This window comes from Solicola agrisoli (assembly GCF_049059935.1).
Classification (GTDB): Bacteria; Actinomycetota; Actinomycetes; order Propionibacteriales; family Nocardioidaceae; genus JAURVT01.
Genome location: NZ_JBMGQR010000019.1, coordinates 1 through 56,528, shown reverse-complemented (window position 1 = coordinate 56,528; position 56,528 = coordinate 1). Strand labels below are relative to the sequence as shown.

The 56,528-nt window shown below is 71.9% G+C and carries 52 protein-coding genes, 2 tRNA genes and 1 pseudogene (1 of these 55 running past the window's edge); 27 read left to right on the top strand and 28 right to left on the bottom strand.

From position 1 onward, the window contains the following. Positions 1-1,268 carry the beginning of a GH92 family glycosyl hydrolase gene (locus ACI6PP_RS09435; RefSeq protein WP_421111075.1) on the bottom strand. The gene continues 2,593 nt to the left of window position 1, outside the view, so 1,268 of the gene's 3,861 nt are visible here — the first part of the coding sequence; the start codon lies at positions 1,266-1,268; the stop codon falls past the left edge of the window. Positions 1,269-1,424: 156 nt separating this feature from the next. Here ACI6PP_RS09435 and pgm point away from each other — a divergent pair, with 156 nt between their 5' ends. Beyond that, positions 1,425-3,050, top strand: a complete 1,626-nt coding sequence (gene pgm / locus ACI6PP_RS09430; protein WP_421111073.1) for a phosphoglucomutase (alpha-D-glucose-1,6-bisphosphate-dependent) — start codon at positions 1,425-1,427, stop codon at positions 3,048-3,050. Between the two features lie 4 nt (positions 3,051-3,054). On the opposite strand, the gene ACI6PP_RS09425 is transcribed toward pgm, so the two are convergent. Continuing rightward, positions 3,055-4,224: a PQQ-dependent sugar dehydrogenase gene (locus ACI6PP_RS09425; RefSeq protein WP_421111071.1), complete on the bottom strand. Its 1,170-nt coding sequence runs from the start codon at positions 4,222-4,224 to the stop codon at positions 3,055-3,057. Positions 4,225-4,445: 221 nt separating this feature from the next. Between ACI6PP_RS09425 and ACI6PP_RS09420 the strand changes: the two genes are divergently transcribed. Beyond that, positions 4,446-5,840, top strand: a complete 1,395-nt coding sequence (locus ACI6PP_RS09420) for a C40 family peptidase (protein ID WP_421111069.1) — start codon at positions 4,446-4,448, stop codon at positions 5,838-5,840. Between the two features lie 144 nt (positions 5,841-5,984). On the opposite strand, the gene ACI6PP_RS09415 is transcribed toward ACI6PP_RS09420, so the two are convergent. After that, positions 5,985-6,476, bottom strand: coding sequence for an inorganic diphosphatase (locus ACI6PP_RS09415; protein ID WP_421111067.1), 492 nt, complete (start codon positions 6,474-6,476; stop codon positions 5,985-5,987). Between the two features lie 79 nt (positions 6,477-6,555). Here ACI6PP_RS09415 and dacB point away from each other — a divergent pair, with 79 nt between their 5' ends. The 3 genes from dacB to tilS are packed head-to-tail and all read left to right on the top strand — an operon-like array spanning position 6,556 to position 10,189. Then, positions 6,556-8,115: a D-alanyl-D-alanine carboxypeptidase/D-alanyl-D-alanine endopeptidase gene (gene dacB / locus ACI6PP_RS09410; RefSeq protein WP_421111065.1), complete on the top strand. Its 1,560-nt coding sequence runs from the start codon at positions 6,556-6,558 to the stop codon at positions 8,113-8,115. 23 nt (positions 8,116-8,138) lie between these two features. Next, positions 8,139-9,206, top strand: a complete 1,068-nt coding sequence (locus ACI6PP_RS09405) for a zinc-dependent metalloprotease (protein WP_421111063.1) — start codon at positions 8,139-8,141, stop codon at positions 9,204-9,206. Positions 9,207-9,211: 5 nt separating this feature from the next. Beyond that, positions 9,212-10,189, top strand: a complete 978-nt coding sequence (tilS, locus tag ACI6PP_RS09400; protein ID WP_421111061.1) for a tRNA lysidine(34) synthetase TilS — start codon at positions 9,212-9,214, stop codon at positions 10,187-10,189. Between the two features lie 76 nt (positions 10,190-10,265). Here tilS and opgC read toward each other — a convergent pair whose 3' ends face one another. The 12 genes from opgC to ACI6PP_RS09340 all read right to left on the bottom strand — a co-directional run bounded on the left by opgC (position 10,266) and on the right by ACI6PP_RS09340 (position 22,357). Continuing rightward, positions 10,266-12,749, bottom strand: coding sequence for an OpgC domain-containing protein (gene opgC, locus ACI6PP_RS09395; protein ID WP_421111059.1), 2,484 nt, complete (start codon positions 12,747-12,749; stop codon positions 10,266-10,268). Then, the gene (locus ACI6PP_RS09390) at positions 12,746-13,183 is read right to left on the bottom strand and encodes an ATP-binding protein (protein WP_421111057.1); all 438 of its coding nucleotides are present in this window, start codon (positions 13,181-13,183) and stop codon (positions 12,746-12,748) included. Before ACI6PP_RS09390 ends, opgC begins: the two co-directional genes overlap by 4 nt. Then, positions 13,176-13,511, bottom strand: a complete 336-nt coding sequence (locus tag ACI6PP_RS09385) for an STAS domain-containing protein (protein ID WP_421111055.1) — start codon at positions 13,509-13,511, stop codon at positions 13,176-13,178. Before ACI6PP_RS09385 ends, ACI6PP_RS09390 begins: the two co-directional genes overlap by 8 nt. Then, positions 13,508-15,529: a glycosyltransferase family 2 protein gene (locus ACI6PP_RS09380; RefSeq protein ID WP_421111053.1), complete on the bottom strand. Its 2,022-nt coding sequence runs from the start codon at positions 15,527-15,529 to the stop codon at positions 13,508-13,510. Before ACI6PP_RS09380 ends, ACI6PP_RS09385 begins: the two co-directional genes overlap by 4 nt. Beyond that, positions 15,526-16,758 (bottom strand): PP2C family protein-serine/threonine phosphatase, encoded by a 1,233-nt coding sequence (locus tag ACI6PP_RS09375; protein ID WP_421111052.1) that lies wholly within the window; start codon positions 16,756-16,758, stop codon positions 15,526-15,528. Before ACI6PP_RS09375 ends, ACI6PP_RS09380 begins: the two co-directional genes overlap by 4 nt. Positions 16,759-17,013: 255 nt before the next feature. Continuing rightward, positions 17,014-17,086: transfer RNA gene (locus ACI6PP_RS09370), tRNA-Ala, on the bottom strand. 65 nt (positions 17,087-17,151) lie between these two features. Further along, positions 17,152-18,051, bottom strand: a complete 900-nt coding sequence (sepX, locus tag ACI6PP_RS09365) for a divisome protein SepX/GlpR (protein ID WP_421111051.1) — start codon at positions 18,049-18,051, stop codon at positions 17,152-17,154. A gap of 91 nt (positions 18,052-18,142) precedes the next feature. After that, positions 18,143-18,703, bottom strand: coding sequence for a GNAT family N-acetyltransferase (locus tag ACI6PP_RS09360; protein WP_421111049.1), 561 nt, complete (start codon positions 18,701-18,703; stop codon positions 18,143-18,145). A gap of 41 nt (positions 18,704-18,744) precedes the next feature. Further along, a complete protein-coding gene (locus ACI6PP_RS09355; RefSeq protein ID WP_421111048.1) occupies positions 18,745-19,233 on the bottom strand; it encodes a MogA/MoaB family molybdenum cofactor biosynthesis protein in 489 nt (162 codons plus the stop codon). After that, positions 19,230-19,703: a cyclic pyranopterin monophosphate synthase MoaC gene (gene moaC / locus ACI6PP_RS09350; protein WP_476712928.1), complete on the bottom strand. Its 474-nt coding sequence runs from the start codon at positions 19,701-19,703 to the stop codon at positions 19,230-19,232. Before moaC ends, ACI6PP_RS09355 begins: the two co-directional genes overlap by 4 nt. 1 nt (position 19,704) lies before the next feature. Continuing rightward, on the bottom strand, positions 19,705-20,964 hold the full coding sequence (glp, locus tag ACI6PP_RS09345) for a molybdotransferase-like divisome protein Glp (protein WP_421111046.1): 1,260 nt from the start codon (positions 20,962-20,964) through the stop codon (positions 19,705-19,707). A 10-nt stretch (positions 20,965-20,974) separates the two neighbouring features. Next, positions 20,975-22,357 carry a UTP--glucose-1-phosphate uridylyltransferase gene (locus tag ACI6PP_RS09340; protein WP_421111044.1) on the bottom strand — a complete coding sequence of 461 codons (1,383 nt, stop codon included), beginning with the start codon at positions 22,355-22,357 and terminating at the stop codon, positions 20,975-20,977. A gap of 73 nt (positions 22,358-22,430) precedes the next feature. On the opposite strand from ACI6PP_RS09340, the gene ACI6PP_RS09335 reads away from it, so the two are divergent. Then, complete coding sequence (locus ACI6PP_RS09335) at positions 22,431-23,009, top strand: 5-formyltetrahydrofolate cyclo-ligase (RefSeq protein WP_421111042.1); 579 nt, start codon at positions 22,431-22,433, stop codon at positions 23,007-23,009. Positions 23,010-23,110: 101 nt separating this feature from the next. On the opposite strand, the gene ACI6PP_RS09330 is transcribed toward ACI6PP_RS09335, so the two are convergent. The 3 genes from ACI6PP_RS09330 to ACI6PP_RS09320 form a co-directional block, all read right to left on the bottom strand. Next, positions 23,111-24,013: a hypothetical protein gene (locus ACI6PP_RS09330; RefSeq protein WP_421111040.1), complete on the bottom strand. Its 903-nt coding sequence runs from the start codon at positions 24,011-24,013 to the stop codon at positions 23,111-23,113. A gap of 179 nt (positions 24,014-24,192) precedes the next feature. Beyond that, the gene (locus tag ACI6PP_RS09325) at positions 24,193-25,239 is read right to left on the bottom strand and encodes a hemolysin family protein (protein ID WP_421111038.1); all 1,047 of its coding nucleotides are present in this window, start codon (positions 25,237-25,239) and stop codon (positions 24,193-24,195) included. Then, positions 25,236-26,612, bottom strand: coding sequence for a hemolysin family protein (locus ACI6PP_RS09320; RefSeq protein WP_421111037.1), 1,377 nt, complete (start codon positions 26,610-26,612; stop codon positions 25,236-25,238). Before ACI6PP_RS09320 ends, ACI6PP_RS09325 begins: the two co-directional genes overlap by 4 nt. Before the next feature lie 151 nt (positions 26,613-26,763). Here ACI6PP_RS09320 and ACI6PP_RS09315 point away from each other — a divergent pair, with 151 nt between their 5' ends. The 3 genes from ACI6PP_RS09315 to mscL all read left to right on the top strand — a co-directional run bounded on the left by ACI6PP_RS09315 (position 26,764) and on the right by mscL (position 28,317). After that, positions 26,764-27,117, top strand: coding sequence for an FmdB family zinc ribbon protein (locus ACI6PP_RS09315; protein WP_421111035.1), 354 nt, complete (start codon positions 26,764-26,766; stop codon positions 27,115-27,117). Between the two features lie 64 nt (positions 27,118-27,181). Continuing rightward, entirely contained in the window at positions 27,182-27,835 is a 654-nt protein-coding gene (locus ACI6PP_RS09310; protein ID WP_421111033.1) for an SAF domain-containing protein, read from the top strand. A gap of 47 nt (positions 27,836-27,882) precedes the next feature. Continuing rightward, positions 27,883-28,317, top strand: coding sequence for a large conductance mechanosensitive channel protein MscL (gene mscL, locus ACI6PP_RS09305; RefSeq protein WP_421111031.1), 435 nt, complete (start codon positions 27,883-27,885; stop codon positions 28,315-28,317). A 9-nt stretch (positions 28,318-28,326) separates the two neighbouring features. Here mscL and ACI6PP_RS09300 read toward each other — a convergent pair whose 3' ends face one another. After that, positions 28,327-28,503, bottom strand: a complete 177-nt coding sequence (locus ACI6PP_RS09300; RefSeq protein WP_421111030.1) for a hypothetical protein — start codon at positions 28,501-28,503, stop codon at positions 28,327-28,329. Then, entirely contained in the window at positions 28,496-29,407 is a 912-nt protein-coding gene (locus ACI6PP_RS09295) for an NAD-dependent epimerase/dehydratase family protein (RefSeq protein ID WP_421111028.1), read from the bottom strand. Before ACI6PP_RS09295 ends, ACI6PP_RS09300 begins: the two co-directional genes overlap by 8 nt. A 142-nt stretch (positions 29,408-29,549) precedes the next feature. Between ACI6PP_RS09295 and ACI6PP_RS09290 the strand changes: the two genes are divergently transcribed. Further along, positions 29,550-30,305: a sulfotransferase-like domain-containing protein gene (locus ACI6PP_RS09290; protein ID WP_421111026.1), complete on the top strand. Its 756-nt coding sequence runs from the start codon at positions 29,550-29,552 to the stop codon at positions 30,303-30,305. Positions 30,306-30,312: 7 nt separating this feature from the next. Here the strand turns inward: ACI6PP_RS09290 and mgrA are convergent, their stop codons facing one another. Genes mgrA through ACI6PP_RS09270 form a run of 4 tightly spaced genes read right to left on the bottom strand, consistent with a single transcriptional unit; the run spans position 30,313 to position 33,568 of the window. Then, entirely contained in the window at positions 30,313-31,353 is a 1,041-nt protein-coding gene (mgrA, locus tag ACI6PP_RS09285; RefSeq protein WP_421111086.1) for an L-glyceraldehyde 3-phosphate reductase, read from the bottom strand. Between the two features lie 17 nt (positions 31,354-31,370). Further along, positions 31,371-32,174, bottom strand: a complete 804-nt coding sequence (locus ACI6PP_RS09280; RefSeq protein ID WP_421111024.1) for an HAD-IIA family hydrolase — start codon at positions 32,172-32,174, stop codon at positions 31,371-31,373. Continuing rightward, entirely contained in the window at positions 32,171-33,142 is a 972-nt protein-coding gene (locus tag ACI6PP_RS09275; protein ID WP_421111022.1) for an endonuclease/exonuclease/phosphatase family protein, read from the bottom strand. The genes ACI6PP_RS09280 and ACI6PP_RS09275 overlap by 4 nt, the downstream gene beginning before the upstream one ends. 9 nt (positions 33,143-33,151) lie before the next feature. Then, positions 33,152-33,568 (bottom strand): hypothetical protein, encoded by a 417-nt coding sequence (locus ACI6PP_RS09270; protein ID WP_421111020.1) that lies wholly within the window; start codon positions 33,566-33,568, stop codon positions 33,152-33,154. A 238-nt stretch (positions 33,569-33,806) separates the two neighbouring features. Here ACI6PP_RS09270 and ACI6PP_RS09265 point away from each other — a divergent pair, with 238 nt between their 5' ends. Then, positions 33,807-35,900 carry a PhoX family protein gene (locus tag ACI6PP_RS09265; protein WP_421111019.1) on the top strand — a complete coding sequence of 698 codons (2,094 nt, stop codon included), beginning with the start codon at positions 33,807-33,809 and terminating at the stop codon, positions 35,898-35,900. An 85-nt stretch (positions 35,901-35,985) separates the two neighbouring features. Next, positions 35,986-37,227, top strand: coding sequence for an NAD(P)/FAD-dependent oxidoreductase (locus ACI6PP_RS09260; protein ID WP_421111017.1), 1,242 nt, complete (start codon positions 35,986-35,988; stop codon positions 37,225-37,227). A 1-nt stretch (position 37,228) separates the two neighbouring features. Here ACI6PP_RS09260 and ACI6PP_RS09255 read toward each other — a convergent pair whose 3' ends face one another. Then, the gene (locus tag ACI6PP_RS09255; RefSeq protein ID WP_421111016.1) at positions 37,229-37,792 is read right to left on the bottom strand and encodes a hemerythrin domain-containing protein; all 564 of its coding nucleotides are present in this window, start codon (positions 37,790-37,792) and stop codon (positions 37,229-37,231) included. Beyond that, on the bottom strand, positions 37,789-38,337 hold the full coding sequence (locus tag ACI6PP_RS09250; protein WP_421111014.1) for a GNAT family N-acetyltransferase: 549 nt from the start codon (positions 38,335-38,337) through the stop codon (positions 37,789-37,791). Before ACI6PP_RS09250 ends, ACI6PP_RS09255 begins: the two co-directional genes overlap by 4 nt. A gap of 261 nt (positions 38,338-38,598) precedes the next feature. On the opposite strand from ACI6PP_RS09250, the gene ACI6PP_RS09245 reads away from it, so the two are divergent. Next, a complete protein-coding gene (locus ACI6PP_RS09245; RefSeq protein WP_421111012.1) occupies positions 38,599-38,778 on the top strand; it encodes a hypothetical protein in 180 nt (59 codons plus the stop codon). A gap of 2 nt (positions 38,779-38,780) precedes the next feature. On the opposite strand, the gene ACI6PP_RS09240 is transcribed toward ACI6PP_RS09245, so the two are convergent. Beyond that, on the bottom strand, positions 38,781-39,662 hold the full coding sequence (locus ACI6PP_RS09240) for an excalibur calcium-binding domain-containing protein (protein ID WP_421111010.1): 882 nt from the start codon (positions 39,660-39,662) through the stop codon (positions 38,781-38,783). Between the two features lie 90 nt (positions 39,663-39,752). On the opposite strand from ACI6PP_RS09240, the gene ACI6PP_RS09235 reads away from it, so the two are divergent. The 4 genes and pseudogenes from ACI6PP_RS09235 to ACI6PP_RS09220 all read left to right on the top strand — a co-directional run bounded on the left by ACI6PP_RS09235 (position 39,753) and on the right by ACI6PP_RS09220 (position 45,196). After that, positions 39,753-40,058, top strand: coding sequence for a thiamine-binding protein (locus ACI6PP_RS09235; RefSeq protein WP_421111009.1), 306 nt, complete (start codon positions 39,753-39,755; stop codon positions 40,056-40,058). Between the two features lie 24 nt (positions 40,059-40,082). Further along, a tRNA-Arg gene (locus tag ACI6PP_RS09230) sits at positions 40,083-40,155 on the top strand. A gap of 641 nt (positions 40,156-40,796) precedes the next feature. Continuing rightward, positions 40,797-41,303 (top strand): annotated as a pseudogene (locus ACI6PP_RS09225) (tyrosine-type recombinase/integrase); the annotation flags it as partial. A gap of 896 nt (positions 41,304-42,199) precedes the next feature. Next, entirely contained in the window at positions 42,200-45,196 is a 2,997-nt protein-coding gene (locus ACI6PP_RS09220; protein WP_421111008.1) for an NACHT domain-containing protein, read from the top strand. Between the two features lie 682 nt (positions 45,197-45,878). Here the strand turns inward: ACI6PP_RS09220 and ACI6PP_RS09215 are convergent. Further along, entirely contained in the window at positions 45,879-46,838 is a 960-nt protein-coding gene (locus ACI6PP_RS09215) for a LysR family transcriptional regulator (RefSeq protein WP_421111007.1), read from the bottom strand. Positions 46,839-46,909: 71 nt separating this feature from the next. On the opposite strand from ACI6PP_RS09215, the gene ACI6PP_RS09210 reads away from it, so the two are divergent. The 10 genes from ACI6PP_RS09210 to ACI6PP_RS09165 form a co-directional block, all read left to right on the top strand. Beyond that, on the top strand, positions 46,910-48,019 hold the full coding sequence (locus ACI6PP_RS09210; RefSeq protein WP_421111005.1) for a maleylacetate reductase: 1,110 nt from the start codon (positions 46,910-46,912) through the stop codon (positions 48,017-48,019). After that, complete coding sequence (locus ACI6PP_RS09205; protein ID WP_421111003.1) at positions 48,016-48,918, top strand: dioxygenase family protein; 903 nt, start codon at positions 48,016-48,018, stop codon at positions 48,916-48,918. Before ACI6PP_RS09210 ends, ACI6PP_RS09205 begins: the two co-directional genes overlap by 4 nt. Beyond that, a complete protein-coding gene (locus ACI6PP_RS09200; RefSeq protein ID WP_421111002.1) occupies positions 48,915-50,702 on the top strand; it encodes an FAD-dependent oxidoreductase in 1,788 nt (595 codons plus the stop codon). Before ACI6PP_RS09205 ends, ACI6PP_RS09200 begins: the two co-directional genes overlap by 4 nt. 81 nt (positions 50,703-50,783) lie before the next feature. Beyond that, a complete protein-coding gene (locus ACI6PP_RS09195) occupies positions 50,784-52,064 on the top strand; it encodes an ABC transporter substrate-binding protein (RefSeq protein WP_421111000.1) in 1,281 nt (426 codons plus the stop codon). A gap of 32 nt (positions 52,065-52,096) precedes the next feature. Further along, entirely contained in the window at positions 52,097-52,849 is a 753-nt protein-coding gene (locus ACI6PP_RS09190; protein WP_421110998.1) for an ABC transporter ATP-binding protein, read from the top strand. Beyond that, the gene (locus tag ACI6PP_RS09185) at positions 52,846-53,547 is read left to right on the top strand and encodes an ABC transporter ATP-binding protein (RefSeq protein ID WP_421110996.1); all 702 of its coding nucleotides are present in this window, start codon (positions 52,846-52,848) and stop codon (positions 53,545-53,547) included. The genes ACI6PP_RS09190 and ACI6PP_RS09185 overlap by 4 nt, the downstream gene beginning before the upstream one ends. A gap of 9 nt (positions 53,548-53,556) precedes the next feature. Then, positions 53,557-54,426 carry a branched-chain amino acid ABC transporter permease gene (locus ACI6PP_RS09180; protein WP_421110995.1) on the top strand — a complete coding sequence of 290 codons (870 nt, stop codon included), beginning with the start codon at positions 53,557-53,559 and terminating at the stop codon, positions 54,424-54,426. Further along, the gene (locus ACI6PP_RS09175; protein WP_421110994.1) at positions 54,423-55,463 is read left to right on the top strand and encodes a branched-chain amino acid ABC transporter permease; all 1,041 of its coding nucleotides are present in this window, start codon (positions 54,423-54,425) and stop codon (positions 55,461-55,463) included. The genes ACI6PP_RS09180 and ACI6PP_RS09175 overlap by 4 nt, the downstream gene beginning before the upstream one ends. Beyond that, positions 55,460-56,137: a 3-oxoacid CoA-transferase subunit A gene (locus ACI6PP_RS09170; RefSeq protein ID WP_421110992.1), complete on the top strand. Its 678-nt coding sequence runs from the start codon at positions 55,460-55,462 to the stop codon at positions 56,135-56,137. The genes ACI6PP_RS09175 and ACI6PP_RS09170 overlap by 4 nt, the downstream gene beginning before the upstream one ends. After that, positions 56,134-56,528: CoA-transferase (locus tag ACI6PP_RS09165; RefSeq protein WP_421110991.1), on the top strand; the 395-nt coding region annotated here is incomplete at its 3' end. The genes ACI6PP_RS09170 and ACI6PP_RS09165, both read left to right, overlap by 4 nt.

Genomic DNA, 56,528 nt, shown 5'->3' with positions numbered 1-56,528 from the left:
GGGACGGCGCTGATCGGCAGGTTGTTGCCGCGGGAGAACGAGCCGCTCGAGTTGGTGCCGCGACGGGTGTCGACGAGCCCGGCGCGGTCGGAGGTGTCCGCGGCGGCGGGTGCGCGTCCGACGTCGATCGTGTCGACCCACCCCTGCAGCTCGGTGTCCCTGGTGGCCGACGGGTTGTCGTAGGCGAGCAGCACCCGGTCGATCGTGCGGCCGGCGGCGACGTCGCCGATGTCGCTCTGCACGTGGTTCCACTGGTTGGCGTAGAGGATCTTGGACCGGCCCTGCCCCTGCGCGGTGAGGGGTCCGTCGTGCTGGTCGACGGCCTGCAGGTCCGACAGGTAGCTGCCGTCGGTGAAGCGCAGGTCGATCGCGACGTCGGTCGCCGGGTAGGTGAGGTCGTTGCCGGTGAGCTCGGGGAACACGCGGTACGTCAGGCGGGTGCGGCGGTCGACGCGCACGTCCACGTCGGCCACGACGTTGGTGGCGTAGCCGCGGCCCGCCTTCGTGTGGCTCGCTGAGTACCGCAGCGCGTGCAGGCCCTCGTAGCCCGTGCGCGCCTTGACGTTCGGGCCGCTGGCCGGTCCGGCGCCCACCTCGGTGGTCATCGGGCCGGTGGGCTCGGGGTCGGGCTTGCCGGTCGACAGCAGCCAGTCGCCCAGCTGCGTCAGCGGCTCGCCGGCGTTGCGCGTCACGCGCAGACGGTAGAAGCGGTAGGCCGTGGCGTTGTCGATCGTCAGGTCGGTGGCGGTGAGCCGGGCACCGAGGTCCTGGTCGGTGCGCGTGTCGAGCGCCGTCCACGAGGTGCCGTCGGTCGAGGCCTCCATCGTCCAGTCGACGGGGTCGCGGCCGGCGGCGTCGTTGGCCGAGCTGATCCGGTACCGGGTGACGGTGACGGGCTCGGCCAGCTCGTAGGCGACGAACCCGGTGGTCGCGCGCGTCAGCCACTTGGTGGTCGGGTCGCCGTCGGTGAGGTTCTGCGGCGACTCGTCGGTCGAGCTCGTCGCGTCGCCGGTGACGGTGGTGACGCCGTCCATCACGCTGCCCGCGTAGGAGGGCTTGCGTGCCGTCACGTTCGACAGCACCGGACGGCCGTCGCGCACCTCCGACGTCGACACCGGGACGGCCGGGTCGCCGTCCTCGAACGACGTGCTGAACGACCCGCCCGCGCGCGGCGCGGCCGACACCGCCGGCAGCGGCAGCGTCGCGACCAGGGCGGCGGCGACCACGGGCACGAGGGCCCGGCGGGCCAGACGTGTCAACGTTGTCATGCGGGACGGCTGGGTGCGGCGGGTGTCCATCGTGGCTCCGGCGGTGAGGCGAGACGGGGTGTGTGACCCCGGTCATACCCGGACGTCTGGGGGTCCAAACCTGGGGCAGCGTCGCGGACGGCGGCGTCCGTCGGTCGTGGGTCCTAGGGTGTGGCCATGCACGAGCGCGCCGGACAGCCAGCAGAGCCCCAGGACCTGATCGATCCGAGCGCCCTGGAGCGCGCCTACTACGAGCTGGTGCCCGACCCCGACGACCCCGACCAGCAGGTCGCTTTCGGCACCTCGGGGCACCGCGGGTCGAGCCTCGACACCTCCTTCAACGAGGCGCACATCCTGGCCACCACGCAGGCGATCTGCGAGTACCGCAAGGCGCAGGGCGTCGACGGTCCGCTGGTGATGGGCCGTGACACGCACGGGCTGTCGCTGCCGGCGTGGCACACCGCGCTCGAGGTGCTCGTGGCCAACGACGTCACCGTGCTCGTCGACGAGCAGGACGGGTTCACGCCCACGCCCGCGGTGTCGCACGCGATCCTGCGGCTCAACCGCGAGGGCACCCACGGACAGGTCGACGGCATCGTCATCACGCCGTCGCACAACCCGCCGCGCGACGGCGGCTTCAAGTACAACCCTCCCCACGGCGGGCCCGCCGGGTCGGACTCCACCGGGTGGGTCCAGGACCGCGCCAACGCGCTGCTGCGCGAGGGCGTCGGCTCGATCAGGCGGGTCGGCACGGACGCCGCGCGCGCCGCCGTCGAGGGGTACGACTTCCTCGGCCAGTACGTCGGCGACCTCGACGCCGTGCTCGACCTCGACGCCGTCCGCTCGGCGGGCGTGCGCATCGGCGCCGACCCGATGGGCGGCGCGTCCGTCGGGTACTGGGGCGCCATCGGCGAGGCGTACGGCCTCGACCTGACGGTCGTCAACCCCGACGTCGACCCGCGCTGGGCGTTCATGACGCTCGACCACGACGGCAAGATCCGGATGGACTGCAGCTCGCCGTACGCGATGGCCTCGCTCGTCGCCAACCGCGACCGCTACGACATCGCCACCGGCAACGACGCCGACGCCGACCGCCACGGCATCGTCACCCCCGACGCCGGGCTGATGAACCCCAACCACTTCCTGGCCGTCGCGATCGGCTACCTCAGCGAGCACCGCGGCTGGGGGTCCGACGTCGCCATCGGCAAGACGCTGGTGTCGTCGAGCATGATCGACCGCGTCGTCGCCGACCTCGGGCGCCGGCTCGTCGAGGTGCCCGTCGGCTTCAAGTGGTTCGTGCCCGGCCTGCTCGACGGCAGCGTCGCGTTCGGCGGCGAGGAGAGCGCCGGGGCGTCGTTCCTGCGCAAGGACGGCGGCGTCTGGACCACCGACAAGGACGGCCTGCTGCTCGCGCTGCTCGCCTCGGAGATCCAGGCCGTCACCGGCCGCAGCCCGAGCGAGCACTACGCCGACCTCGTCGACCGGCACGGCGAGCCCGCCTACGTCCGCGTCGACGCCCCGGCGTCCCGCGAGCAGAAGAAGCGCCTGGGGGCGCTCGACGCGTCCGCGGTGTCGGCCACCGAGCTCGCTGGCGAGAAGATCACCCAGGTGCTCACCGAGGCGCCCGGCAACGGCGCGTCCATCGGCGGTCTGAAGGTCTGCACGGAGTCGGCCTGGTTCGCCGCGCGCCCGTCGGGCACCGAGGACATCTACAAGATCTACGCCGAGTCGTTCCGCGGCGCCGAGCACCTCGCGGAGGTGCAGGACGCCGCTCGCGGCGTCGTCGACGCCGCCCTCGGCTGAGCCCTCAGCGCAGCGTGACGCGCAGGATCTTGTCGTTGCTGCCGTTGGACGTCGTCACGTAGAGCGCCTGGTCGGGGCCGAGCGTGACGCCGCGCAGGCGGCCGAAGTCGCCCTTGAGGTGGACGGCCTGCGAGGTCAGCCTGCCCTTGGCGGTGAAGCGCAGGAACCGCAGCTGCTCGCCCTTGAGCGCGGCGACGGCGAGCACCTTGCCCGACCGGTCGCCCCAGCTCCTGCCGTACAGCCAGGCACCGCCGGACGTGGCGATGGTCGACGGTCCCGAGCTCCACCGGGCGCGGTAGGCGCGGGGGAGCGACGTGTTCGTCATGGGCGCGGACTCGTCGTAGCCCGGGCCCGGCTTCCAGCCGGCGTTGCCGCCCTTCTTGAGCTTGTTGACCTCGTCGTCGCGGTACGAGCCCTGCTCCACCGACCACACGCCGCCGCCCTTGCGGACCGCCAGGCCCTGCACGTTGCGGTGGCCGTAGGAGTAGACGCGCCGCTTCTGCGCGTCCTTTGACTTCGCCCAGGTGTTGGTGGGCCAGCCGCGACCCGTCTTGGAGTTCACGCGCAGCACCTTGCCGCCGCCGGAGGTGAGCTTCTGCGCGATGCCGGTGCGTGCGGTGTCGCCGGTGCCGATCATCAGCGCGCCGCTGCCGGTGAAGGCCAGCTGGCAGCCGCCGTGGCGTCCGCTCGTGATGGGCAGGCGCACGATGGTCTTGACGATGCTCGCGCTCGTGCCCGCGGCGTTCAGGCGCCACCGGACCACGCGGACGTCGGTCTTGGAGCCCTTGCGCCAGCCGTGGCAGGTGAGGAACTCGCGGCTCCTCGCGAAGTCGGGCCGGGCCTCGACGGCCATCATGCCGGTCTCGCCCGACGCCCAGAGGTCGGTCGGCCTGGCCACGACGCGGGTGCGGCTGCTGCCGAGGCGTCCCAGGGAGATCGTGCCGCGGTCGCGCTGGGTCACCAGGTAGTTCACCGAGTCCAGGAACGCGAGGTCCCACGGGTTCGACAGGCCGGAGGCGACCGTGGTCGCCGCGAGACGGGGCGCGGCGGCGCGTGCGGCCGTCGGCGTCGTGGCCGACGAGGTGCCGGAGGCGAGGAGGGGGCCGGCGAGCGCGACGCAGGCCGTGGCGACGAGGGCGCGGCGCAGGCGGCGCGGGGTCCGAGAGGTGGGCATACCTCATCTTGGGGGCATCTCGCCCGCGTGCGCCAGAGGCGCGGTCAGAACTACACTGGTGTGATTTGCAAGTCGACACGCCGGTGGAAGTAAGAAAATCACCGCCTGATGTGTCGGATGGGGTGAATGGGGTCTACGTTGTCGATGCGACTGATGTGACTGACGGGCTCTCGCTGCCCCGCGCATCGGGTCACGACCGACCGAGACGAGGAGCAGTGCGCGTGCGAGCAACCACGTCAGCGCGACGACGCCCCCGCGTCGTCGCCGCCACCGCGGTGTGCACGGCGCTGGCCGTCGGGCTCGTCGGCCCGGCGCACGCCGAGGACGACGGGACGCCCAGCGCGTCCGACGTCGCCGCCGCGCAGGGCGCCGCCGCGACCAAGGCCGCCCAGGTCGGCGTCATCCGCGCGAGGCTGGCCGCCGCCGACGAGCGGCTGGAGACCACCGGCCTGGAGGCGGCCAAGGCGGGCGAGGCGTGGAACGGTGCCCGGTACGCCCTGTCGAAGGCGCGACGCGACGCCCGCGCCACCGCCGCACGGGCCGCGGCGGCCAAGGCGTCGGTGGCCACCCAGAGCGCCGCCGTCGCCCGGCTCAGCGTCCAGGGCATGGAGGACAGCTCGTCGCTGCGCCGGCTGGGCGCGGTCCTCGACGCCGACGGCCCGGGTGAGCTGCTCGAGCAGGAGGGTGCGTACGACAGCACCGGCGACGCGCTCACCGCCGCGCTGGACGCGTACGAGTCGGCGCGATCGGTCTCGACCGTGCTCGCCGCGCGGGACCGGGCCGCCGTCGTCCGTCAGCGCGACCTGGCGGCCGAGGCGCGCAGGACCAAGACCGAGGCGGACGCCGCCATGGCGGCGAGCGAGGCCGCCGTCGGGGAGGTGCGGGCGGAGAAGACGCGACTCGTCGCCGACCTCGCCGAGGCCCAGGGCGTCTCGGTGGCGCTCGCCGCGCGTCGGCAGACCGCGCTCGAGAGGGCCGCGCGGGAGCGACGTGCCGCCGCTGCCGCCCAGGCCGCTGCCGCCGAGGAGGCGGCGGAGGCCAGCGCGTCGCAGCCCGAGGCGTCCGAGCCCTCGGCCGAGGCGCCGTCCGCGGCTCCGGCGGAGAAGCCGTCGTCGACCCCGACACCGAAGCCGTCGTCGAGGCCGTCCGCGCGCCCGACGGCGGACCCCGAGCCCGAGCCCGATCCCGCCCCGCGGCCGGACCCCGAGCCCGACCCCCGGCCCGACCCCGAGCCCGTCCCGGCCCCCGAGCCGTCCGGCGGCGTCGAGGCCGCGATCAGGTTCGCCAAGGCCCAGCTCGGCGAGCCGTACGTCTTCGGCGCGGCCGGCCCGTCGTCATGGGACTGCTCGGGCCTGACGATGCGCGCCTGGAGGGCCGGCGGTCGCTCGCTGCCGCACTTCAGCGGCGCGCAGTACGACGCGTCCACGCCCGTCCCGGTCGGCCGCGCGCGCCGCGGCGACCTGCTCTTCTGGAGCAACGGCGGCCCGGGCTCGATCTACCACGTGGCCCTGTACCTCGGCGGCGGCATGATGATCCACGCTCCCCGCCCCGGCCAGGGCGTCAAGATCGTGCCGGTGGACGAGTGGACCCGCCCCGACCTCGCCGGTCGCCCCTGACGCTGGGACGGGCAGTGGTCCCGGCACGCCGTCGACGACCCTGCACTGAGGTCCGGGCGCGCCGCTGGCAAGGCCGAGGAGCGAAGGCGAACTGGGTTCGTCCGCCGATGCGACGAGAACGCCGCCAGCGGTGATGCCCCGGCCTCAGTACCCGCCGTTCTCCCTGAACCTGTCGTAGGAGGCGCGGATCTCGGCCTCGGCGTCCTTGCGGCCGACCCAGCTGGCGCCCTCGACGGACTTGCCGGGCTCGAGGTCCTTGTAGACCTCGAAGAAGTGCTGGATCTCCAGGCGGTCGAACTCCGGGACGTGGCGGATGTCCTGGAGGTGCTCCTGGCGCGGGTCGGTCGCGGGGACGCACAGGACCTTGTCGTCGCCGCCGGCCTCGTCGGTCATGCGGAACATGCCGATCGCGCGGCAGGTGATCAAGCAGCCGGGGAACGTCGGCTCGGGCAGGAGCACGAGCGCGTCGAGGGGGTCGCCGTCGAGGCCGAGGCTGTCGTCGATGAACCCGTAGTCCGCGGGGTACTGGGTCGCGGTGAACAGCGTCCGGTCCAGACGGATCCGGTGGTTGCTGTGGTCGACCTCGTACTTGTTGCGGTTGCCCTTGGGGATCTCCACCGTCACGTCGAAGTGCACTGTTCCTCCGTCTACCCGGGTGTGGCGGCGCCGACGGTGTCCTCCGGGCGGCCTGCCTCGTGTCGGTAGTCTCTCGCACATGCGACGCGACCCGGCACCGAGGGTTGCCTCCCGCCACAGGGAGGGCGGCCGGGTCGTCGTCTGGCTGCTCGTCGCGGTGCTGCTGGTGGCTGCCGGCGGCGTGGGCGCGTGGTACGCCGGTGCGCTCGACCGGTTCCTGTGCGAGGGCGGCCGCTGCTCGGCGACGGACGTCGCCCCGCCGTCCGGGCTCGACCTCCCGCAGGCCCGCGACGCCGACCCGGTGCTGGAGCCGGCGCAGGGCCCGGGGCTCGACCGCGCCAAGGTGGAGGCCGCGGTCGCCGGGCTGCTGGACGCCCGGTCGCTCGGCCCCCACGTCGGCTTCGCCGTGCGCGACCTGTCCTCGGAGCAGGACGTCTACTCCTACGCCGAGGGCGCGCCGCCGCTCGTGCCCGCCTCGACCCTCAAGCTGTTCACCTCGGCCGCCGCGCTCGCGTCGGTCGGACCGTCCACCCGCTTCGCCACCACCGTCCGCCAGGTGGACGCTCCGTCCGCGTCCGCGTCCGCGTCCCCGTCCGCCACCCCCGCGCCCACCGCCCCCGCGCAGCTGGTGCTGGTCGGCGGTGGCGACCCGCTGCTCGTCACCCGCCCCGAGACCGGCGCGGCGGCGCCCTACCCGCGCGGACGCGCCACGCTGCGCGACCTCGCCCGCCGCACCGTCGCGCAGCTGCGCGACCAGGGCGTCACTCAGGTCAGCCTGACGTTCGACGACACCCTGTTCACCGGCCCGGGCGACAGCCCCGACTGGGAGCCCCAGTACGTCGCCGGCGACCTCGCCACGACCGTCTCCGCGCTGTGGACCGACGAGGGCCTGCTCGGCGACGACGGACGCCGCTCGCGCGACCCCGCGCTCGACGCCTCCCGCACGTTCGCCCGCCTGCTCGGGCAGCAGGGGATCACCGTCACCGGCGAGCCCGCGCGGCGGCAGGCGCCGACCGGCTCCACCGAGGTGGCGGCGGTGCAGGGCCCGACCGTCGAGCAGATCGTCCAGCACACCCTGGAGTCCAGCGACAACGAGGCGGCCGAGGTGCTTCTGCGCCAGGTGGCCGTGGCTGAGGGTCGGCCGGCGACGTTCGAGGGCGGTGCCGCGGCGGTGCGCGCCGTGCTCACCGGGCTCGGCGTGCCGTGGGACGGCAACACCGTCGTCGACGGAAGCGGCCTCTCGCGCGACAACCGGGTCACCGCCGCGTCGATGCTCACGCTCCTCGGCCTCGCGGGTGCGGCGCCGACCGCCACCGAGGACCCGCAGCTCGAGGCGATGCGCGGCGTCGTGAGCGGTCTCCCGGTGGCGGGGTTCAGCGGCAGCCTCGGCAACCGCTTCACCGCGTCGTCCACCGACGCCGGGCTGGGGCTGGTGCGCGCCAAGACCGGCACGCTGACGGGGGTGCACGCGCTGGCGGGCGTCACCGTCGACGCCGACGGCACGCCGATGGCGTTCGTGGCGATGGTCGACCAGGTCGCGGTGCCCCAGACGCTGGCCGCGCGGGCCCAGCTCGACCGCATCACCTCGGCCCTCACCGCCTGCGCCTGCTCGGCCGCCGCGGCCGAGCCCGCACCGTAGGAGGCACGGCCTAGTCTCGACGCATGACGGACCGCGCAGGCATGGTCGACTGGGGTCTGGCCGCGTCCACGGCCAGGAGGCTGGTGCGCCCGGGGCCCGAGGTGAGCGCGTCCGAGGCCGCCGAGGTCGTCGCCGAGCTGCGCGAGGGGGCCGCCCGGTCCGAGCAGCCCGTGCGCGACCGGACCGGCCTGCACGCACGGTCGGCGTCGGCGCCCGTGCTGGTGGTCGACCGGCGGGGCTGGGTGACGTCGTCCGTCGAGGGCTTCGCCACCGTGCTCGACCCCCTCGTGACCAAGATCGCCGAGCAGAGCTCGTCCCCGCCGGGCGTCGTCGCGCGGACGGTGGGCGCCAAGGTCTCCGGCGCCGAGCTGGGGGCGCTGCTGGCGTTCATGTCGGGCAAGATCCTCGGCCAGTTCGACCCGTTCTGGGACGGCCCGGCCGGCTCCACCGGACGGATGCTGCTCGTCGCGCCCAACATCGTCACCGTCGAGCGCGAGATGGGCGTCGACCCGCACGACTTCCGGATGTGGGTCTGCCTGCACGAGGAGACCCACCGCGTGCAGTTCACCGCCGTGCCGTGGCTGCGCGACCACCTGACGTCCCTGCTGGGCAGCTTCGTCGGAGCGACCGACGTCGACCCCGCCAACGTCGGCAAGCTGCTCGGCGACGGCGTCACCGAGCTCGGACGCGTGCTCCGCGGCGTGGAGGGCGCGTCGATCACCGACGTGCTGCAGAACCCCGCCCAGAAGGAGGCGGTCGACGCGATGACCGGCGTGATGAGCCTGCTCGAGGGCCACGCCGACGTCGTCATGGACGAGGTGGGCCCCGAGGTCGTGCCGTCGGTCCGCAAGATCCGCAAGCGGTTCGAGCAGCGACGTGACGGCGCCGGCGGGCTCGACTCGCTGCTGCGCCGCCTGCTCGGCCTCGACGCCAAGATGCGCCAGTACCGCGACGGTGCGGCGTTCGTCCGCCGGGTCACCCGCGACGTCGGTCACGAGGGCTTCAACGCGGTGTGGGAGTCGCCCGCGAGCCTGCCGTCGCGCGAGGAGATCCTCGACCCCGCGCTGTGGGTGCAGCGCGTCCACGGCTAGATCCCGTGGGCGGCTCGCTCGACCCGCAGGTGGCCCGCGCGCGGACGTGCGTGCGCGCCGCCCTGGGCGACCTGCCGTCCGGCGCACGCGTGCTCGTGGCCGTCTCCGGAGGCGCCGACTCCCTGGCGCTGGCCGCGGCGACGGGCTTCGTCGCGCCGCGCATGGGCCTGCGGGCCCACGGGCTCGTCGTCGACCACGCGCTGCAGGACGGGTCGGCCGACGTCGCCGAGACGGCCGCGCGGCGGGCGCACGACGTCGGGCTCGACCCGGTGGACGTGGCCCGCGTCCGCGTCGACGGCCGGGGCGGCCCGGAGGCGGCGGCCCGGCAAGCCCGCTACGACGCGCTGCGGCGCGCGGCCGTCCGCGAGGACGCGTCCGCCGTCCTGCTGGCCCACACCCGCGACGACCAGGCCGAGACCGTGCTGCTCGGCCTCGCCCGGGGCTCCGGTGCGCGCTCGCTCGCGGGCATCGCCCCCCTCGACGGGCTGTGGCGCCGTCCGTTCCTGTCGCTCACGCGGGTGCAGACCGAGCAGGTGTGCGCCGCCAGCGGGCTGCCCTGGTGGGACGACCCGCACAACGACGACCGCTCCTACGCCCGGGTGCGGGTCCGCCACGAGGCGCTGCCCGCGCTCGAGGACGCGCTCGGGCCGGGCGTCGCCGCGGCCCTGGCGCGCACCGCGTCGCTGCTGCGCGATGACGCCGACCTCCTCGACCGGCTCGCCGCGGAGTCGCACCCGCGCTGCCTGGACGACGACGGCGAGCTCGACGCGTCCGTCCTCGGGGGGCTGCCGCCCGCGCTGCGGTCGCGGGTCGTCCGCCGCGCCGCGCTCGCCGCCGGCTGCCCGGCCGCCGACCTGACGGCCGGTCACGTGTCCGCGGTGGAGGCGCTCGTCCTGGACTGGCACGGCCAGGGTCCGCTCGACCTCCCCGGCGGCGTCCGCGCCCGCCGCTCCGACGGCCGGCTGCTCTTCTCCCGCCCCTGACGCCCGACCTGTCGGTGCGTGGTGATGCCGGGGCATCACCACGCACCGACAGCTCACGAGGTGGTGTCCGCTGACGTCATCGGGGTATCACCGAGAACAGGAACCTGCGCCGCACCATCACCCAGATGGTCGCGACCACCACGGTGTGGATGACGGTGCCCTGCCAGTCGCTCGTGCGCACCAGGCCGGGGACGTTGGCCACGGCGAGCACGAAGAACACGTGCACCGTGAACACGTACAGGCTGTTCTGGCCGAGGGGCACGTAGAGCCAGCCGAGCGCCCGGCTGAGCGGCTTCCACCAGGCGGTGAGCACCGCGTACGCCACGACGATCACCAGCAGCAGGTCGAGCAGGCGTCCGGGCTGGAGGAACACGCGCGTGTACAGGTGGGGGTACAGCGCGTCGTAGGTGCCGGCGTCCGCGAACGGCACCGCGAACCCGTAGGTGTGACCGGCCCACAGCAGCGCGAGCACGCCCGCGTAGGCGAGGACGCCGATCGTCGTCAGGACGACGCCGATCCGGCTGGTCAGCGCCGCGGTGACCTGCCTGCGGTACCAGCCGATCACCAGACCGTGGACGAAGACGACCTGCCAGGTGAGCAGCGGGAACACGTCCTCGAACTGCGAGGGCATCACGTCCCAGTCGAAGTGCGCCTGCAGCAGGTACAGCGTCCAGCTGAGCACGAGCGCGGCCCACCAGAGGCGGCGCCGCAGCAGCCACGCCAGCGGCACGAGCAGAAGGCTCAGGACGATGAACAGGCCCATGATGTTGAAGACCCACGGCCCCATCTCGAGCAGCAGCAGCTGCCGGACGGCGTAACCCGGCGGCGGGTAGTCGAGCAGACGCGGGAAGTTGCCGTAGAGGTCGTACACCTGGCCGCTGGCGCCCTGGCCGAGCGCGCCGGTGCCGCGGTCGGTGAACGTGGTGATCGCGGTCGCGTCCACGCCGGGGACGCGTCCGAGCGCGTAGACGAGCACCACGACCACCAGGGCCGTGAGGTAGAGCTTGCGGGCGCGCTTGAACGCCGCGACCGCCGCACCCCACTCCCCCAGCTTGTGGATCACGGCCGGCTGCACCATGCCCATGACCACGCCGGACAGCAGGACGAACAGCTCGGCGCCGGTGACGCCGCCGATCGCGTTCAGGGTGATCCACGAGTACGGGCCGGCCACCTCCACGTGGGTGACGACCACGGCGATGATGATGAAGCCGCGCAGAAAGTCCAGGCGCAGGTCGCGGGCCCCGTGGGCCGTGGGGTCGTAGCCCCACGACGGGACCAGGCGTCGCACGACGCCGGCCGAGACGAACGCCAGGGCCATGACCGCGACGGTCGCGACGATCCAGCCCATCTGGTCGTTGCCGCCGGTCTCGCGCACCTGCGACGTCGCGGTGTTGGCGGCCTGCTGGTCGAGCACGCGCGTGACGGGACCCGTCGCGACCTGGTACCGGGCGAGGTCGGCCCGGAGCGCGCCGGCGAGGTCGTCGGTGTGCGTCGCGCGCCAGTCGACGGTGTCACCGCCCACCTCGGCCTCGGGGCGCTCCTCCTCCAGCCAGGTGATGGACGCGATCCGCGGGTGGTCGCCGGTGGCACCGAGCACCTGGCGCCACCAGGTGCGCTTGATGTCGAGCTCGGAGTCCGTCGCCTTGCGCCCGGGGTTGAACAGCGCACCGGTCGCGACGGCCATCGGCTTGTCGCGACGCTCGGCGAACCGCTCGTAGAACGGGGTGCGGCCGCGGTCGTCGCCGTAGCCGTAGGTCTCGGCCAGGCGGGCCTCGAGCTCACCGCGCCTGGGCGCGACGTTGGAGCCGAAGTCCTGCGCGGCCCCGAAGTGGTAGAGCGACAGGCCCACCCAGTCGACGGCGGCGTCGCCCGGGTAGTACGGGCCGTAGGGGTCGTCGGCCTCGGTGACCTCGCCGTCCCCGTCGGTGTCGAGCTGGGCCTCGTCGCGCGGGCCGGAGCCCTCGACTGCCCCGAAGGCCCTGCTGAACGGGTAGCCCGCGCCGTAGGCCGGTGCCCACAGCATCACGGCGTGGGGGGTCGCGGCGTGCACCGCGCTCGCCACCTCGCGGTAGGCGGCGACGTAGGCCTCCGGCTGCTGGCCCCACGACGTCCAGGAGCCGTTCATCTCGGGTGCGAAGCGGACGACGATCTCGCTGTCGTAGTCCTCGTGGAGCGCGACGAGCGCACGACCGAGCCTGGCGGCGTCGGCCGCGGTGAGCGTCTCGAGCGCCTGCTGCGGCTCGAGGGTCAGCTCGGCGATGGAGCCGTGCCGAGCCGCCTGCGCGACGAACTCCTCGAGGTAGGTGCCGTCGTCGCCGGTGAGGGGGTAGCGGACCGCCTGGGCGAACACCGACGGTCCCTCGCCCAGGCGCGAGACGTACTGCTGCGCCGAGTCGTTGGTCCAGTCCAGCTCGGGGCCGAACCAGGGGTGCGCGCCCGGGGTCAGTGCGGGCGGGTCGTCCGAGCCGCCGTCCGACGCGACCGCGACCCCGGCCGGGCCGAGGAGCGCGAGCACGCAGACCAGCAGCGCGAGCAGCACCCGCGCAGGTCTGGGCGTCACTCCTGCCTTCGGCAGGTGATCGACCAGTGGTTGATCGCGCCGTCGCGGGTGTACACCAGGTCGTCGACGGCCGCGACCGCCAGCGCGAGCCCCCGTCCGGACTCGGCCTCGAAGTCGGGCATCTGCACGCCGCTGAGGTCGATCTCGCACGGACGTCCGTCGTCGGCGAACGTCGCCACCAGGTTCTCGGCGTCGGCCCGCAGGCGGACGTCGAAGCGTCGGCCGGTCGTGGTCGTCCCGTCGATGGCGTAGGCGTGCTCGATGATGTTGGCCATCACCTCGATGACGGCGGTCTCGAACCGGATGCGGTCGACCATGCCGACGTCGGGGCTGCCCTCCCAGAGCGACCCGACGAGGGTGTGGAGCAGGTCGACGCTGTCCTCGCGGGCCGCTGCCTCGAGGGTCACCAGCGTCTCGGGACGGCCCTCAGGCATCGAACGCGCCCTCGACCGTGGGTCGAGGACGCAGCACCTTGTTCAGGTTCGTGAGCTCGAGGACGGTCTGGATCTGCTCGGTGGGGCACGCCAGGCGCAGGTCGCCACCGGCCTGGCGCGTGGTCTTCAGGCCGGCGATGAGGGCGCCGAGACCCGAGGAGTCCATGAAGTCGGTCTGCCCCATGTCGACCACGATGCGGTTGGTGCCGCCGCCGACGAGGTCGGTGACGACCTCGCTCAGACGACGGGCCGAGACCATGTTCAGGCGGCCGATGGGCGTGACGACGCCGATCCCGCGCGCGGTGGTCTCGACCTTGAACTCGATCATGCTGCTCCCTTGGTGGTGAGGCGGTGCTTGCGCCTCGGCTGGTCGGTGGGGGGTGCGATGGGCGCGGGGCCGTCGTCGGGCCCGGTCCATCCGTCGTAGCGGACGGCCTGGACGACGACGCCCAGGACGAGGAGGTCGTAGACGACCCAGGCGAGGTTGACCCAGGTGCCGAGCGGGGTGGCCTGCCCGACGTAAAGGCGGACCAGGCCGATCGCGGCGGCCGCGACGAGCGCGCCCATGGCGATCAGCTGCGGCTTGACGAGGTGCCACGGGCGTCCGGCGCTCGCGGTGCGGACCTTCGGCGTCACCGCGAAGTCGAGCGACCGGCCGAGGAAGACGCTGCCGAAGGCCGACGTGAACGCCTTGATCCAGACCGGGAACAGCGCGAGCGAGTACTGCAGCCCCCGCCACGTCCGGCGCTTCCACCCCACGACGAGGAACAGGAGCTGGTTGACCACCAGGAACGGGATCAGCCGGATGAAGAAGTCCCGTCCGAGCGAGTCGACCGGCAGGATGCCGAGCGTCAGGTAGATGATCGGCGCCGCCAGGTAGACCAGCGCGAAGAAGCCCGACAGGTAGCTCCACATGGTGCCCAGGTACATCAGCTTCTGCGCGACCGTGAGGCCCTTCTGCACCAGCGGGTTCTCGCGGAACATCACCTGCATCGTTCCCTGGGCCCAGCGCAGTCGCTGGGTCAGCATCGTCTTGAGGTCCTCGGGCGCGAGCCCGAACGCGAGCTGCTCGCCGTGGTAGGCCGAGCTCCAGCCCAGCGCGTGCAGGCGCATGCACGTCGCCATGTCCTCGGTGACCGAGATGGTCGCCATCGGCATGACGGGCTGGGCCTCCTCGCCGCGGTCCACGTCGACCGACGACACGAGCGACTGGACGGTGGCCAGCGCGCCGAGCGGGGACCAGTCGCGCTCGGACATCCGCCGCAGCGCGCCGTCGTCCACGAGCGCCAGACCGGCGTCGCCGGCCGCGTCGGTGGTGGCCTCGAGCTCGGCGATCGCGGCGAGGTCGGCGTTGAGCGCGTCCAGGTCGGTGCTCACCAGCTCCCGGGCGATCGAGGCCACGCGCTGCTGGAACCGGTAGGTGACGTCGGCGATGGCGACGCCCCGCCCGAGCTCGCGGCGGGCACGGCCGAGGTCGTAGGCGACCTTGTCGAGCGCCTGGGTGGCCTGCACGTCGTCCGGACCGAGGTCGGCGCGGGCCTTGGCGAGGACGTCCTTGGACGTCCGCAGCGCGCGGTGCACGGCGATCTCGATCTCGCCGGCGTAGCGCCACACGCCGAGCTGCATCAGCGCCTCGCGCCGCAGCACCGCGTTGGAGCCGCAGAAGAACGCCGCGTTCCAGCCGTCCTTGCCCTCCTGGATCGGGCCGTAGAACAGGGGTGCCTGGCTGCCGAGCGGGTCGTGGTCGGGGACGTTGACGAAGAACTGCGGCGTCTGGACGACGGCCATCCTCTCGTCCTTGAAGTACCCGAGCGTCCGGTCGAGGATGTGCGGCTCGGGGACCTGGTCGGCGTCGAGGATGAGGATGAACTCGCCCTCGGTGGCGAGCAGCGCGTTGTTGATGTTGCCGGCCTTGGCGTGGCGCGGACGGTCGTCCCAGTCGGCGCTGCGGGTGATCCAGCCGATCCCCTCGGCCTCGGCCAGCTCGCGCAGCTCGGCGCGGTTGCCGTCGTCGAGGATCCAGGTCCGGTGCGGGAAGGTGATGGCCTTGGCGGCGCGCGCCGTCGTCATCACCAGGTCGAGCGGCTCGTCGTAGGTGGTGACGAGCACGTCGACGGTGGCGTCGTCGGCCGGCGCCTCGGGCTCGCCGCGCTCCTTGCGTCGCCACATGGTCAGGCAGAACAGCAGCGAGTCGACCAGGCTGTAGGTCTCGGCGACGACGAGCGGCACCGCGATCGGCCAGGCGTCCCAGTTGACCGAGAAGAACCAGCGCCAGCTGACGTAGTTGACGCCGAGGACGACGGTGACGACCACGAGCAGGCGCACCAGCGCCTGGTGTCGCGTCATGCGGCGTCGCGGCGTACGGCGACCACCGTGACGTCGTCCAGCGCGAGCTCCCGCGAGCAGAACCGGCGCACCTCGTCGACGATCTCGTGGGGCGGGATCCCGGTGCGGCAGAGGTCGACGAGCAGGTCCAGCCCCTCGGGTCGCGCGAGCACCAGGTCGCCGAGGCCGTCGCTGAACGCGAGCAGCACGTCCCCGGGCTCGAGCACCAGGAACGACTCCTGCCACCGCGAGTCGCGCAGCACGCCGAGGGGCAGCCCGTCGCTCGTCACCTGGGTCGCGCTGCCGTCGGACCGCACGTGCAGGCACAGGCCGTGCCCGGCGTCGGCGACGCGCACCTGCCCGGACGGCAGGTGCACGGCCAGCTGGAGCATCGTGACGAAGGACGACGTGCGGCGCAGGTCGGCGTCCAGCGAGTGGGCGACGCGCTCCAGCAGGTTGCCGAGGTCCTCGTCGGGGCCCGCGAGGTCGGCCGCTGCACGCACGTAGGAGCGCACGCCCACGCTGAGCAGCGCAGCGCCCGTCCCCTTGCCCATCACGTCGCCGAGCGTGATGCCGAGGTGGTCGGGTGCCACCTGGTAGTCGTAGAAGTCGCCGCCGACGGCGCGGGCCGGCATGCACAGGCCGTCGACCTCGTAGCCGGGCACGTCGGGCGGGCCCTCGGGCAGCAGGGCGGTCTGGACGTACCGGGCGTGCTCGCTCTCGGCCGAGGCGGTGAGCTCCTCGGCGGTCCAGCGGGCCAGGTCGCCCAGCAGCACCAGCTGCTCGGGCGTGAGCTCGCGGGGTGTGGTGTCCCACAGGCACAGGACGGCCACGATCGTCCCCTGCTGGTCGAGCACGGGCTGGCCAGCGTAGAACCGCAGGCTCGGCACCCCGCCCTCGCTCGGCAGGATCTCGCCACGGGGGTCCCGCGCCGTGTCGCGGACGACGAGCGGCGCGGAGGGGTCGCGCACGAACTGGCAGAAGGTCTGCTCCAGCGGCGCCTCGTCGACGTCGACGCCGGCGCTCGACTTGAACCACGCACGGTCGTGGTCGGGCAGGGAGATCGTCACGAACGCCATGCCCAGCGCCTGGCGCGCCAGGCGGGTGATCCGGTCGAACCGCTCCTCGCGCGGGGTGTCGAGGATGCCGAGGCTCTCGACGGCGAGCTGCCGCGCGTGGTCGTTCGCAAGCCGGGACGTCGGTGCCGTGGGCCGGCTCAGGACTCCGGCGGCCGGAGGCGGTGCGTTCACGTGGGGGTCCCCTGTTCGGTCTCGTCGCGGCGCGCCCGAGCGGCATCGTCCGTCCCGTCCATATGAATGGGTCTACCCAAATTTTGGCATAGGAAACGATCAGAGACACGGATATGGACGAAACGGGGGTATCCGGTCAAGGAGACCTCCGGACGCGACGAAGCCGCCCCGGGTACGTGTGACGTGTGGGGCGGCTGGGGCTGTGGAGATGCGAAGAGGGCCCCACGACGAGCGTGGGACCCTCTTGGTCATCGGTGGAGCTACGGGGATTCGAACCCCGGACCTTCTCATTGCGAACGAGACGCGCTACCAACTGCGCCATAGCCCCATGCTCGCGTGGCGAGCGGGTCAAACATTACCAGGGCCGGCGGGGCGCCCCCACCGGTGGGTGCGTCAGTCGCCGACGGCCCGGCGACGCTCCTCGGAGGTCCGCGCGCGCGCCGGGCGCTCGGTCTGCTCGCCCTCGACGTGGCCCGACGTCCAGGTGCCCTGCTCGCCGAAGTCGATGGTGCGGACGGTCCGCGCGGCGCGCGGCTTGTCGACGTAGGTGGGCAGCGTGACCGGGAGCGGGTCCCACAGCGTCGCGCCGGTGGTGGCGGTGACGGGGACGGCGTCCACGACGACCTCGTCGACGTCGCCCTGGACCAGCGGGACGTCCTCCATCACGTGGACGCGGTGCGGGTCGTGGTCCTCGACCTGGCCCGAGATGACGACGGTGTCCTCGGCGTCGGACAGGCGGCGCGCCTGCTCCTCGTCGAGCTCGTCGAGCTGCTCGTCGTGGCGACGACGCGGCATCTGGGGCATCGCGGGCATGGACGGCATCTGCGGCGCGTGCGGCACCGCGAGGCCGAGCTCGCCGCGCACCTGGATGCGGCAGGCCACGAGCCACACGACGACGAGGGCGCCCGGGACGGCGACGGACCACCAGGGCAGCACGGCCGTGGCGGCGAGCGCGACCACGACGACGAGCGCGGTCAGCAGCGTGATCAGGGTGCGACGGCGACGCTGCGCGGCCAGGCGTGCGGCGGGGCGGTCGAGGTGGGCGCGGCCGGTGGGGGCGGCGGTGACGGTGTCGACGGGGACGTCCTCGGTGCGCTGGTCGGTGGTGACGGTCGGGGCGGGCTCGGCGGCGTCGGTGTCGTCGGCCTCGGCACGGCGGAGCACCCGGCCGCGCGCGGTGAGCGTCGCGGCCGCGCCGGAGCGGGCCGCCTCGTCGTACCGGCGCAGGGCGAGCGGCACGAAGTACGCCGCCCACAGGACGACGATCGCCGCGAACACCAGACCAGCTGCCACGTCGGAAACGGTAGGCGTCGGCGGGCGTCAGGCCCCGCCTCTCGTGCGGTGTGTCGCCTGCGAACTTGTGTGACCTGTGTGGTTCGCCGGCTCAGGCCTGGTCGGCGGGCTGCTCGAGCAGGCGCGCGAGGAGCCCGCGCGGCGCCTCCTCGGCCGTGACGGCGAACAGCAGGTGGTCGCGCCAGGCGCCGTCGATGTGCAGGTACTTCGGGGCGAGCCCGACCTGACGCAGCCCGAGCTTGTGCACGATGGCGAGGCTGGCGACGTTCTCGGGGCGGATCGCGATCTCGATGCGGTGCAGGCCCACCGCCGACAGGCAGTGGTCGACGACCATGGCCACCGCGATCGGTGTGATGCCGCGCCCGGCGTGCGAGCGGTCGATCCAGTACCCGACCTGGGCCCAGCGCGCCGAGCCCCAGGTGACGCCCGAGACGGTGACCTGGCCGACCATCTGGCCGTCGTAGGTCGTGACGAAGGGCAGGGAGCGACCATCGCGGGCCTGGGCGCGCAGGCCGCGGACCATCTGCCGGAAGGACGCCGCGCCGGGGAGCGAGCCCTCGGGCAGCGTGGCCTCCCACGGCGTCAACCACTCACGGCTCTCGCGGTGCAGGCGGGCCCACGCCGAGGCGTCGGCGCGCTGCAGGGGCCTCACCCCGATCCGGCCGTGGGTGAGGGTCGCGGGCCAGCCCGCGGTCAGGACCCACCGCCGGGGGCGTGGTCGCCGCCGGCGACCTGCTCGACCGCGTGCCTGATGACCGGCTCGAGCACGTCGAGACCGTCACGCACGCCCCCGACCGAGCCGGGGAGGTTGACGATGATGGTGCGGTCGGCCACGCCGGCGAGCCCGCGCGAGAGCATCGCGGTGGGGACGCCCGCGTCCACGCCGTGGCGCCGGATCGCCTCGGCGACGCCGGGCAGCTCGCGGTCGAGCAGCGGCTCGGTGGCCTCGGGGGTGGCGTCGGTGGGGCTGATGCCGGTGCCGCCGGTGGTGAGGACGAGGTCGAAGTCGAGGTCGACGGCCTCGCGCAGGGCCTCGGCCACCGGGTCGCCGTCGGGGACGACGACGGGCTCGAGCACCTCGAAGCCCCAGCTGCGCAGGCGCTCGACGATCACGGGACCGCCGGTGTCCTCGTAGACGCCGGCCGCGGCGCGGTTGGAGCAGGTGACGACGAGCGCCTTCACGACTCGCTCCAGTCGCCGCTGCGTCCACCCGACTTGGCGACGACGCGGATGTCGGTGAGCACGGCGTGCTTGTCGACGGCCTTGACCATGTCGACCACCGTCAGCGCGGCCACGGTGACGGCGGTGAGCGCCTCCATCTCCACGCCCGTGCGGTCGGCGGTGCGGACCGTCGCGGTGATGGCGACGGCGTCGTCGCGGACCTCGAGGTCGACCTCGACGCCGCTGAGCGCGAGGGGGTGGCAGAGCGGGACGAGGTCGGGGGTGCGCTTGGCGCCCATGATGCCCGCCACGCGCGCGACGCCGAGCGCGTCGCCCTTGGGCACGTCGCCCTCGCGGAGCAGCGCGACCACCTGCGGCGAGACGAGCACGCGTCCGGCCGCGGTGGCGGTGCGGGTGGTGACGTCCTTGGCCGAGACGTCCACCATGCGCGCGGCCCCGCGCTCGTCGACGTGGGTCAGCCGGGCGGACACGTCAGAACGCCCGGTCCAGGACGAGCACCTTGGCGGTGTCGCCGACGTTGAGCGCGGTCTCGTCCTCGCCGACCACGATGAGCGCGTTGGCCTGGGCCAGCCCGCCGATCATGTGCGAGCCGCTGCCGCCGACGGGCGTCACGCGGGCGCCGCGCTCGGTGACCTCGAAGACGCCGCGCAGGTACTGGCGCTTGCCGTCGGGCGAGGTGACGTCGGTGGTGAGCATCGCCTGGACGAGCGGACGGCGGTACGGCAGCAGCCCCATCATGCGACGCAGCGCGGGCACCACGAACACCTCGAACGAGACGTACGCCGAGACCGGGTTGCCCGGGAGGGTGACGATGGGCGTCTGCTCCTCGCCGACCAGGCCGAAGCCCTGCGGCTTGCCCGGCTGCATGGCGACCTCGACGAAGTCGACGGTGCCGAGCGGGGAGAGCGCCTCCTTGACGACGTCGTAGCTTCCCTTGCTGACGCCGCCGCTGGTGACGACGAGGTCGGCGCGGACGAGCTGGTCGGACAGCATGCGGGTGAACTCGGCGGGGTCGTCGGGCGCGACGCCCACGCGGTAGGCGATCGCGCCGAGCGCACGGGCGGACGCGGCGAGCATGTAGCTGTTGCCGTCGTGCACGGAGTCGAAGTCCAGGCCGGTGCCGGGGTCGCGCAGCTCGTCGCCCGTGGAGATGATCACGACGCGCGGACGCGGACGGGCCCGCACGCGCGAGCGTCCGAGCGCGGCCATCAGGCCGATCTCGCGGGGCCCGATGACGGTGCCCTCGTCGAAGACGACGTCGCCGGCGCGGATGTCCTCGCCGGCCGGACGGACGTGCTGGCCGACCTGGCGGTCCTCGTAGACGGTGACGTTGGCGGTGCCGCCGTCGGTGGCCTCGATCGGGATGACGGTGTCGGCGCCGGTGGGCATCGGGGCGCCCGTCATGATCTTGACCGCCGCGCCGGGCGACAGCGCGAACGGACGGCTGGTGCCGGCCGCGGACTCCCCCACCACCGCGAGGGTGACGGGCAGGTCGTGGGAGGCGCCGTCGACGTCGACCTGGCGGACGGCGTACCCGTCCATCGCGCTGTTGGTGAAGCGCGGCAGGTCGGTGGGGCTCGCGACCTCCTCGCACAGCGGCAGCCCGAGGGTCTCGAGCAGCGGCTGGTCGTAGGGCTGGAGCGGGCCGAGCGTCTCCAGGATCCGGCGCAGGTGCTCGTCGACGGTGTACGGACCCGGGGTCGCGTCCACCGAGGGAGAGGCTGCATCCATGACGCGAAGCCTAGCCCCGCCCGAGGACGGAGGCGTCGGCCACGGTGTGCGGCGTGCCCTCGTCGTCGAGCGTCGCGTCGCCGCGCACGACGACGTCCGCGCCGAACGTCCAGTCGCCGCGCACCCTCAACGAGGTGGCCTCGCGCAGCGACGGCGCACCGTGCGGGAAGCGCGCGTCGAAGTCGCCGATGAGCTTGTAGTGGGCGGGGTCGAGGTCGACCAGCGGCGGGTCGACCTGGCGCGAGAGGCGGTCGTCGTCGCCGACGTCGTAGACGTCCGAGCGCAGCAGGAGCAGGTCGTTGGTGGTCTTGACGGGCAGGAAGCGCGAGCGGTCGACCTCGATCGCGGTGGCGCCGTCGAACACCTCGACCGCGGCGCCCATCGCGCTCTCGATCTGGATCACCTCGGGCGAGGAGGAGTCGCCGGGGTCGACGGTCTTGACGTTGCGGATGAGCGGGAGGCCCAGCACGCCGCCGTTGTCGCGCAGGGTGTCGGCGAGGACGCGCAGGTCGAACCAGAGGTTGTTGGTGTGGAAGAAGGGGTGCTTGGCGATGTCGCCGGCCGCGGCCTCGTCCTCCTTCGGGGTCTGCGCGGTCTCGCGCAGGATGAGCCGGCCGTCGCTGCAGCGCACCACGAGGTGGCCGCCCTTGACGTCGGCGGGCGTGCGGCGGCAGACCTCGGCGGCGTACGGCGCGCCCGACGCGGCGAACCATCCGGCGACCGTCGGGTCGGGGGCGGCGCCGAGGTTGTCGGAGTTGGAGACGCTCGCGTAGCGGAAGCCCGCGTCGAGCAGCGTCTGCAGCACCCCGGACACGTCGAGCGCGGTGTAGAGGTCGCCGTGGCCGGGCGGGCACCAGGTGAGGGACGGGTCGGCGTCCCACTCGACGGGCGTGAGGTCGTCGGCGCGCAGCTTGGGCTCGCGGTTCTGCAGGAAGTCGGCGGGCAGGCCGGCGACGGCGAGGTCGTCGTGGCCGGCGATGGCCGCGAGGGTGTCGTCGCGGGTGCGGAAGCTGTCCATGAACAGCAGCGGCAGGCGGGCGTCGTAGGCCCGACGCAGGTGACGCACCTGGCCGACGATGACGTCGAGGAAGCTGCGGCCGGGGCGCACCTCGAGCAGCGACTTGGCCCGGTCCATCCCCATCGACGTCCCGAGCCCGCCGTTGAGCTTGATGATGCAGGTGACGTCGAGGGCGGCGCGGGCCTCGTCGTCGGAGACCTCGAGGTCGGCCAGGCGGGGCACGTCCGTGAGCGGGTCGACGTCGGCCTCGTGGATGACGCCGGTCTCGCCGGACTCCAGCTGGGCGTAGAAGCGCGCGAACACCTCGATCGCCTGCGGGGCGACGCCGCCGTCGACCATCTTCTGCCGGGCCAGCTCGAGACCGCGCTCGCTCATCGTGCTCCTTGACGCAGGGTTCGTGGACCGTCGCTCACCCTATCCGCGGTGGCGGGCCGGTACCGTCCGGCCCATGAGCGAGGACGTCGGGGCCGCCAAGGACGAGCTGCGCCGGCAGGTGACGGCGTCGCGCGCGGCGCGGTCGGTCGAGGATCTCGACGTCGCCGGGCACGGGCTCGCGGCCGTGCTGCTGGCGTCGCCGCTGCTGGGGTCGGCGCGGACGGTCGCGGCGTACGTCTCGTTCGGCACCGAGCCCCCCACCGGGCCCCTGCTCGACGGGCTGCGCGACGCGGGCGTGCGGGTGCTGCTGCCCCTGGTGCGCCCGGCCGGCGTCCTCGACTGGGCCCTCGACGACGGCGCCCTCTCCCCCGGCGGCCTCGGCATCCCCGAGCCGGCGGGCGAGCCGCTCGGGCCGTCCGCCCTCGCGACGGCGGACGTCGTCCTCGTCCCCGCCCTCGCCGCCGACGCCGCGGGCCACCGCCTCGGCCGCGGCGCCGGCTACTACGACCGCGCCCTCGCCTCCCTGCCACCCGGCGTCCCCGTCGTGGTGGTGGTCTTCGACGCCGACGTCGTCGCCCACGTCCCCACCGAGCCCCACGACGTCCCCGCCACCCACCTCGCCACCCCCACCTCCCTCACCCCCACCCCCTGACCCCCACCCCGCCCCGCCCCACCCCCGCCCAGGCGCGCGTCGAGGTCCGAGTTGTGCAACGCATCGGCGGCTCACACGTTGTGCAGCTCGGACCTCGACGCTCAGAAGATCGGTGCGCCACGGCTCTGGAGCGCCGACCGGATGCGGGTCACGGTCTGCGGGCGTCGGCGGTAGAGCCGCTCGGCGGTCACGACGACGACGATCCAGCCCGCGTCCTCGAGCGCCTCCCGGCGACCGATGTCGAGGTTGTACTGCCGGACGTCGGCGCGGTGGTGCTCGCCGTCGTACTCCACGGCGACCTTCCACCGCGACCAGCTCAGGTCGGGACGGGCGATCCACCCGCCGGCATCGTCGAAGACATCGGCGCCGGTCTCGGGTTCGGGCAGGAAGTCGTCCAGGACCGCGAGCCTCAGGTGGGTCTTGGGTGCTGAGTCGACACCTGCCCGGACGAGCCGGGCCGCCTGCCTCGCCCTGCGGATCCACCGACGTCGCGGTTCACGAGCCAGTCGCTGGAGCTCCATCGGCAGCACCCCCGTCCGTCTGACGATCCCGTCACCGAGGGCCACCAGGTCGTCGAGCCCGAGCCGCGTGGCCATGTCGATGAAGGTCTTGCCCGGCGCGGTGACGGTGCGGCCGCCCACCACCGTCGTCGGCGGGCGGGTCGGGCTGGTGTGCAGCACGACCCCGGGCACCGAACGGCCGGTCGACGCTCGGGGCACCCAGAAGTGCAGCTCACGACCGGCGCCGCGTGGGAGCGGCAGATCGAGCAGGAGCGCCGCCGTGTCGTGCGACGCGACCGCACCCTCGGGCAGCGCCAGCAGCGCGGCGTCCACCTCGACACCCAGGGTGAGCTCGAGGGCGATGTGGACGTAGACGCCCCGGTGAAGTCGCCGCACCTCGTGGCCGTTCAGCACCCGCCACGACAGACCCTGCGCGCGTACGTCGGCCGAGGTGAACGGACGAGCTCTCAGCGGCTCGGGCAGCGGGGTCGGACGGGAGGGCATGCGTCAGCGTGGATGCCCGGACGACCCCAGAACCGTCGTCCACAGGCCGTTCTCGGAACGACGGTTTCATCCACAGGTCCTCTCGCGTTGAGGTCCGAGTTGTTCAACGCATCAGCGATCGATGCGTTGCAGAAGTCGGACCTCGACGCGGACCGGAGGAGCGGACCTGGGGGTGGGGGTCAGGGGGTGTCGACGCGGCCGGCGTCGTGGATCTCGCCGACGAGGCGCTCGAGGACGTCCTCGAGCATGACGACGCCGGGGACCGAGCCGTCGGGGGCGACGACGCGGGCGATGTGGGCGCCGCGGGACTGCATGGCGCGCAGGGCGTCGTGGAGGCCGCAGGTGGGGGGCACCGAGGCCATCGAGCGGACGCGCTTGGCGGTGACGGGACGCTGGCGGCGGTCCTCGTCGGTCTCGAGGACGTCCTTGATGTGCAGGTAGCCCAGCAGGGTGCCGTCGGCCTCGGCCACGGGGAAGCGCGAGAACCCGGTCTCGGCACAGGCCTCCTCGATCGCCGCGGGGTTGGTGCCCGGCGGGATCGTGGTGAGCCGGTGCACCGGGATCATCACCTGCTCGACGGTGCCCGCCTCGAACTCCAGCGCGCCCGTGACCAGCCCGTACTCGTCGTCGTCGAGGAAGCCCTCGCGCCGCGACTCCTCGACGAGCCCGGCCACCTCGTCGTGGGTGTACGACGACGACACCTCGTCCTTGGGCTCGACGCGCGCCAGCCGCACCGCGCCGTTGGCCACCCAGTTCAGCGCCACCACCACGGGCTTGAGCACGAAGACCACGCCGAGCATGAACGGACCGAGGACGATCGCCGCCCGCTCGGGCCCGACCAGAGCGAGGTTCTTGGGCACCATCTCGCCGAACACCACGTGCGCCCACACCACGAGCGCCGTCGCGATGACGAAGGAGATCGGGTGGACGAGCGACTCGGGCACCGACACCGCGTCGAACACCGGCTCCATCAGGTGCGCGATCGCCGGCTCGGAGATGGCGCCCAGGCCGAGCGTGCACAGCGTGATGCCGAGCTGCGCCGCGGCCATCACCAGCGAGATGTTGGCCATCGCGCGCATCGCCATCCTGGCCGGACGCGAGCCCGCCGTCGCCATCGGCTCCAGCTTGGTGCGGCGCGCCGAGATGAGCGCGAACTCCGCGCCCACGAACAGGGCGTTGAGGGCGAGCAGCACGAAGGTCAGCACGAGGCCGAAGTAGTCGCTCACGACTCCACCTCCGCAGGCTCCCAGGGCTCGCCGTCGAGGCTGGCCACGAGCGCCACGCGGTCGATGCGGCGTCCGTCCATCCGCTCCACCCGCAGCTCGACGTGCACGACGCGCGCGGGCGCCTCGTCGTCGGCGGGGTCGGGCACCTCGACGTCGACCGAGACGGCGTCGCCCTTGACGGCGAGCCGGCCGAGCTCGGTGAGCACGAGCCCCGCGACGGTCTCGTAGTCGTCGGCCTCGGGCAGGCGCAGCCCGGTGGCCTCGGCGACCTCGTCGGGCCGCAGCATGCCCGACAGCGACCACGTGCCGTCCGGACGGTGACGCGGTCCGCTGCTGCCGCGGTCGTGCTCGTCGGCGATGTCGCCGACGATCTCCTCGACGAGGTCCTCGATGGTCACCACGCCGTCGGTGCCGCCGTACTCGTCGACGACGACCGCCATCTGCATGCCCTGCTCGCGCAGCACGCCGAGCAGGGGGTCGAGCTCGATCGAGTCGGGGACGACGCTCGCGGGCGCGGCGACGTCGACGAGCCGCACCGAGCGTCGACGGTCGGGCGCGACGGCGACGGCCTGCTTGATGTGCACGATGCCCACGACGTCGTCCTCGCTGCGCCCGATCACCGGGAAGCGGGAGTGGCCGGTCTCGCGGGCCGCCTCGATGACGTCCTGCGCGGTGTCGGTGGCGTCGAGGAACCGGACGCGGACGCGCGGCGTGCGGACGTCGGCGGCGGTGCGCTCGCCGAACGCGATGCTGCGCGCGACCAGCTGGGCGGTGGGCGACTCGAGCACGCCCTCGTCGGCCGAGCGGATCACCAGCGAGCGCAGCTCCTCGGGGCTGCGGGCCGAGCGCAGCTCCTCCTGCGGCTCGACGCCCAGGCGACGCAGGATCGCGTTGGCCGCCCCGTTGAGGTGCCGGATGGGCCAGGCCATCGACCGGGTGAACGCGCGCATCGGCAGCTGCGTGGCCTTGGCCGTGGCGAGCGGCAGCGAGATCGCCAGGTTCTTCGGGACCAGCTCGCCGACGAGCATCGTCACGACGGTGCTGACCACCAGCGCGACCGTGATGGCGATGGCCGACACCGCGGCCCCGGTGACGCCGACGTCGCGCAGGACCGGTCTCAGCAGCTCGGCGATGGCCGGCTCGGACAGGTACCCGATGGCGAGGTTGGTCAGCGTGATGCCGAGCTGGGCGCCGCTCAGCTGGGTCGACAGCGTCCGCAGCCCGGCCAGGACGCCGCCCGCGCCGGCGTCGCCACCCTCGGCGGCCCGCTCGACGCTCGCGCGGTCGACGGTCACGAACGAGAACTCGGCGGCGACGAAGATGCCGCACGCCACCATCAGCAGCAAGGACGACGCGAGGAGGATCCACTCCATCAGAGCAGGGTCCCTCGACGGGTTCGGCAGGTCACAGTGGGCTCATCGTATCGGCAGGCCCCGACGCCCTGCCCCGGCGCACGGGGGAACAGCGCGCTCCCGCACAATGTTGAGGCAGTCGACCAGATCATTCGCGCAGGGAGAACCACCGGTGCCGACCTACCAGTACGTGTGCACGCAGTGCGGCCGAGACCTCGAGGTCCAGCAGTCGTTCAGCGACGCGTCGCTCACCGAGTGCCCGACCTGCCAGGGACGGCTCCGCAAGGTCTTCAACGCCGTGGGCGTGGTGTTCAAGGGCTCGGGCTTCTACCGCAACGACAGCCGCAGCGACGGCAAGGGCGGCTCGTCGACGACCTCCTCGACGTCCTCCTCCGACGGCGGGTCGAAGGACTCGGGCTCGGGCGACAAGGCCAAGCCCGCCGAGAAGAAGTCGGACTCGTCGTCCACCGGCTCCGGCGGCACCTCCGGATCGAGCAGCACCACCACGTCCAGCGCCACGAGCTGACGACGCCGGAACCGGCCTGTGGACAGCCGGCACGGGGCCCGCTGAGGACCTAAGGTCCACCGGCATGCGTCCTGCCGCCGCCTTCACCCGCCGCCTGCGCCGACTCGTGCGTGCCCACCGCCGTGGCGTCGCCGCGGTGCTGGTGTTCCTGGCCGTGCTCTGCGCCGTCACGGCCGCGCGCCCCGACGCGCCGCCCACCGACGCCGTGCTGGTCGCCGCGCGCGACCTCGCGTCGGGCTCGACCCTCGGCGCCGGCGACGTCGAGGTCCGCCGCCTGCCGCCGTCGGCCGTCCCCTCGCGGGCGTACGCCGACGCGTCCGCGGTGACGGGACGGACGGTGGCCGCGCCGGTGCGAGCCGGTGCACCCCTCACCGACTGGAGCCTGGTGCAGCAGGACGCGCTCGAGGGCTACCCGCCCGGCACGGTGCTCGCGAGCGTCCGGGTGAGCGACCCCGCGGCGCTCGCCGCGCTCCGGGTGGGCGACCGCGTCCACGTGCTCTCCTCCGACCCTGAGGGCGAGGCCGAGCCGCGGGTGCTCACCCGCTCGGCACCCGTCGCGGTGCTGCCCGAGGCCGGGCGCGAGGGCTGGAGCAGCGACGGCGGGGTGGTCGTCCTGGCCCTGCCCGAGGAGGTCGCGCTGCAGGTCAGCGACGCCGCGAGCCGTGACCGACTCGACGTCGTGGTCGGTGACGACCGACCCTCCGATGTGGTTGGCTGAATCATCTGATCCGTCGGGTCTGCGGGCCCCCAGACCCAGGAGTGCAGATGCTCAAGGGATTCAAGGACTTCATCCTCCGCGGCAACATCGTCGACCTCGCGGTCGCGGTCGTCATCGGCACCGCGTTCACCGCCCTGGTCACGGGCTTCACCACCTCGTTCATCGACCCGCTGCTGGCGGCCGCCGGGGGCACCGGCGACCTCGGTCTCGGCTTCAACATCCGGGCCGGTCGCGACAACACCTTCGTCGACATCGGCGGCTTCATCACCGCGGTGATCAACTTCCTCATCATCGCGGCGGTCGTCTACTTCTTCGTCGTGCTGCCCATGAAGAAGGTCCTCGAGCGGATGGCTCCCAAGCAGACCGACGAGGCTCCCCCGGCGCCGGCCGAGGACGTCATCCTGCTGCGCGAGATCCGCGACCTGCTCGAGGGCAACCGCGACCGTGACGCCGCTCGTGAGGGCGGCAGCCACTCCGCCTGACGGACGCCGCTAGCCGTGGTGCGGCGGGACGTCCCGCCGCATCTCGGCGTCGCGGGACGACTCCGTCTCGTCCTCGCGTCCCCAGCCCGGCCCGCGCTCGTCCGAGGTGGTGCCGGGCATCGTCTCGCCCAGCAGGCGCAGCGCCCGCTCGCGGCGCCGGCGCTCGGCTGCGGCGTCGTCAGGCACCGTGCGCCTGGGCCATCGGCGCGAACCAGTGGACGCCGAACTGGTCCTCGCAGGGCTTCCAGCCCGTGCTCCGGGCCAGGCGGCGCGAGCTGACGCGCTGCGAGCGCATCAGCCACTCCAGCCGCTCGCCGCCGAGACGCAGCACGCTGCGCCGGTAGAACGACCCCTCGTCGGCGCCGGCGGCCTCGGCGAACGCCGCCACGACGTCGGTACGACGGACGGGCTCGGCCCCCACGTTGTAGGTGCCCGACGGCGCGGTCAGCGCCGCGAGCACGCTCGAGCCGACGTCGTCGGGGTGCACCAGGTGGGTCCAGCTGTCGGGTCGCCCCATGCCGACGGCGTGCCCGGACCTGGCCCGGGCCAGGCGCCATCGGGTCAGGCCGTCGTCGCCGACGATGTGGCCGAAGCGCAGGACGACGCCGTCGCGGGTGGCGCCGACGAAGCGCTCGGTGTGGGTCTCGGCGAGCACGACGGGCTCGGCGGCGCGGGTGACGGCGACCGGGCACTCCTCGTCGATCCACTCCTCGCCGCCGTCGGCGTAGACGAAGGACACGCTCTCCTGCACCAGGCGCTTGACGCCGGCGAGGCGGGCGGCCTCGGCGACGACGCGCGAGCCCTCGGAGCGGATGCGGTCGTTCAGGCGCCAGGCGCGCGGGCGCATGCTCGGCCCGCCGACCGGGATGTGGGTGGCCATGTTGCACACCGCGTCGCAGTCCCAGAAGGCCGCGACGAGGCTGTCGCGGTCGAACAGGTTGCCGGTCGCCGGGCGCACCTGCATGGCCGAGAGCACCTCGGCGCCGTCGGCGTCGCGAGCCAGGCCGACGACGTCGTGCCCGGCGCTGTGCAGCGCGTGGACCGCGGCGCGACCCATCACTCCGGTCGCGCCCGTCACGAACACCCTCACGCGTCGAACCCCTCGTCCGTGCGGCGTCCGTCCGTCTCCCCTGACATGGCCATCACGAAATGATAACGGACGATCCCCCGCCGATGACAGCACCGGCCGGAGGATCGGCGGCACGCGCCGTCCGCGGCGATAGGGTCCGGGCATGACGGGCACCACCGCGCACCCGGTCCGCATCGCCACCTGGTCGGGCCCGCGCAACATCTCGACGGCGACGATGCGGGCGTTCGAGAACCGCGCCGACTGCGCCGTGCTCGACGAGCCGCTCTACGCCGCCTACCTGCACCGCACCGGCCTGGACCACCCGGGACGCGACGAGGTGGTGGCCGCCGGCGAGACCGACCTCGACGTCGTGGTCGACGCCCTGCTCCACGGCGCACCGCCGCAGGCGGACGCGGCGACGACCGTCCACTACGCCAAGCACATGTCGCACCACGTGCCGGACGACCTCGACCTCGCCTGGACCGACGGCCTGGCCAACCTGCTGCTCGTCCGCGACCCCGCCGAGGTGGTCGCGTCCTACGTCCGCTCGCGCGAGTCGTGCGAGCCCGACGACATCGGCCTGCTGCAGCAGGCCCGCCTGGCCGCGCACTGGCGCGAGCGGGGCGTGGAGGTCCCGGTGGTCGACGCCGCCGACTTCCTGCGCGACCCCGAGACCTACCTGCGCTGGATCTGCGACCACGTCGGCATCGACTTCGACCCCGCGATGCTCAGCTGGCCCGCCGGGCCGCGTGCGTCCGACGGGGTCTGGGCGCCGTACTGGTACGCCGCCGTGCAGCGCTCGACCGGGTTCGAGCCCTACCGCCCGCGCCAGGTCGACCTGTCGCCGCACGACGCCGCGGTCGCCGAGGCGTGCCGACCGGCCTACGAGGAGCTGGCCGCGCGACGCGTCCGCCCCTGACGACCGCTCACAGGTCGGACGAGGTGGCCCACAGGTTGAGGGCGCCGTCGACGGCGTGCTCGTCGATCGCGGCGAGCTCGTCGTCGCTGAACGTCGGGGTGTCGAGCGCGGCGAGCGAGTCCTCGAGCTGCGCGACGCTGCTCGCGCCGAGCAGCACCGAGGTGACGCGCGGGTCGCGGGCGGCCCAGGCGATCGCCATCTGCGCGAGCGACTGCCCGCGCTCCTTGGCGATCGCGTCGAGCGCGCGGACGTGGTCGAGGTTCTCCTCGCTCAGCATGTCGGGGCCGAGCGACTTGTCCTGCGCCGCGCGCGAGCCCTCGGGCACGCCGTCGAGGTACTTGCTCGTGAGCAGGCCCTGGGCGAGAGGCGAGAACGCGATGCACCCCACCCCCTCGTCGGCGAGGGTGTCGAGGAGCTCGTCCTCGATCCAGCGGTTGAGCATCGAGTAGGACGGCTGGTGGATGAGCAGCGGCGTGCCGAGGTCGCGCAGGATCGCCGCGGCCTGACGGGTGCGCTCGGGCGAGTACGACGAGATGCCCGCGTAGCGCGCCTTGCCCGAGCGGACGGCCGTGTCGAGCGCGCCCATCGTCTCCTCGAGCGGGGTGTCGGGGTCGAAGCGGTGGCTGTAGAAGATGTCGACGTGGTCCAGGCCCATGCGGTCCAGGGAGTCGTCGAGGCTCGACAGCAGGTACTTGCGCGAGCCGAGGAAGCCGTACGGGCCGGGCCACATGTCCCAGCCCGCCTTGGTGGAGATCACCAGCTCGTTGCGGTACGGCGCGAGGTCCTCGGCCATGACGCGGCCGAAGTTGATCTCCGCCGACCCCGGAGGCGGGCCGTAGTTGTTGGCGAGGTCGAAGTGGGTGACGCCGAGGTCGAACGCGCGACGCAGCACCGCGCGCATCGTCGCGAGCGGCGTGTCGTCGCCGAAGTTGTGCCACAGCCCCAGGGAGACGGGGGGCAGCTGGAGGCCGCTGGCGCCGCAGCGTCGGTACTCCAGGTGCTCGTAGCGGTCGTCGGCGGCGCGGTACAGGTCGTGCGGGTTGGGGATCACGCCCCAATCCTGCCTCAGTCCGACAGGCTCCGACGCTCGATGAAGGGAACGACGTCGGCGATGGACGGGACGACCCGGTCGGGGCGGAAGGGGTAGCGCTCCACCTCGGACGCGGCGGTCGAGCCGGTGAGCACCAGGATCGTGCGCAGCCCGGCCTCGAGACCCGACTTGACGTCGGTGTCCATCCGGTCGCCGATCATCACGGTGTGCTCGGAGTGCCCGTCGATCTTGTTGATCGCGTTGCGCATCATCAGCGGGTTGGGCTTGCCCACGAAGTACGGCTCCACGCCCGTGGCCTTGGTGATCAGGGCCGCGACGGAGCCGGTGGCGGGCAGCGGCCCGTCGAGCGAGGGACCGCTGGCGTCGGGGTTGGTCGCGATGAACCGCGCGCCGCGCACGATCAGCTGGATCGCGGTCGTGATGGCCTCGAAGGAGTAGGTGCGCGTCTCGCCGAGCACCACGTAGTCGGGGTCGCGGCGCGTCATCACGTAGCCGACGCCGTGCAGCGCGGTGGTCAGGCCGGACTCGCCGATGACGTACGCCGACCCCTCGGGACGCTGGTCGTCCAGGAACTGCGCGGTGGCGAGCGCCGAGGTCCAGATCGACTCCTCGGGGACGTCGAGGCCGGCGCCGAGCAGCCGGGCCCGCAGGTCGCGCGGGGTGTAGATCGAGTTGTTGGTGAGGACGAGGAACGGACGGCCGGTCTCGCGGAGCGTGCCGAGGAACTCGGCGGCGCCGGGGATGGCGCGCTCCTCGTGGACGAGCACGCCGTCCATGTCGGTGAGCCAGGTGTCGATGGGCGGACGCTCGGTGCTCATGAGATCTCCAGCTCGGCCAGGACGCCGGCGTGGTCGGAGGCCCACAGGGTGGTGCCCCGGGGGTCGGGCTGCGCGCCGTCGCCGATCAGGTCGACCGACCGGGCGGCAAGGTGCTCGGGGTCGAGCAGCACGTAGTCGATGCGCTCGCGCAGGTCGGCGTCGACGTCGAGGTCGGGCGTGCGACCCCAGGTGAGGCCGTCGCCGACCCCGGCCAGCTGCCAGGCGTCCTGGTAGCCGGCGCGGAGCAGCACGTCGAGGACGCCGTCGCCGTCGGCGGTGTTGAGGTCGCCCACCAGCACGACGGGGTACGGCGACGTGCTGGTGGTGGCCACGAGCTCGTGCGCCTGACGCAGGCGGACGCCGTCGTCCATCGAGTCCAGGTGGGTGGTGACGACGCGGACGTGGTGCCCCTCGACCTCGAGGTCGGCCTGCACCCACCCGCGCTTGACGTCGAAGGTCTCGCTGTCGTCGGGCAGCGTCAGGCGCAGGCGCGCGTCGAAGTGGCCGTGCTCGGCGTCGAGCACGGTGATCGGACGGTCGGGCGAGGCGCGCAACAGCATCGCGTCGCAGTTGGTGAAGCCGACCGAGCGCTCGTCGTCGAGCGGCAGCCGACCGGAGAAGGTGTCGCTGCAGTGGAGCATCACGTACGGGTGGCCGCGGCGCTCGAGGGCCTCGCTGACGAGCTGGGCGTGGTCCCAGAGCACCTCGCGGCCGTCGGGCGAGTGGATCTCCCACCGTCCGAGCTCCTGCAGGCCGACGACGTCGGGCCGGGCGGAGCCGATCGCGTCGGCGATCAGCTCGGCGCGCTCGGGGAAGCGGGTGCGCTCGGCCTGCTGAAGCGCCTCACGGGTGGCCTTCGCGAGCGTCTCGCCGTCGCCGGAGCGGACGAGCGGCTCGAGGTCGGCCCCGAGGTACACGTTCCACGTGGCCACCCTCAGCATCGAGGGCGGCACCGTCTGGCTGGTCACGGTGACAACCTACTTGCTGGCGGTCCTGCGAGGCCCCGTCCGGGTCCGGGTCGTGCCCCGCGTCACGGCCGGCTTGCGGGCCGGCTGCTGACGGGGGCTGCGGGTGGACGACGTCGGGCGGGCGGCGGGTCGCCTCGCCGCGGGCCTCGGCGTCGGACGCAGGCCCGCGCCCAGCCGGAACCCCAGCGCCAGCATCAGCAGCGCCACGCCCAGGGCGAGCGTGCGCTCGCCGGTGACCTGCGCGTGCGTCTGGACCACCAGGCCGGTCGCGAGGTCGGGCAGCTGCGTGGGCTCGTTGAGCGCGACGATCCCCAGGCCCACGAGCACGGCCACGAGCCCGGCCAGCAGGACGACGAGGGTCGCCGACCGCGCGGGCACCGGGGCGGGACGACGCGTCGTGCTCCGGGAGCGTGAGGGACGTGCCACGGCACGAGGGTAGGCGCGTGACGCCGTTTTCTGCGTCATCTGGATGACTTTCCTCGTCCGTGTCGACCAGAGGCGACACCACGACCAAGGGCAGCCTCACCTCATGACGGCGGCCTTTTCCTCCTCGGCCACCCTCCGTTCACCGGCGGTACGTCGGGCCCGCGGGCGGCGTCCCTAGCGTCGCGCCCAGCGACGAGACCCGTCGCCACCTGCCCTGCGTTCGAGGAGAAACCCCGTCGTGACCCAGCTGCCCACCCGCCGTCTGCTCCCCGTCGTCACCGAGTCGTCCGCCTCCCCCTGCTCGTCGGGCCGCGCCGCCCTCACCTGCCGGTACCGCTGCGGTGACGCGTGCGCGCACGACGCCCCCAACACCTCGTCCAACGAGACCTTCGCCGACGTCATGCAGAAGGCGATGTCGCGACGCGGCCTGCTGCGCGCGGGCGCCGTCATCGGCGGCACCGGCGCCGCGGTGGCGCTCGGTGGCCTGCCCGCCGCCGCGTCGACGCCCGCCGCCCCCGCCGCGGCCGGCCTGGCCACCGCCGCCGTCTCCGGCGCACGCGGCCTGCGCTTCACGCCCGTCCCGCCCAACACCGTCGACGCGGTGAGCGTGCCGACCGGCCACGCCCAGGAGGTCGTCATCCGCTGGGGCGACCCGCTGTTCAAGGGCGTCCCGCAGTTCGACGTCAACAAGCAGACCGCGCAGAAGCAGCAGTCGCAGTTCGGCTTCAACAACGACTTCCTGGGTCTGCTGCCGCTCAGCGGCAACACCCGCGTCATGGTCGTCAACCACGAGTACACCAGCGAGACGATGATGTTCCCCGGCTACGACGCCGCCAACCCGACGCGTCGCCAGGTCGAGACCGCCTGGGCCGCGCACGGCCTGAGCGTCGTCGCGGTCAAGGAGAAGCGCGGCTCCGGCGCGCTCGAGCCGATCGTCGGCCACCGCCTCAACCGCCGCCTGCACACCACGTCGAAGTTCGAGCTCACCGGCCCCGTCGCGGGCTCGTCGCTCGTGCGCACCAAGGCCGACCGCCGCGGACGCACCGTGCTCGGCACGCTCAACAACTGCTCGGGCGGCCTGACGCCGTGGGGCACCTGGCTGACCGCCGAGGAGAACATCAACCAGTACTTCGCCAACGCCGAGACCGTCACCGACCCGATGCAGAAGGCGCGCCTGGCCCGCTACGGCATCGCCGGCGGCGCGAGCGAGCGCAAGTGGGAGCGCTTCGACGACCGCTTCGACCTCGCCAAGGAGCCCAACGAGCCCAACCGGTTCGGCTGGATCGTCGAGATCGACCCCTACGACCCGACGTCGACGCCCAAGAAGCGCACCGCGCTCGGCCGGTTCAAGCACGAGGCCGCCGAGCCCCGCATCACCGCCGACGGCCACGTCGCGGTCTACCTCGGCGACGACGAGCGGTTCGACTACTTCTACAAGTTCGTGTCGGCCAAGAAGTTCAAGAAGGGCAACGGCCGCAAGGCGCGCGAGCACAACGCGAACCTGCTCGACGAGGGCACGCTCTACGTCGCCAAGTTCACCGGCGACTCCCCCGTCACGCAGATCGACGGCACCGGCAAGCTGCCCCGCGACGGGCAGTTCGACGGCTCCGGCGAGTGGATCAAGCTGGTCAGCGGCAACCGCTCGTTCGTCGAGGGCATGACCGCCGAGGAGGTGCTGGTCTTCACGCGCCTCGCGGGTGACAAGGTCGGCGCCACCAAGATGGACCGTCCCGAGGACGTCGAGCCGAGCCCCAAGACCGGCAAGGTCTACATCGCGCTCACCAACAACAGCAACCGTGGTGCGGCCGGCCGCGCGGCCGCCGACGAGGCGAACCCCCGCAACGCCAACAAGAACGGTCACGTCATCGAGCTGACCGAGCGCAGGAACGACGCCGCGGCCACCCGCTTCACCTGGAACATCTTCCTGCTGTGCGGCGACCCGAAGGACCCGAGCACCTACTTCGGCGGCTACGGCGCCGAGGACGTCTCGCCCATCTCGTGCCCGGACAACGTGACGTTCGACCCCTACGGCAACCTGTGGATCTCGACGGACGGCAACGCCCTCGGGTCGCACGACGGCCTGTTCGGCGTCGCCGTCGAGGGCCAGGAGCGCGGCAAGACCAAGCAGTTCCTCAGCGTCCCGACGGGCGCGGAGACCTGCGGCCCGTGGGTCGAGAAGGACCGCGTGCTCGTCTGCGTCCAGCACCCGGGCGAGAAGGACGGCGCGTCGGTCGAGAAGCCCGCGTCCACCTGGCCCGACGGCCCCGGCACGCTGCCCCGTCCCGCGGTGGTCGCCGTGTGGCGCAAGGACGGCCGCGCGATCGGCGTCTGACGCAGTTCCGTGCAGGCCCCCACCGGCCTGCTGCTCGCGCCCGAGTCACCCTGCACAGGGGTGGCTCGGGCGCTAGCGTCGGAGCATGGATGAAGCCGATGTCATCGTCGTCGGCGCCGGCCTCTCGGGCCTGACGGCGGCTCGCTCACTGCAGGAGTCCGGCCACGCCGTCGTGGTGGTGGAGGCCGCCGACGCCGTCGGCGGGCGCATCCGCACCGACCGCGTCGACGGGATGCTCCTCGACCGCGGCTTCCAGCTGCTCAACCCCGCCTACCCGGCGCTCAAGGGTCGCGTGGACCTCGACGCCCTTGCGCTGTCGACGTTCCGCGCGGGCGTCGTCGTGGCCACCTCGGCCGGCCAGCACGTCCTGTCCGACCCCCGACGCGCGCCCGGCGACCTGCTGGGCACGATGAAGACGCTCTTCCCCCGCAGCACGTCCGACCTGCACGCCACCGTCGGCATCGCCAAGTACCTCGGCAAGGTGGCGCTGGAGTCGGCCGAGTCGCTGATGAAGCGGCCCGAGATGGCCTACGGCGACGCGTTCGACGCGGCCGGTCTCGGCAGCTCCGTCGGCCGCGCCACCATCGAGACCTTCCTGGCCGGCGTGCTGGCCGACGACACCCGCACCGCCTCGCGCCACTACGTCGACCTCCTGCTGCGCACGTTCGCCCAGGGCGTGCCCGGCCTGCCCCGCGACGGCATGCAGGCGCTGCCCGAGCAGGTCGCGTCGCACCTCGCCGCGGGCACCGTTCGGCTCGACACCCCGGTGGAGCGCATCGACGGCACCACCGTCCACACCGCCGCCGGACCGATCGCCTCCCGCGCGGTCGTCGTGGCCACCGGCGCCCCCGAGGCCGCCCACCTGGTCGGCGCCGAGCCCGGCGAGACCCGCGCCCTCACCACCTACTACCACCGCGTCGACCACTCACCGGCCGAGCACCCGATGCTGCACGTCGACGCCGACCGTCAGGGCCCAGTGATCAACTCGGCCGTGATCTCGGACTCCGCACCTTCGTACAGCCGCGACGGGTCGCTCGTGGCCACCACCGTGCTCGGCTCCCACGACGACGTCGAGTCCGAGGCCGCCGCGCGCGAGCACGCCGGACGGATGTACCGCACCGACAGCTCGCGCTGGGATCACGTCGCCACCTACGCCATCCGGCACGCGCTGCCGTCGATGACCGCGCCGCTCGACATGCGCAAGGAGCAGCGGGTGCGCGCCGGCCTCTACGTCGCGGGCGACCACCGCGACACCGCGTCCATCCAGGGTGCGCTGGTGTCGGGGTCGCGCGTCGCCGACCGCGTCCGGGCCGACCTCGCTGCCTGAGCTACACCATGACGTGGTGGTACCCGAGCGGGTCGCAGAGCTCGTCCTCCTCGTAGGTGAAGTGCGACTCGAGCAGCACCTGCAGGTGCTCGAACAGCGCGGACACCTCCCCGATGCGCTCGGGGGCGTCGGGCAGGGCCACCAGCACGTCGTCGAGGCGGACGAGCATCTGGTGCACGACGACGTGCTCCTCGGCCAGGCGCTCCAGGACCGGCGCGAGGGCGGGCCCGCTGGGGGTCGCGGCCAGCGCGGGGTACATGTGGGCGTCCTCGATCGAGTGGTGCACCTCGACCATCTGGCACATCTGCCCGCAGAAGGAGCCCAGCTGCTCGTAGGTGGCGCGCAGGCCGACCTGGTGGACGGCCGCGCGCGCCTCGCCGACGTCGAGGGCGCCGTCGGCGATCCGGTCGAGCACCGAGCGCACCTGGCTCAGGTTCGAGCGGTACATGTCGTGGATGGCGCGCAGGTGGCCGCCCTGGGCCCGCATCGACGCGTCGAGGTGACCCGGGGACGGCGCGTGCGGCCGCGTCGACTCGTCCCAGACGGGCAGGTCGTCGACGCTCACGCGGCTCCCCCGTCGAGGACGCGCTCGCGGACGAAGTCGTGCTCGAGACGGGCCCCCACCTGGAACCGCTTCTCCCCCACCTGCTCGAACCCGATCTTGGCGTAGAAGCGGTTGGCGCGGGCGTTCTGCTGGTTGCAGCCCAGCCAGACGCTGCGCGCCCCGCGGGCGGCCGCGACCTCGATCGAGGCCTCGACGAGCAGGGTCGCCACCCCGCTGCCGTGGGCGTCCGGCATCACGTAGCACTTGGACAGCTCGGACGTGGGCCGTGCGACGACCGCCGCGGCGGCGTCGGCGTCCGCCGGGTCGCCGTGCACCAGCATCGTGTAGCCGACGGCGGTGCCGTCGACCTCGGCGACCAGCAGGTCGCGCGCGGGGTCGTCGACGTAGTCCGCGAACCGCCCCCGCGACAGGTGCCGCTCGACGAAGTCGGCGACGCTCTGCGGCAGCGTGTCGGGCGGGCAGGCGAGCGGGAACGTCACCGCGGCGACGCGCGCCAGCTCGGCCACGTCGTCGCGCGTGGCCGGTCGGACGTGGGGCTGGTTCACGTCCCTCAGCCTAGGAGGTCGCCGGCGCGGACCCGCGCGGCGTGCCAGGCTGCTGGCCGTGATCAGGTCTCGGGCCCTCAGCTACCTCGTCGGCGTCGCCACGGCGTGGGTGCCGCTCTACCTGGCTGCCTTCATCGTGGGTTTCGTCGTGCTGGCGGTGACCGTGCCCGTCGGGTCGGACGACGGCCCGCCGCCGCTGTTCGTCGCGCTCTTCGTGGGCAACGCGGTGACGGTGCCGCTGATCCTCGGGCTCCTCTCCTGGTGCTCTACCTCGTCGACCTGTTCAAGAACCCGTCGTTGCCCGAGGGTGCCGACGGGCGCGTCCTGTGGCTCGTGCTGCTCATCGTGGCCGCGCCGTTCTCGATGCCCGTCTACTGGTGGCAGCACCTGCGGCCGGGGTCGGCGTCGTTCGCGCGACGGACGTCGGCCGTCACCGCCTGAGGTCAGAACTCGCAGGCCACGCCGTCGCCGTCACGGTCCTGGTACCAGTCGTACTCGGGGTCGCGGCCGTCGACGTAGTTGCCGTACCCGGCGGCGTTCGCGTCGCCGCAGGTGTCGAAGCGGGGGTCGGTACCGCTCGTCCCGCCGCCGGAGCCCGATCCGGTCTTCTTCTTGCGGACCGTCGCCTTCTTGTACGTGATGACGGTGTTGCTGCAGCCGCGGGCGACCTTGCGGATCGCCCGCTTCTCGGCGCGGTCGACGGTGAGCCGCCAGCGCAGCTTCACCGCCACCCAGTCCTTGACGTAGGCGCAGCGGGCCCGCTCGGGCAGCCAGCGCGCGGGGTCGCGGTCGCCCTTGCTGCGGTTGACGCCAGCCGTCACGACGTTGAGGGACCGGCGGTCGCCGAGGTCGTTGGCGAACGACTTTCGGGTGGCCCTGGTCCACTTCTTCGCGCCCGACCGGTACGCCTCGGCGAGCGGGACGAGGTGGTCGATGTCGAGCTTCGCCGGGTCGGTGACCACCGCACCGTCCGGCCGCGACCTCCACCGTCCCGCGGTGACCGTGCAGCCCGACGACGCGAGTGTGACGCGTCGCTTGGACTCCTGCACGAGCACCTCGTGCCGGGTGTTCTGGCAGTCGCGGTCGGCGTCGACCCAGCTGCCGAACTTGGCCCGCTTGTACCCGCCGCGGGTGTCGGCACGGACCTTGAGCCGCTTCACCGCCGCCCGGAAGCGCAGGCGCGCCTGCTTGGCCGACGCGCCGGCGTCGGCCAAGACGACGGCGGAGCCCGTCACGTCGGCGGAGGCGGCGCCGCTCGGCGCGGCGGTGATTACGGCGGCGGCCACGAGGGCGGCCGACGTGAGCAGCAGGGCGGGGCGTCGCACGGGAGGTCCCCCTCGAGTCGGGTGCGCCGCGAGGCTAGGCGGCGGACGGCGCCGGCCGCAGCCGAACCGTCCGACTCGTAGGGTGCAGACATGATCGTCGCGTTCAGCATCAGCCCGTCCGACGGCGACGACACCGGCGGCGTGTCCGAGGCCGTCGCCCGCGCCGTCGGCGTCGTCCGCGCGTCCGGCCTCCCCTGCGAGACCAACGCCATGTTCACCAACATCGAGGGCGAGTGGGACGAGGTGATGGCCGTGGTCAAGCAGGCCGTCGACGTGGTCGCCGAGGCCTCGCCGCGCGTCGGCCTCGTCCTCAAGGCCGACATCCGCCCCGGCCACACCGGCCAGCTGACCGCCAAGGTCGAGCGCATCGAGGAACACCTCCGCGACGACCGGTAGCGGCCCACTAGGCTGCTCCCGTGCGCCCCCGTAGCTCAGGGGATAGAGCGTCGGTTTCCTAAACCGCAGGTCGCAGGTTCGAATCCTGCCGGGGGCACAGAACACCACCTGACCTGGGACGATGCACCGTCTCGGCCCGGTCGGAGGGGTTCGTGCCTGAGCAACCAAGAGGTTGGACACACGGTTTGGGGACGGGCGTGGGCCCCCAGACCGGAGGTCACGACATGGCACAGCACCACACGCAGCCCAACCAGCACACCGGCCGCGCGCCCCTGCGAGCCGTCGGCAGCGGGGACCCGGCGGACGCCGAGGTCCGCCGCCAGCAGCGCGAGCTGTTCGCCCTCGTGCTGCGCAGCGAGCCCAGCCGCCGCGGCACCCCGTACAGCGAGCGCACCGTCGGCGCCTACCTCGACGCCGTCGACTCCCTCGGCCGATGGCTCGACGAGCTCGACCACCCCGGCGGCTTCGAGACGCTCACTGTCCGGCACCTGAACGCCTACCTGAGGACCTACCTCGAGCGTCACTCGATCGGTGGGGTGGTGACCAAGCAGCAGAACCTGCGGGTGTTCCTGCGTCACCTCGTCGACGAGTACGACGCCGACGACCTGTGGGGCTCACCCAAGCGTCACCGCTACCAGCGACCCGAGCACCACCCCGACGTGCTGGACGCCGAGATCATCCAGGCACTCCTTCAAAGTCACCGCCGGCCGGGCCTTCCGCGACCGGCGCGACCACGCCGTCATCCGGGTGCTGCTCGCCGGGCCGCGGCGCGAGGAGGTCGCCCGCCTGCAGGTGGAGCACCTCGACCTGACCTCGGCGATCAAGTCGGCCGCGCTCGTCGGCCTCAAGGGCCACGCCGGCCGGCGCATCCCGCTCGGCGACCGCGACGTCCTCGCCCTGCGACGGTGGCTCACCGTCCGGGCTCGTCACCCACGGCTCAGCTCCGCCGACGAGGGCCCGGTGTGGGTCGGCGAGAAGACCGGCGCCGCCATGACGGCCAGCGGCATCTACGGGATGCTCCGCCGCCGCGCTGTCGAGGCCGGGTTCGACCGCCGCTCGATTCGCCCGCACCTGTTCCGGCACACCTTCGCCCACGAGTTCCTCGCCGCGGGCGGCAGCGAGAGCGACCTGATGGCCCTGGCCGGGTGGCGGGACCGCTCGATGGTGCTCCGCTACGGCGCGAGCATGGCCGAGCAGCGTGCGCTCGACGCCGTCAACCGCTCCCGGTTCTCCGACCGCTACTGACGGCGCGCGCTGCCGCCGCGGCCGGCGTTCCGCTTGAGCCGCATGCCGGCCATGTGAGCCGCCATCGCCCGACGCGCGAGCACCTGGCGCTCTCCCTCGGGCAGCACCCCGTCAGGGTCGACCTGCCGCCCGAACCGCGCCCACAGCGCGGCCGACGCCGCCTCGCTCTGCTCGGCGCTCGCTAGTGGGCGGGCCCACCGGCTTAGGCCGCCTTGCGCGCCCGCTCGCGCCGCTGCTCCAGGGTCACCGCTACAACCGGCTTGTTCGGGACATCGAGGTCGACATGGCACTCCTTGAGTTCCGCTGACCTCCCCAGCAGACCTCTAGAGCGACCCCTCGTGAAGTGGACTCCCGGTTGCGTCCGGTTGCTTCGTTCCGTCGCCTGGGGTGCCCTCCGGTCGCCATCCGAGGCGGCGGTTGAGACGGCCTGCGCACCTAGTGCAAGAGGTGTGTCCTGGTCGACGTGATGCCCCGGCTACCCCGCCCTTCCGCCTGGTTGCGCAGCCACGCGACGGCGAAACGCGCGATTCGCCGCGCTCTCGGCGAGGGATTGCCATATGAGGCCATGGACGACCGACAAACGCCTGGTAGCGGGCCGCGAGATCCTCCCTGCAGCGGCCCAGATTGAGCCGTCGGACGCGCCCGAAGTCGAGGTCGGTCAGGATGGGGTGGTCCGTGTCACGATGCGCGCAAGACGAAGAACGACCACCTGCGGTTCGCCTTCCTCGCCGACGAGGGCGGTCAGCGCCGACCCGCCGGTGGGGCGGTCGCAGTAGCACGTCATTTTCGTGGTGCTTCTAGCCCTGTTCCCACATCGATCCCATAAACGCTGCTCGTCGCAGTTGTGGCCGAGCAAAGACCGACATCTGGCCCAGTCCTGGCGCTAGCATCGCAGGATGCCGCGGCGCCTAGACAAGAAGGCTGATCATGTGACTGGTGTAGAAGCACTGTTGGCCCCTTCAATCGGAAAGGCTGCTGGAGCGGGTGCTGCCCGCGTCGCTGGCTGGGGGGCGCAAGAGGCGCTTGCACGGCGCCGACGACGGAAAATCCGGGCTCTGACCCACAGCAGGGCGCGGGCGGACCAACTCAATGCCGTCATCGCGATGAACGAAGACGATCGCGAACGCTTAGTTGCATTCTGTGACTCACGCGAGATGGAGCACGTAGCCTCCAGCTTGGCCCGAGCTTATTTGTTGGAGAATTCCGGGCGCGCAGGCGAGAAGTTCGTCCAAAAGGTGCGGGAGGAGTTCAACGCGTCATTTTCGCTGTGGATGGGAAATGCCGACGACCCACTTGTCGCAGACGCAATCTTTGGTGCAGCGTCAGAATCTGTCATGCACTGTGTCTCGCCGTTACTGACCCGACCGAAATTGCCACCATCGCTTGAAGCCGAATTGCTCGCAACCGCAGGGAGCGTCTCGGTCGCAAGCGTGCGAAATACCGAGTTGCTCAAATCAATCAATGATCTGCAAGGTTTTCGTGATTTCGAGGCAGAGTTCAAGAGCCAAGTAGCGTCGTTACATGCCACAATGCGATTGCCGCACGCCGGCACGACGAAGCAAGTACCCTATGAGCGGCTATTCGTTCAGCCCCGAGTCGTGGTCGAAGTGGACGCGGTTGACCACCAGCGTGATGGTCACGGCGATATGCGTTCGCTTGTCGAAGTCGACGCGCTTCTATGTCACACCCCGAGGATTGTCCTACTTGGCGATCCAGGTGGCGGCAAGTCGACCCTATCTCGAAAACTCACCTACGATATCGCCGCCGACAGAATTCCAAGACTTAGCGGGCGTGTTCCATTCTTCGTCGAGTTGCGCGAGTATGCATCGGCGGTTCGGGGTCGCGGGCGAAGGACTCTTGCCGAGTACATTAGCGACTTGTGTCGGTCGCCCTACAACATCGACCCTCCAAAAGGGTCAGTCGAGTATCTTCTTCTGAATGACAAAGCCGTCGTGGTCTTGGACGGATTAGACGAGTTGCTCGACGTGTCTCTCCGCCGGGATGTCGTAGAAGCAGTGGAGGGTTTTGCTCATCGGTATCCGATGTGCCCAATTCTTGTTACTTCGCGCCGGGTTGGCTACTCAGAGGCCGCACTGAGCGACGCCTTGTTTGAAACGGCGTCGTTGAGTCAGTTCGACATGCGTCAAGTTGAGAGTTACGTTCATCGTTGGTTCGAATTAGACGAAGGGATCGAACCCGCTCGACAGGGTCAGCTGGCTAAGAGTTTTCTTGCGGACAGTCATTTTGTGGCAGACCTTCGGGTGAACCCGCTGATGCTTTCACTCATGTGCGGTATATACGCGACGGAGAACTACATCCCGCGTAACCGTCCGGATGTGTATGAGAAGTGCGCCCTAATGCTCTTCGAGAGCTGGGATAAACAACGCGGGATTGTGCCGGACCTCTCGTTCGACGCGCACGTTCAGTCGGCACTTCGCGCCCTAGCCCTGCATATGTTCAAACTAGAGTCCCAGGGAGTGCCGGAAGTCACCGATGATGACCTTACGGTCAGTGAAGGGATGAGGCGTGGGGAGCTCGTTCAATTCTTTACAAAATATCTTCGTGAGAAGAGATTCGATAATGACGAGGATGCCGAGACGGCTGCGGTCGAGTTTCTTGACTTTTGCAAAGGCCGCGCTTGGGTACTGACCGATGTGGGAGCGGAGACGTACGGATTTACACACCGAACGTTCCTCGAATACTTTGCCGCTAGCCAACTGGTCCGGTTGCATACTTCGGCATCAGCGTTGTACACCGCTCTAAAGGACGCCGTGAAAGCCGGGGAGTCCGATGTCGTGGCCCAATTGGCCGTACAGATCCTTGGAAAAACTACCGAGGATGGCGCCGACGACTTCTTGGAGTACTTAGTACGGGATGTCGAAGCCGAGTCAGAGGGCGCGGTTTACGCCGCGTCCTTTGCGGCGCGGGCACTGAACTTCGTTGTTCCTAGGCCGTCGGTCTTGAAAGCAATCTGCGCGGCAACAGTTCGGCTCGGTCTGTGCCGCCCCGCCGGCGATCATGGGCGCGAGGCTAGTCTCGTGAATGAACTCTTCGCCTGCTCGGTCGAGAATGCTCCCCGTGTCGCCGCAGCGATTCGCTCCGAACTGGACCAACTCTTTGCAGACGAGATACCGTCGGAACGTGCATGCGTTTTGGCATTCTTACCGCCTGGTTCCAGCAGTATCAGACAAGCGACATGGTTGACTTGGGAATCAGATAACTGGAGTATCTACTCCATTGGGCGACAGGCTGCTCAAAAGAAGTATTTCTGGTTGGCCGTCATGGCATATGAGAAGGGAGAGCTTGAACTAACGCAGTTACTCGATTGGCATGGTTTTGGTGCGCTCTACGACTATCAGATCGACGGTAGCGGTGACGAGCCACCCTTTGTCTACAGGTACATTCGACTACGTCATCGGGGTGGCTTTGCGTCAGTTGGACGCGATATCTACAAGCGTTCACGCCACCTGGCGATTGCAGAAGACGTCCTTCGCGAATTGCCGAATTTGGCGGCGCCATGGCTCAGATGGAAGCCGGAGTACGACTCTACGTCCCTTGCTTTGGCGCGCGTAGAACGTGATTCAGAAATCACGAGGGCCGCTCGCGTGCTGCTGTTACTCCCGCTGCTTGAGACCGTGAGCGATTCACCTCGAAGCAGTCTTCTCGCAGGAGCCGATTTGGTGGAAGCCGCTCGAAGATCTGGGTCTGGCATGACGCCTGAGATTGAAGCACTCTTCGAAGATTGGCCTCAGGCCCGCGACCTTGTTGCGCAATGGGTATCGGGAAGCGTTGAACTGATGCAGGCGAGCCGAAAGCGCAGTGCAAGGCGAGCACGCTCGCAGAGAAACCGGGCCAAACGGGTTGTCAGTCGTTCGGAGGAGATCGAATCCTGAGTTCCTGAGGGTCGTGCGCGTGCGCCCTCGGGTATGCAGACTGCGGAGTCGCCGACAGCTGCTTTGCGACGTCCCGCGGCTGTTGATTACGTCGGCGACGTTCGCAGTGAGACATGCCGATGATGCAGGTGAACGTAGCGCTGAGCGCAGGAATGGGTTGCGCCTGGCTCCCAAGCTGGCCCGGCCGATCGGAGAACCTCGTTATCGAGTCCGCTCCCGGAACTGTCATGACCCCTGATGGGGCGGTGAGACTCTCGAATGGACTCGTGTTCGCGGTCTGCACCTCCACGGTCGTAGGCGGTGAATGGACGGACAACCAGTTGCCGCGGTGGGTGTTCGGGACCAGGTTCTGTGACCGATGACGAACCTCCAACAGGTGCACGGGGGCTCTCATCGCGCGGCTCGCTTCACGCACTTCACTGCACCAAGACATCGTCGGAGTCATGCCACCCGCCCCGCCTGCAGCCCGGCAGAATCGCATCGAAACCGGGCCTCAGCGGCACACAGTTTTGAAGCATCCGAATGCGGACGCCGAAGCGTTTGCCCAGGTCAGACGAGGTGAAGCAACTCAGACGGTCCTGTCTGCTTCCTAAACCGCAGGTCGCAGGTTTGAAACCTGCCGAGAGCACCGCAGACCGACCCGCTGTGCCGATCTACGAGTCGGCCCGAGATAGCTGGTGCCCTAGAGGTCGGCTCGCCCGGGCCGCTCGTGGGCCGGGCTCAGGCGGTCGGGCTCGAGGGTGGCCAGGGCAGCGCGCAGGAACCCGTTCAGGACGGGTGACGGGCGCTCGCCGCGTCGCCACACCACCACCGCCTCGATCGGCGCGAGGTGCTGGGCGAGGCGGACCATGCGGACGCCTGAACCGGTCGAGACCTGGCCGGCGGAGGACGGGACGAGGGCGTACCCCGCGCCGCTCTGCGCCAGCCGTAGCGCCGTCTCCATGCTGCCGACCCGTCGGCCGACGACGGGTGCGACTCCGGCACGCTCCCACGCCTCGCGGACGTACTGGGCCACGCCGGGGAAGCCGTCGTAGACGACCGGGGCGAGCCACCGGTGCGGGGCGAGATCCTCGAACGACGCCGACTCCGCCTCCCCCATGGCTGAATCGACCGGGACCGCCGCGACGACGGTCTCGCGCCTGACCATCGCGACCTCGAGGTCGCGAGCGACGAGCCGCTCCAGCGACGTGGCCTTGGAGCAGTAGGCGAGGCCGACGTCGCACACGCGGGAGCGGACGAGGTCGACCGTCTGGGGCTCGGACGCGTCGAGGATCTCGATGGTGACGTCCGGGGCGCTCTGGTCGAACCGGCGCAGCAGGCCCGGCAGCAGCTCCCACGACGCCCCGGGCGCGACGGCAACCGACAGGTGGCCCTGTCGGCCGGTGCCGACCGCCTTGACGTCGGTCGCGGCGTCCTCCAGGTCCGCCAGGATCGCCGTGGCACGGGCCACCAGGTGCTCGCCGGCCTCGGTGGGCTCGACCCCTCGACCGTTGCGCTCCAGCAAGGTGACGCCCAGCTCCTTCTCGAGTTGCGCGATCGAGGTCGAGAGCGGCGGCTGGGTCATGTGGAGGCGCGCGGCGGCGCGGGTGAAGGACCGCTCCTGGACCACGGCGGTGAAGTAGCGGAGCTGGCGGGCATCCATATGTTCACCGTATACGAGTGCTTAGAGATACCTATTGGACCTATCGACGCGCCGACCCCACACTCTGTGTCATGGCTCACACCCCCGCGCCACTGCGCTTCGAGCACGACGCCCTCGCCCAGCGCATCGTCCTGGCTCCGGGCGCCGCGCGCGAGAGCCTCGGCAGGGAGATCGCGGCCGTGGGCGGCACCCGGGTCCTGCTCGTGGTGTCCGAGGCCGAGGCCGACCTCGGCGCGCGGCTCACCGCCGACCTCGGGCCCGACGTCACCGTCGTCGCGACCTTCACCGGCGTCCGCCCGCACGTCCCGGTCGAGGTGGCCGAGGCGGCCCGTGAGCTGGCCCGCTCCAGCGGCGCCGACGTCGTCGTGCCCGTCGGCGGCGGCTCGACCACCGGCACCGCCAAGGCCGTCACGCTCACCGAGCACCTGCCGATCGTCGCGGTGCCCACCACCTACGCGGGCTCGGAGGCCACCCCGGTCTGGGGACTGACCGAGCACCACCGCAAGACCACCGGCACCGATCCCGTCGTGCTCCCCCGCACCATCGTCTACGACCCCGAGCTGACGATGACGCTGCCCGTCGGCCTGTCGGTGTCCAGCGGCCTGAACGCGCTGGCGCACTGCGTCGACTCGCTGTGGGCACCGAAGGCCGACCCGATCAACGCGGCGATCGCCACCGAGGGCATCCGCGCCCTGGCCGCGGGGCTGCCCGCGGTCGTGGCCGATGCAGGCGACGTCGAGGCGCGCGACCGGTGCCTCTACGGCGCCTACCTGTCCGCCGCGTCGTTCGCCAGCGCCGGGTCCGGCCTGCACCACAAGATCTGCCACGTGCTCGGCGGAGCCCACGACCTGCCGCACGCCGACACCCACGCCGTCGTGCTCCCCCACGTCCTGGCGTTCAATGCTGCGGCGGCGCCCGAGGCCGCCCGCCGCATCGCCGAGGCGCTCGGCGCCGACGACGCGCTCGACGGGCTGCTCGCCCTCACCCGCGGGCTGGGCGCCCCGGACAACCTGCGTGACCTCGGGATGCCCGAGGACGCGATCGCCACCGACGCGCAGGCCGTCGTCGACGCCGCGCCGCCGAGCAACCCGCGACCGGTGCGCGCCGAGGACGTCGAGCGCCTGCTGAGGACCGCCTGGGCCGGACAGGCACCCACCGCCGACATCGAGGAGCGCCGATGACCGACCACCAGACCACCCCCGAGCAGGCCGAGCACGAGCAGGCCGTGACCGACCAGGTGCTCGCCTCGTTCGAGCACAGCCCATCGCCGCGGCTGCGTGAGCTGATGGAGGCGCTCGTCCGGCACTCGCACGCCTTCGTCCGCGAGGTCCGCCTGACCGAGCCCGAGTGGGAGGCCGGCATCGAGTTCCTCACCCGCTGCGGCCACATCACCGACGACCGTCGCCAGGAGTTCATCCTCCTCTCGGACGTGCTCGGCCTCTCGATGCAGACGGTCACCGTGAACGAGCCCGAGGACCCGCGGGCCACCGAGTCGACGGTGTTCGGCCCGTTCTTCGCCGAGGAGTCGCCCGAGATCGAGGTCGGAGGCGACGCCGCACAGGGCGCCAAGGGCCAGCCCTGCTGGGTGTCGGGCACCGTCACCGACGTGGACGGCGCGCCGGTCGCCGGCGCACGCATCGACGTCTGGGAGGCCGACGACGACGGCATGTACGACGTGCAGCACGGCGACGGCCGCGTGACCGGCCGCGCCCACCTGACCACCGACGACCAGGGCCGGTACTCGTTCTGGTGCGTCACGCCGACGCCCTACCCGATCCCGCACGACGGTCCAGTGGGAGACCTGCTCGCCGCGAACGGCCGCGGTCCGATGCGCGCGTCGCACCTGCACTTCATGGTCGACGCGCCCGGCCTGCACCGGCTCGTCACCCACATCTTCGTCCGCGGCGACGAGCACCAGGACTCCGACGCCGTGTTCGGCGTGAAGGACTCCCTGGTCGTCGACTTCGACGAACGACCCGCAGGGCACGCCGCACCCGACGGGCGGACGCCCGACACCACCTGGACGCAGGCCGAGTTCGACATCGTCCTGGCCCCCGCCACGAAGGAGCAGCACGCATGACCACCACCACCTCGACCGCGCCGGCCGACGGCACCGTCGACGACCTCCAGACCGACGTCCTGATCATCGGCAGCGGCCCGGCCGGCGCCTCGGCCGCGCTGTTCCTGGCCACCTACGGCATCGAGCACATCGTCATCACCAAGTACCGCTGGACCGCGAACACCCCCCGCGCGCACATCACCAACCAGCGCACCGTCGAGATCATGCGCGACATGGGCATCGAGGAGGACGTCGTCGCCGAGGCCACCCCGCACGAGATGATGGGCGACACCGTCTTCTGCAGCAGCCTGGCCGGCGACGAGATCGGCCGCATCCACACCTGGGGCACCCACCCGAGCCGCGAGGCCGACTACCGGCTCGCGAGCCCGTCGATGAACTGCGACCTCCCGCAGACGCTGTTCGAGCCGATCCTCGTCGGGCACGCCGCCTCGCGCGGCAGCCGGATCCGCTTCGACACCGAGTACGTCTCGCTCGAGCAGGACGCCGACGGCGTCACCGTCCAGGTCCGCGACCGCCTGTCGGGACACGAGTACGCGATCCGCGCCAAGTACGTGATCGCCGCCGACGGCAGCCGCAGCAAGGTCGTCTCGGACCTCGACCTGCCGATGGCCGGCGAGATGGACCTGGCCGGCAGCATGAACATCGTCTTCCACGCCGACCTCACCGAGCTCGTCCAGCACCGGCCGTCCGTCCTGTACTGGGTGCTGCAGCCCGGTGCGACCATCGGCGGCATCGGTCTCGGCCTGATCCGCCTGGTGCGGCCGTGGAACGAGTGGCTCATCACCTGGGGCTACGACATCAACCAGCCCCCGCCCGAGCTCGACGACGAGATGGCGACGGCCATCGTCCACAACCTGATCGGCGACGACACCATCCCGGTGACCATCCGGTCGCTGTCGCTGTGGGGCAACAACAAGATGTACGCCGAGCGGTACCGCGACGGCCGGGTCTTCTGCGCAGGCGACGCCGTCCACCGGCACCCGCCGTCGAACGGCCTGGGCTCGAACACGTCGGTGGGCGACGCGTACAACCTGGCCTGGAAGCTCGCCCACGTCATCAAGGGGACGGCCGGTCCGGGGCTGCTCGACAGCTACGACGCCGAGCGCGCCCCGGTGGGCAAGCAGATCGTGCTCCGGGCGAACAAGAGCATCGAGGAGTTCGGGGCCGTCCTGGCCGCGCTGGGTCTCGACGAGTCGCAGGACGTCGAGCAGATGCAGGCCAGCATCGACGCCCGCGCGGACGACTCCCCCGAGGGCGCCGAGAAGCGCCTCGCGCTGCGCAAGGCCCTCGAGCTCAAGGACTACGAGTTCAACGCCCACGGCGTCGAGCTCGGCCAGCGGTACGCCTCGGGCGCCGTGGTGCCTGACGGCACCGCCGAGCCCGCCTACGAGCGCGACCCCGAGCTGTACTACCACGCGACCACCTGGCCCGGCGCGCGTCTGCCGCACTGCTGGCTCGGCGAGGACGGGCGGCGGATCTCCACCCACGACGTCGCCGGCCACTGCCGCTTCACCCTGTTCACCGGCATCACCGGACGCCCGTGGGCGCAGGCCGCCGAGAAGGCCGCCGCAGCCCTGGGCGTGGACGTGCGCGGCGTCGTCGTCGGCCCCGGAGACGCCGACTTCACCGACCTCTACGAGGACTGGTCGCGCCTGCGCGAGGTGGCCGAGGACGGCTGCGTCCTGGTGCGCCCCGACAACCACGTGGTCTGGCGCTCGCACGCCCTGACCGACGACCCGGCCGCCGACCTGGAGTCCGTGCTCCGCACCGTCCTGGACCGCTGAGCCCGACGCACACCCGCGCAGGGCTCGCCCGCACCACCGCCGTACCTCGCCGCACCTCATCAGAACGCCCAGGAGAACACCATGAAGATCACCCGCACCACGCCGGCCGTCGCGCTCGCGGCCGTGCTCAGCCTCGCCGTCACCGCGTGCGGTGGCACCGTCGGCGGCTCCGGGGACGACGAGGGCGGCGACGACACGCTGACCCTCGGCTTCGTGTCCCCGCAGACCGGCCCCCTGGCCGCGTTCGGCGAGGCCGACTCGTTCGTCGTCGACCAGATGAAGACCTACTTCGCCGACAACCCCATCAAGGTCGGCGACAAGGACGTCAAGGTCGACATCGTGGTCAAGGACGCCCAGAGCGACTCCACCCGCGCGGGCGAGGTCGCCGCCGAGCTGATCAACGACGACGACGTCGACGTCCTGCTCGCCTCGTCGACCCCGGACATCGTCAACCCGGTCTCCGAGCAGTGCGAGGCCAACTCCGTCCCGTGCATCACCACCGTCGCCCCGTGGCAGCCGTTCGCCATCCGCAGCGGCGACAAGCCGGCCGACCTCAAGTACAGCTACCACTTCTTCTGGGGCCTGGAGGACGTCGCCGCGGTCTACTCCGACATGTGGTCGCAGGTCGACACCAACAAGAAGGCCGGCGGCCTGTTCCCCAACGACCCCGACGGCCAGGCCTGGAGCGCCAACTTCCCGGCCCTGGTGAAGCCGTCGGGCACGACCATCGACAACCCGGGCCTGTACCCCAACGGCACCAAGGACTTCTCCTCGCAGATCTCGTCCTACAAGGGCAGCGACATCCTGCTCGGCGTCCCGATCCCGCCGGACTTCACCACCTTCTGGCGTCAGGCCAAGCAGCAGGGCTACGACCCCAAGATCGCGACGGTGGGCAAGGCGCTGCTGTTCCCGTCGGTGGTCGAGGGCCTGGGTGACATCGCGAACAACCTCGGCACCGAGGTCTGGTGGCACCCCACCGCTCCGTACACGAGCTCGCTGACCGACCAGAGCGCCCAGGAGCTCGCCGACGCCTACGAGAAGAGCACCAGCAGCCAGTGGACCCAGCCGCTCGGCTTCTCCCACGCCCTGTTCGAGGTCGCGGCCGCCGCCGTCACCAAGGCCGGGTCGACCGACGCCGAGGACATCACCGGGGCGATGAAGGACCTCGAGGTCTCCACCGTCGTCGGCGACCTCGCCTGGGGCAAGGACCAGAACGTCCCGCCCTACGTCGCCAAGACGCCCGTGACCGGCGGTCAGTGGCGCCAGACCGACGGCGGGGACTACCCGTTCGACCTGGTCGTGGTGTCCAACAAGCTCGCCGACGAGGTGCCCCTGGGCGGCTCGGTCGAGCCGCTGTCCTGACCACCGGCACCGCACCTTCGAGGGAGGCACACATGGTGGACGGACCGCTGCTGCGCGTCGAGCACCTGGCCAAGGCCTACGGCCAGGTGGTCACCGCACGCGACGTCTCGTTCGACGTGGCGGCCGGCGAGGCGCTCGGCGTGGTCGGCCCCAACGGGGCCGGCAAGTCGACCCTGCTGAACCTGGTCACCGGGACCGCCCGCGCCGACGGCGGCACGCTTTTGCTCGACGGCCAGGACGTCACTCGGTGGAGCGCACCCCGCCGCAGCGCCGCCGGCGTCGGGCGCAGCTACCAGGTGCCGCGTCCGTTCGCCGGGATGACGGTGTTCGAGAACGTCCTGGTCGGGGCCCGGTTCGGTGGCGGTCAGCGCAGCGCCGACGCCCGGCGCAGCGCACTGGAGTCGCTGGACCGGACGGGCATGGCGCACCTGGCCAACACCCCGGCCGGCCGGCTGCGTCTGCTCGACCGCAAGCGGCTCGAGCTGGCCCGGGCCCTGGCCACCGGGCCCCGGTTGATCCTGCTGGACGAGATCGCCGGCGGGCTCACCGACGCCGAGCTGCCCGAGCTGGTGGCCCTCATCGGCGAGCTGCGCGACTCGGGCCTGGCGGTGGTGTGGATCGAGCACATCGTCCACGCGCTGCTCCAGGTCGTCGACCGGCTCATGTGCCTGGCCCTGGGAGACGTCGTCGCCATCGGGAACCCCGCCGAGGTGATGCGCGACCCCCGGGTCGTCGAGGTCTACCTCGGGTCGACGGTCGACACCGGCCCGGCGGCCGCCTCGTGAGCGCGCTGCTGTCGGTCGAGAGCGTCGACGTCCACCACGGCGACCTGCAGGCGCTCCACGGCGTCGACCTCACCGTCCACGAGGGCGAGACCCTCGCGGTCATCGGCGCCAACGGGGCCGGCAAGACCACGCTGCTGCGCACCATCGCCGGAAGCCTGCGCGCCACCGCGGGCGAGGTGCGTCTCGACGGCGAGGCGGTGGGGTCCACGCCCGCGCACGTCCGCGTCGCCAAGGGCATCGCCCTCACCCCCGAGGGCCGGCGGATCTTCCCCTCCCTGACCGTCGAGGAGAACCTGCTGGTCGGCGGGTACCGGCGCCGCAGCGGCCCGTGGAACCTGGAGTCGATCTACGAGCTGTTCCCCCTGGTCGCCGACCGTCGCGCCCGAGCCGGCGCGCACCTGTCCGGAGGCGAGCAGCAGGCCACCGCGATCGGCCGCGCCCTGATGGCCAACCCGCGGCTGCTCCTGCTCGACGAGGTGTCGCTCGGCCTGGCGCCGGTGGTCGTCAAGGAGATCTACGCCGCCCTGCCCGAGGTCACCGCCCGCGGCACCACTGTTCTCGTCGTCGAGCAAGACCTCAACCAGGCGCTCGGCGTCGCCGACCGCATCCAGTGCCTGCTCGAGGGACGCACCGTCCTCGAGGGCGCTGCCGCCACCATCAGCCGCGAGGACGTCACCGCGGCCTACTTCGGACTCTAGGAGAACGACGTGGACTGGCTCAACGCCGTCATCCAGGGGGTGCTGCTCGGCGGGCAGTACGCACTCCTGGCCTGCGGACTCTCCCTGATCTTCGGGGTCATGCGCATCGTCAACCTCGCCCACGGCGTCATCGCCGTCACCGCCGCCTACGTCGCCCTGTGGCTCGTCCAGGACGGGTCGGTGCCGCTGCTGCTCGCGGTCTGCGTCGTCGTCCCGGTCTTCGCCGTCGTCGGGTACGTCCTGCAACGGGGCCTGTTCAACCCCGCCCTCGGCGGCGGGGAACTGGCCCCGCTCCTGGTCTCCTTCGGCCTCGCGATCGTCCTGACCAACCTGCTCCAGCAGGTGTTCAGCGCCGACTCCCAGTCCATCGGCATCGGGTCGCTCGGCACCTCCAGCGTGCCCCTGGGACCCGACCTGTCCGTCGGCGTCTTCTCCGTCGTGACCTTCGCCGTCGGCGTCGCGGTCATCGCCGCCGTGCAGCTGTTCCTCAGCCGCACCCGCACCGGACGCGCGATGCGTGCGACGAGCGACGACCCCGAGACCGCCCAGCTCATGGGCATCGACCAGCGCCACCTCTACGGCGTCGCCACCGCCATCGCGATCGCGACGGTCGCCCTGGCGGGCATCTTCGTCGGGATGAGCACCCAGTTCTCCCCCACCTACGGCGACCTGGTGCTGATCTTCGCGTTCGAGGCCGTCATCGTCGGCGGTCTCGGGTCGCTGTGGGGCACCCTGCTCGGCGGGCTCGTCCTCGGCGTCGCCCAGACCGTCGGCGCCCAGATCGACCCCGCCTACGGCATCCTCGCCGGCCACCTGGTCTTCCTCGCCGTCCTGCTCGTCAAGCCCAGCGGCCTGATGCCCCGGACGGTGACGGCATGAGCGCCGCCGACGTCCGCCGCCGCGGCGGACCGGTCTCGATGGCCGGCACGGCCCTGCTCGTCGTCGCCGTGCTCGTCCTGGCGGTCTGGGTGCCCTACAACGTCTCCCTGGGCACCCTGTCGAGCCTGGTCGGACTGTTCGTCCTGGTCATCCTCGGCACCACCTGGAACCTCATGGCCGGGTACGCCGGCATGGTGTCCATCGGACAGCAGGCCTTCATCGGCATCGGCGGCTACGGCGTCATCCGCCTGGCCGACGCGGTCGGCCTGCCGGTCCTGGGCGCCGTCCTCGCCGCCGCGGTCCTCTGCGGCGCCGTCGCCTGGGCCACCTCGTTCCTGGTGTTCAGGCTCGCCGGCGGCTACTTCGCCATCGGCACCTGGGTCGTGGCCGAGGTGTTCAAGCTCCTCACCACCCAGTTCGACTCCCTCGGCGGTGGCTCGGGCCTGTCGCTGACCGCGTTCCAGGGCACCGACCGGGTCGCACGCGTCGCGACCGTCTACTGGCTCGGCCTCGGCCTCGCCGTGGCCGTCGTCGTCGCGACCTACCTGCTGATGCGCTCCCGGGTCGGCCTCGGCCTCACCGCGATCCGCGACGACCCGACCGCCGCGTCCGGGCTCGGCGTCCCGGTGGACCGCAGCAAGCGGATCGTCTACGTCGCCTCGTCGGCCGGCGTCGGCCTGGCCGGTGCCCTCACCGCCCTGAACACGCTGCGGGTCACACCGGACTCGATCTTCTCGGTGGGCTTCACCGCCTCGATGATCTTCGTCGTCCTCATCGGTGGCATCGGCACCATCGAGGGCCCCATCCTCGGTGCGGTCGTCTACTACGTCCTGCAGGACCAGCTCGCCGACCTCGGCTCGCTGTACCTGGTCGTCCTCGGCGTCGTCGCGATCGTCGTCGTCCTGGCCGCGCCCAAGGGCCTGTGGGGGCTGCTCACCCGCGTCGCCGACGTGCAGCTGTTCCCGCTGGCGCACTCGGTCCGAACCACCGAGAAGACCGCACCGGCCGAGCCGTCCACCACGGCGCCCACCGCGTGAGGCCCCAGGTCCTCGACACAGCGGACGAGGCGGTGGCCGACGTCGCGGACGGCGCCACGGTCCTCGTGGGTGGTTTCGGGTTGGCGGGGATGCCGTTCACGCTGGTGGACGCGTTGATCCGCCAGGGGGCGCGTGACCTGACGGTGGTGTCGAACAACGCCGGCAACGCCGACGTGGGGCTGGCCGCCCTGTTGGCTGCGGGTCAGGTGTCCAAGGTGGTGTGCTCGTTCCCGCGTCAGGCCGACTCGTGGGTGTTCGACGGGTTGTACCGGGCGGGGAAGGTCGAGCTCGAGGTCGTCCCGCAGGGAAACCTCGCCGAGCGGATGCGCGCCGCCGGCGCCGGGATCGGGGCGTTCTTCACCCCCACCGGGGCCGGGACGATGCTGGCCGAGGGCAAGGAGACCCGACAGATCGACGGGCGCCTGCACGTCCTGGAGCACCCGATCAGGGGCGACGTCGCCCTGATCGCGGCGCACACCGCCGACACCGCCGGCAACCTCGTCTACCGCAAGACCGCCCGCAACTTCGGCCCCGTCATGGCCACCGCCGCGGCCACCACGATCGTGGAGGTCCAGGACGTCGTCGAGGCCGGCCGGATCGACCCCGAGCACGTCATCACCCCGGGCATCTACGTCGACCGGCTCGTCCGCGTCGAAGCAGAGGAGCGAGCGTGACGCGCAGCAAGGACCAGATCGCGGCGGCGGTCGCCGCGGACATCCCCACCGGCGCGTACGTGAACCTCGGCATCGGGCAGCCCACCACCGTCGCGGACCACCTCGACGTCGGCCACGGCGTCACCCTGCACACCGAGAACGGGATGCTCGGCATGGGCCGGGCCGCGGTCGCAGACGAGATCGACCCCGACCTCACCAACGCCGGCAAGGTCCCCGTGATCGAGACGCCCGGCTGCTCGTACTTCCACCACGCCGACTCCTTCGCGATGATGCGCGGCGGACACCTCGACGTGTGCGTCCTGGGCGCCTTCCAGGTCTCGATCAACGGTGACCTCGCGAACTGGCACACCGGCGCCCCCGACGCGATCCCCGCCGTCGGCGGCGCGATGGA

Excerpts from the sequence above, each read along its gene's own strand:
- pgm (WP_421111073.1), top strand. The coding sequence starts at position 1,425 with ATGCACGAGCGCGCCGGACAGCCAGCAGAGCCCCAGGACCTGATCGAT.
- ACI6PP_RS09425 (WP_421111071.1), bottom strand. The coding sequence starts at position 4,224 with ATGCCCACCTCTCGGACCCCGCGCCGCCTGCGCCGCGCCCTCGTCGCC.
- dacB (WP_421111065.1), top strand. The coding sequence starts at position 6,556 with ATGCGACGCGACCCGGCACCGAGGGTTGCCTCCCGCCACAGGGAGGGC.
- ACI6PP_RS09405 (WP_421111063.1), top strand. The coding sequence starts at position 8,139 with ATGACGGACCGCGCAGGCATGGTCGACTGGGGTCTGGCCGCGTCCACG.
- ACI6PP_RS09390 (WP_421111057.1), bottom strand. The coding sequence starts at position 13,183 with ATGCCTGAGGGCCGTCCCGAGACGCTGGTGACCCTCGAGGCAGCGGCC.
- ACI6PP_RS09385 (WP_421111055.1), bottom strand. The coding sequence starts at position 13,511 with ATGATCGAGTTCAAGGTCGAGACCACCGCGCGCGGGATCGGCGTCGTC.
- ACI6PP_RS09380 (WP_421111053.1), bottom strand. The coding sequence starts at position 15,529 with ATGACGCGACACCAGGCGCTGGTGCGCCTGCTCGTGGTCGTCACCGTC.
- glp (WP_421111046.1), bottom strand. The coding sequence starts at position 20,964 with ATGGATGCAGCCTCTCCCTCGGTGGACGCGACCCCGGGTCCGTACACC.
- ACI6PP_RS09340 (WP_421111044.1), bottom strand. The coding sequence starts at position 22,357 with ATGAGCGAGCGCGGTCTCGAGCTGGCCCGGCAGAAGATGGTCGACGGC.
- ACI6PP_RS09335 (WP_421111042.1), top strand. The coding sequence starts at position 22,431 with ATGAGCGAGGACGTCGGGGCCGCCAAGGACGAGCTGCGCCGGCAGGTG.
- ACI6PP_RS09330 (WP_421111040.1), bottom strand. The coding sequence starts at position 24,013 with ATGCCCTCCCGTCCGACCCCGCTGCCCGAGCCGCTGAGAGCTCGTCCG.
- ACI6PP_RS09320 (WP_421111037.1), bottom strand. The coding sequence starts at position 26,612 with ATGGAGTGGATCCTCCTCGCGTCGTCCTTGCTGCTGATGGTGGCGTGC.
- ACI6PP_RS09310 (WP_421111033.1), top strand. The coding sequence starts at position 27,182 with ATGCGTCCTGCCGCCGCCTTCACCCGCCGCCTGCGCCGACTCGTGCGT.
- mscL (WP_421111031.1), top strand. The coding sequence starts at position 27,883 with ATGCTCAAGGGATTCAAGGACTTCATCCTCCGCGGCAACATCGTCGAC.
- ACI6PP_RS09290 (WP_421111026.1), top strand. The coding sequence starts at position 29,550 with ATGACGGGCACCACCGCGCACCCGGTCCGCATCGCCACCTGGTCGGGC.
- ACI6PP_RS09280 (WP_421111024.1), bottom strand. The coding sequence starts at position 32,174 with ATGAGCACCGAGCGTCCGCCCATCGACACCTGGCTCACCGACATGGAC.
- ACI6PP_RS09260 (WP_421111017.1), top strand. The coding sequence starts at position 35,986 with ATGGATGAAGCCGATGTCATCGTCGTCGGCGCCGGCCTCTCGGGCCTG.
- ACI6PP_RS09235 (WP_421111009.1), top strand. The coding sequence starts at position 39,753 with ATGATCGTCGCGTTCAGCATCAGCCCGTCCGACGGCGACGACACCGGC.
- ACI6PP_RS09220 (WP_421111008.1), top strand. The coding sequence starts at position 42,200 with ATGCCGCGGCGCCTAGACAAGAAGGCTGATCATGTGACTGGTGTAGAA.
- ACI6PP_RS09215 (WP_421111007.1), bottom strand. The coding sequence starts at position 46,838 with ATGGATGCCCGCCAGCTCCGCTACTTCACCGCCGTGGTCCAGGAGCGG.
- ACI6PP_RS09210 (WP_421111005.1), top strand. The coding sequence starts at position 46,910 with ATGGCTCACACCCCCGCGCCACTGCGCTTCGAGCACGACGCCCTCGCC.
- ACI6PP_RS09205 (WP_421111003.1), top strand. The coding sequence starts at position 48,016 with ATGACCGACCACCAGACCACCCCCGAGCAGGCCGAGCACGAGCAGGCC.
- ACI6PP_RS09200 (WP_421111002.1), top strand. The coding sequence starts at position 48,915 with ATGACCACCACCACCTCGACCGCGCCGGCCGACGGCACCGTCGACGAC.
- ACI6PP_RS09195 (WP_421111000.1), top strand. The coding sequence starts at position 50,784 with ATGAAGATCACCCGCACCACGCCGGCCGTCGCGCTCGCGGCCGTGCTC.
- ACI6PP_RS09190 (WP_421110998.1), top strand. The coding sequence starts at position 52,097 with ATGGTGGACGGACCGCTGCTGCGCGTCGAGCACCTGGCCAAGGCCTAC.
- ACI6PP_RS09175 (WP_421110994.1), top strand. The coding sequence starts at position 54,423 with ATGAGCGCCGCCGACGTCCGCCGCCGCGGCGGACCGGTCTCGATGGCC.